This window comes from Pantoea phyllosphaerae (assembly GCF_051025595.1).
Taxonomy (GTDB): Bacteria; Pseudomonadota; Gammaproteobacteria; order Enterobacterales; family Enterobacteriaceae; genus Pantoea.
The window spans coordinates 1-56,720 of the sequence record NZ_JBPFDE010000003.1; the positions used below are offsets into that span (position 1 = coordinate 1).

Sequence of the window (56,720 nt, forward strand, 5' to 3'; positions counted from 1 at the left end):
GGGTCGTGCAGGATTCGAACCTGCGACCAATTGATTAAAAGTCAACTGCTCTACCAACTGAGCTAACGACCCATCTTTAGGTTGTGAAGCGATGCTGAAGTTTCGCAGCAACAGAGAAGAAAACCTGTTCGCTGAGAAGATGGTGGGTCGTGCAGGATTCGAACCTGCGACCAATTGATTAAAAGTCAACTGCTCTACCAACTGAGCTAACGACCCATCTTCAGGCTTGCCAGACACATTTGCAATCTGTCCCGGCAACGGCGGCATATATTACTGATTTACCGAGGTAGCGCAACCCTTATTTTCCGCCCTCGGCGTCAACTGCTTACCTTTCATGCTGCCAGACCAGAAATCAGGCAAAATCCGGTGCTGGCTGCACAAATTACAGCCCGTCGAGACGTTTTTGCGCCTGCTTCGCCGAATCGGTATTGGGGTAAAGTTTTATCACCTGCTGGAAAACGGCCTTGGCTTTCGCCGTATCCTTTTTCTCCTGCATGATAACGCCAACCTTTAGCAACGCTTCAGAAGCCTTTGGCGACTTCGGGTAATTTTTAACCACGGTGGCGTAGTAGTACGCCGCGTCATCTTTTTTACCCTTGTTGTAATTCAACTGCCCCAGCCAGTAATTGGCGTTTGGCTGGTAGGTTGAGTCAGGATAGCGCTTGACCCACGCCTGCAGCGCAGCGATCGCCTGGTCGTACTGTTTTTTTTCCAGAATCAGCGCCACCGCGGCGTTATAGTCGCTGTTGGCGTCGCCGCTCTGCACCGGCGCGCCTGATGAGGCTGCCGCCGCACCGTCTGCGCTGGCCGCTGCGCCCGTATCGGCGCTCGCCGCCGGCGCATCCGCGCCGCTTTGTGCCGTACTGTTCACGCCGCTGCTGCTCAGGCTGTCGATCTGCTGATAGAGCTGCTTCTGCCGCTCGATGACCTGATTAAGCTGGTAGCTGTTTTGCTGGATTTGCCCGCGCAGCGAATCGATATCGCTTTGGTTGTCGCTCATCTGCTGCTGCAGTTGCTGCAGAAGCTGAGCCTGGGCGTTAGAAATGCGTTCAAGAGTGGTGACGCGGTCTTCGACCGAGCCAGAGCCGACGTTACTGATTGATGCCTGGGCATTAGCGGCCCAGGGGGCCGCTACGCCAACCAGTAACGACAGACCCAACAGGTGAAGTCTGAAGTTACTAATCATGTGATTCTCTTAGTAGACCAGAACGGCACGACGGTTTTTGGAGTAGGCCGCTTCGTCATGACCCAGAACAGCCGGTTTCTCTTTACCGTAAGAGACGATAGACATCTGGTCAGCCGACACGCCTTTGCCCTGCAGATACATCTTCACGGCGTTAGCACGACGCTCGCCCAGTGCGATGTTGTATTCCGGCGTGCCGCGCTCATCCGCGTGACCTTCGATGGTCACTTTGTATGACGGGTTGCTGCGCAGGAAGGCTGCGTGCTGGTCCAGCATCTGAGCGTAGTCAGACTGCACGTCATATTTGTCCAGACCGAAGTAGACGATGTTGTTCTGCTGCAGCTGCTGCATCTGCAGACGCGCCTGCTCGTCAGAAGACATGTTGCCGCTGCCGTTCATGCCAGCACCGTTGCCGTAAGCGCCGTCAGCACCCATGCCAGTCTGGTCGTTGTTGTTGTTTTTGTGTGAGCTACAAGCGGCTACAGCCAGAACCGGCAGAGCCAGCATCAACCCTTTCAGCACTTTGTTCAGTTGCATTTTGTTATCCTGTTATATTGTTTATCATACATTTAACCCCCTGCTGCGCAGGGGACCGATGCATTACAGATACGGCGACCAGGCAGGTGACTTGACCTGTCCATCGGTTGCCGGAAGACGCGCTTTGAAACGCCCATCTGTTGATACCAACTGCAACACGGAACCCATCCCCTGAGTAGAGCTATAGATTACCATCGTGCCGTTTGGCGCCAGACTTGGCGATTCATCCAGGAACGTGCTCGTTAACGTTTGAACGGCTCCCGTTACCAGATCCTGTTTGGCGACGTGCTGAGCGCCACCGGCGCTGCTGATCATCACCATGGTTTTACCATCGGCAGAGACGTCCGCGTCCTGGTTTTGTGAACCTTCCCAGGTAATACGCTGAGGTGCACCGCCGTTGATACCAATTTTATAAATCTGCGGCGCGCCAGCCTGATCTGAGGTGTAAGCCAGCGTCTGGCTGTCCGGGAACCAGCTCGGTTCAGTGCTGTTGTAGCGACCGTCGGTGATTTGACGCGTCTGGCCGGAAGCCAGATCCATCACATAGAGGTTCAGGCTGCCCGTTTTCGACAGGGCGAAAGCGAGTTTCGTCCCGTCTGGCGAGAAGGCCGGCGCGCCATTGTGGCGCGGGAAAGAGGCAACCTGGCGAATCGCGCCGTTTGACAGCGTCTGTACCACCAGCGCTGATTTACCGCTTTCAAAGGTCACATAGGCCACTTTGCTGCCGTCTGGCGACCAGGCCGGAGACATCAGTGGCTGCGGCGAGCGATGGACCACAAACTGGTTAAAGCCGTCGTAGTCTGACACGCGCAGCTCATACGGGAACTGGCCGCCGTTGGTCTGCACCACGTAGGCAATACGGGTACGGAACGCGCCTTTAACGCCCGTCAGCTTCTCGAACACCTCGTCACTGGCGGTGTGCGCAGCATAGCGCAGCCACTGTTTAGTGACCTTGTATGAGTTCTGCGCCAGAACGGTGCCCGGTGCACCGCCGGTGTCCACCAACTGATAGGCAACCTGATAGCTGCCATCTGGATTAGAGGTGACCTGACCGACGACTACCGCATCGATACCCAGTGCGCTCCAGGCGGCAGGCTGTACTTCCTGCGCGCTGGTCGGCTGCTGCGGCAGACGTGAACGATCGATGGGATTGAATTTACCGCTGTTGCGTAAGTCAGCAGAGACGATGCCGCCGACATCTTCAGGCGCGGCGCCTGAGCCAGCCCATTTAAAGGGCACCACACCGATTGGACGCGCGGTGTTTACGCCCTGCGTAATTTCAATGCGTACTTCTGCGTGGAGCATTGCCGCCCACAGCAGAACAAAAAAACCTAAGGTTACACGAAGTGCCTGCTTCATCTTTTCTCCCTTACCTGAACCTGGGTTCACGATAATTCGCACAGTTCCTGAAAAACACGAGTATTCATCTAATACGGCAAGCTAACCTTAGTCCAACCTGCCGTGGGTTACTGCATTATTCCGGTTTGAAACGCATCGGCGCGTTTTTAAACACTTCATACACTGCTTGCGAGGGCGGCTTAGGAATATGAGCCTGCTTCGCGGCAGCGATCGCCGCCTGGCATAACGCCGGGTCGCCGCCTTCAGATTTGACGTCAATCAGCAAACCATCCGGCGCCAGCTTGATACGCAGGTTACACTCTTTCCCCTTATAAGTATCAGCATCGTAGAAGCGGCTCTGAATCGCGCCCACAACCTGCCCCAGATAAGAGTTGATCTCTGCGCCCGATGCGCCCGCTTTTTTCTGGTTGCCCTGCCCTGCCGCGCCGCCGCCGGCCGCGCCACTTTTCGGTGCATTCTTACCAGAGGTCAGGCCGCCAAGCAGATCGTCGACGTCGCTGCTGTTTTTCGCCGCTTCCGCCGCCGCTCTTTTCTTCGCGTCGGCAGCGGCCTTGGCTTTCGCCGCGGCGTCCGCTTTGGCTTTGGCGGCCGCATCGGCTTTCGCTTTCGCCTCGGCCGCCGCTTTCTCTTTCGCGGCTTCCGCTTTTTCTTTGGCTTCCTGAGCGGCTTTTTCTTTGGCCGCTTCGGCTTTCTCTTTCGCTTCCTGCGCCGCCTTCTCTTTAGCCGCTTCCGCTTTCTCTTTCGCTTCTTCGGCCGCTTTGGCTTTCGCCTCTGCTGCCGCTTTCGCCTTCGCATCGGCTGCCGCTTTCGCGTCGGCCACCGCTTTCTCTTTGGCGGCGGACGCGGCGGCGGCTTTCGCCTGCTCTTCCGCCTTTTTCTTCGCCTCGGCAGCGGCCTGTTTCGCCTGTTCTTCCGCCTTTTGCGCCGCCTCGGCAGCCGCTTTAGCCTGCGCCTGCGCCTGCGCTTTGGCATCGGCTTTCGCCTGAGCTGCGGCCGCTTCAGCCGCTTTCTGCTGCTCCTGCGCCGCTTTAGCCGCCGCTTCCGCCTGTTTCTGCTGTTCAGCCTGCGCTTTTGCCGCTTCCTGTGCCTGCAGGCGCTCTTTTTCGATCGCCTTCAGGCGCTGCTGCTCCGCGGCCTGCTTCTGCTGCAGCTCTTCAGCCTGCTGCTGCGCCTGCTTCTCACGCTGCTGCTCGGCGCGCTGGCTGTCGCTTTTCTGGTTCTGCTGACGGTTGTACTGTTCAACCACGGCGCCAGGATCGACCATCACCGCGTCGATATCGCTGCCGCCACCGCCGCCGCTCGCCTCAATATTCTCGTTGAAGGAGCTCCAGATCAGCAGAGCGATCAGCACCACGTGCAGAGCCACCGATATAATTATCGCGCGCTTTAACTTCTCGTTTTGCTCGGTTGCCTTCGACACACTCGGTTCCCAAAAAACGGTTCGACTTTAAATCGGCTGCGTCATCAAACCGACAGATTTAACGCCTGCCTGATGCAGCAGGTTGAGCGCTTTAATAATTTCGTCATAGGGCACATCCTTTGCGCCGCCGATTAAAAAGACGGTTTTCGGATTCGCCTCGATGCGACGCTGCGCCTCGTTCACCACCTGTTCCGGCGGCAACTGCTCCATACGATCGTGATCCACCACCAGGCTGTACTGACCGACGCCTGAAACCTCAACGATCACCGGCGGATTATCGTCGCTGGAGACCGTTTTCGAATCGGTGGCGTCCGGCAGGTCCACTTCTACGCTCTGGGTAATAATCGGCGCTGTCGCCATAAAGATCAGCAGCAGCACCAGCAGGACGTCGAGCAGCGGAACGATATTAATTTCCGATTTCAGGTCGCGGCGGCCGCGACCACGTACTCTGGCCATGGGTTACCTCCGCTTACTTCGCGCTGTCGCTGGAGAAGGCCTGACGGTGCAGGATGGCCGTGAACTCTTCCATAAAGTTGTCGTAGCCCTGCTCCAGCTTGTTGACGCGCTGGTTCAGTCGGTTATAGGCCATGACCGCCGGAATCGCGGCGAACAGGCCGATCGCGGTGGCGATCAGCGCTTCAGCGATACCCGGCGCCACCATCTGCAGCGTCGCCTGCTTGACCGCGCCCAGCGCGATAAAGGCGTGCATAATGCCCCATACGGTGCCGAACAGGCCGATGTAGGGGCTGATTGAGCCGACGGTGCCGAGGAAAGGAATGTGGTTTTCCAGCGTTTCCAGCTCGCGGTTCATCGAGATACGCATTGCGCGGCTGGCGCCTTCCACTACCGCTTCGGGCGCGTGACTGTTGGCACGGTGCAGACGGGCAAACTCTTTGAAGCCCGCGTAGAAGATCTGCTCTGAACCGCTCAGCTCTTCGCGGCGTCCCTGGCTCTCCTGATAGAGACGCGACAGCTCAATGCCGGACCAGAATTTATCTTCAAAGGCTTCCGCCTCGCGTCCCGCCGCGTTCAAAATTCGGGTGCGCTGAATAATGATGGCCCATGAGGCAATAGAAAAGCCGATCAAAATCAACATGATAAGTTTGACCAGAAGGCTCGCCTTCAGGAACAAATCAAGAACGTTCATGTCAGTCACTGCTTGAACTCCGCGACAATAGACTTGGGAAGCGCAATCGGCTTCATAAGATGTGGGTTAATGCAGGCAATCAGGACTTCTGCTTCATTCAGGACTCTGCCTTCTGCATTCACGATACGCTGGGAAAATGTCATGGTTGCGCGCGTCATGGCGGTGACTTCGCTCTGGATCTCCAGAAGGTCGTCAAGACGCGCCGCCGCAACATACTCCACCGTCATGCGCCGCACCACAAAAGAAACCTGCTGTTCCAGCAGCGTTTGCTGATTGAAATGGCGCTGACGCAGCATTTCGGTACGTGCTCGTTCATAAAAAGCGATATAGCTGGCATGGTAAACCACGCCACCAGCATCGGTGTCTTCGTAATAGACCCGAACCGGCCAGCGAAACAGCGTTGTACTCACTCTACATCCCGGTCTCGTTTTTAAACGTTGCTACTATACGCAAGAGATTTGGGGTTGGGAATGGGATGCCAGAGCCAGGAGAAAATAATTATCGGAAGGTAACAATCAGAAGGATTTTCAGTAGATTTCTTGACCTGCCGCTGACAATACCTCACCGCCAGCGGCGGACATTTCGCGTCAGCGCCAGAACCAGTAGAGTGCGAACAGCAGAACGATCAGGGCCAGCAGCGGCGAGAAGAGCGCCTGCCAGCGCGTCCGGCGTGGATGAAAGCCTACGCCATGGATAACGCCAGCGCAGACCGCCCAGATAACCAGAATCCCCTGCCAGACTGAGAGCGTGCTGGTGTGCGCGGCGTAGCGCGAAGGATCCCAGAATAAACAGCCCGCGACAACCAGCGCCAGGATGAGCGAAAGGGCCCGCAAAGGCCCTTTGTTCATCAGACGGTATGACGTCCGAATCAGTTTACGCATCAGGCGCGCTCGTCGTTTGCGGCGCTATCTTCAACGTGCTCAAGCGCCAGCGCGGTGATGATGCCAAAAGCGCAGGCCAGCAGGGTGCCGAGAATCCAGGCAAAATACCACATGCGTCGTCTCCTTAATCAGTAGAGAGAGTGCGTATTGCGCTCAATATGTTCTTTCGTAATCCGCCCAAACATCTTGTAGTAGCACCAGCTGGTGTAGGCCAGGATAATCGGGACGAAGATAAGGGCGGCGAAGGTCATCACCGTCAGCGTGCGCTGGCTCGAGGTGGCATCCCACATCGTCAGGCTCATGCCGGGTTCGATGCTTGACGGCATGATAAAGGGAAACAGGGCGATGCCGGCGGTCATAATGACGCACGCCAGCGTCAACGATGAGCTAAGAAACGCCCAGCCGCCCTTCTCGCAGCGCGAGAAAATGACCGTCAGCAGCGGCAGCACTACGCCGAGCAGCGGAAAGAGCCACAGCGCCGGCATCTGGTTAAAGTTCGCCAGCCAGGCACCCGCCTCGCGCACCACGGTTTTGCCCAGCGGGTTCGAGGCAGCATGGTGATCGATGGCGCTGGTAATCACGTAGCCGTCGATGCCATATTTCACCCAGACGCCCGCCAGCACGAAGCAGACCATCATTACCAGCGCCGTCACCTGCGCCACCGCGCGCGAACGCAGATGCAGCTCGCCTGCGGTGCGCATCTGCAAATAGGTCGCGCCCTGCGTCAGGATCATCGCAACGCTGATTACGCCCGCCAGCAGCCCGAACGGATTGAGCAGCTGGAAGAAGTTACCGGTGTAGACGAGGCGCAAAAATTCATCCGCGCGGAACGGCACCCCCTGCAGCAGATTACCGAACGCGACGCCAATCACCAGCGGCGGCACAAAGCTGCCGATAAAGACGCCCCAGTCCCACATGCCGCGCCAGCGCATATCTTCAATTTTAGAACGATAATCGAAACCCACCGGACGAAAAAAGAGCGACGCCAGCACCAGAATCATCGCCACATAGAAGCCGGAGAAGGCGGCGGCATACACCATCGGCCAGGCGGCGAACAGCGCCCCGCCCGCGGTGATCAGCCAGACCTGGTTGCCGTCCCAGTGCGGCGCGATGCTGTTTATCATAATGCGGCGTTCGGTGTCGTTGCGCCCCATCAGCCGCGTCAGCATGCCGACGCCCATATCAAAGCCGTCCGCGACGGCGAAGCCCACCAGCAGAATGCCGATCAGCAGCCACCAGACAAAGCGCAAAACTTCATAATCAAACATGGTTGCTCTCCTTAACCGCGTACCGGCTCGGCCGCCGCCGCGACCTGCTCATGGTGATAGCGTCCGGTTTTCAGGCTGCTCGGCCCGAGGCGCGCGAATTTAAACATCAGATACATCTCCGCCACGAGGAACAGCGTATAAAGACCGCAGATCAGCAGCATGGAGAAGAGCAGATCGCCCACGGTCAGCGACGAGTTGGCCACCGAGGTCGGCAGCACTTCGCCGATCGCCCACGGCTGACGGCCATATTCGGCGACGAACCAGCCCGCCTCGACCGCAATCCACGGCAGCGGGATGCCGTAGAGCGCCGCCTTCAGCAGCCAGCGATGCTTGCCGACGCGGTTGCGGATCACGCTCCAGAACGAGAAGGTGATAATGCCCAGCAGCAGCACGCCCGCCAGCACCATGATGCGAAAGGCGAAATAGAGCGGCGCCACGCGCGGAATAGAGTCTTTCACCGCCTGCCTGATTTGCGCCTCGGTGGCGTCCGCCACGTTCGGGGTATAGCGTTTCAGCAGCAGCCCGTAGCCCAGATCCTGTTTGCTCCGGTCGAAGGCTTCGCGCACCGCCGGATCTTCGCTACCGCTGCGCAGCTGATTCAGCAGCGCGTAGGCTTTCATACCGTTACGGATGCGCACCTCATGCTGTGTCATGAGATCTTTCAGGCCGGTAACCGGCTTATCGACAGAGCGCGTGGCGATCAGGCCAAGCAGGCCAGGGATCTGCACCGCCGCGGCGTTTTCCTGCTTCTCCTGATCCGGCAGGCCAAACAGCGTGAAGGCCGCTGGCGCGGGCTGGGTATCCCATTCGGCTTCAATCGCAGCGAGCTTGGTTTTCTGTACGTCGCCCATTTCATAGCCCGACTCGTCGCCCAGCACGATAACCGACAGCACCGCCGCCATGCCGAAGCTGGCGGCGATGGCGAACGAGCGTTTCGCAAAGGCGACGTCGCGTCCCTTAAGCAGATACCAGGCGCTGATGCCGAGAATAAACATGGCGCCGGTGGTATAGCCCGCTGCCACGGTATGCACGAACTTCACCTGTGCCACCGGATTGAGCACCAGCTCCGAAAAGCTCAGCATCTCCATGCGCATGGTTTCGTAGTTGAAGGCGGAGGCGATGGGATTCTGCATCCAGCCGTTCGCCACCAGGATCCAGAGCGCCGACAGGTTAGAACCCAGCGCCACCAGCCAGGTCACCGCCAGATGCTGCGTTTTGCTCAGGCGATCCCAGCCGAAGAAGAAGAGGCCAACGAAGGTGGATTCCAGGAAGAACGCCATCAGCCCTTCAATGGCGAGCGGCGCACCGAAGATGTCGCCGACGTAGTGAGAGTAGTAGGACCAGTTGGTGCCGAACTGAAACTCCATGGTCAGCCCGGTGGCCACGCCCAGCGCAAAGTTAATGCCGAATAACTTGCCCCAGAATTTGGTCATATCTTTATAGATCTGTTTACCGCTCAGGACATACACCGTTTCCATGATCGCCAGCAAAAACGCCATACCGAGCGTAAGCGGGACAAACAGGAAATGGTACATCGCCGTTAAGGCAAACTGTAAACGCGACAGCTCGACGATATCTAACATAATGACTCCTTGCTCCTCGCATGACCTTACTCTGCGAATAACAACGGCGAACAACGGGTATTAACGCAGAGAATAAGATTCAGGAACGACCGATTATTAATTCCAGCTTTTTGTTACCGACGGATCAGATGCCTCCGCGGCCCGACGTGAGCGAGTAACAGTGGTGAAACTTCCCCGAAAAGCACCATTCAGTTGAATTCAGGCAGGCGAGAGAGAAAAGCCGTCGGCGTTGATATAGCGCGGCCTGGCGCAATCTCCTGGATGTTATTGGAAACGACTGAATTGATGCAGCGCAATTAAAACCGGTTGGCTTACGCTTTGCCAGCGGTAAAGTTTGTTAAATATCGAGGATTATTGATCTGGATTAACGCTTTTAATTTCCAGATATGTAGCCTTGGGGAGATTGTTAATTAGTTGTCACTGAGAAATAGCGTAATTTAGAAAAGCATTACCTTTAATTTTAATTTTTAACTTTCCGCCGTAAAAAGCATCTACTGCTTCTCGCCCGTTACGCGTCTCGCTGCCGGTGCCTGATTTCGCCTTTTCAGCGCCCTGCTCTCTCCTACAGGCAAAAAAAAGCCACCCCGAAGGGTGGCCTGATAGCTGATGCGTGCGCGCTTAGTTAGCCGGCAGCACCGCTTTTACTGCGTCGCCGATGTCCGCAAGGCTGCGCACGGTTTTCACACCGGCCGCTTCCAGCGCCGCGAACTTCTCGTCCGCCGTGCCTTTGCCGCCAGCGATGATGGCGCCCGCATGGCCCATACGCTTGCCTTTCGGCGCGGTCACGCCCGCGATATAGCCAACAACCGGTTTGGTGACGTGCTCTTTAATGAACGCCGCCGCCTCTTCTTCCGCGCTGCCGCCGATCTCACCAATCATGACGATCGCTTCGGTCTGCGGGTCATCCTGGAACATTTTCAGGATGTCGATGAAGTTAGAGCCCGGGATCGGGTCGCCGCCGATGCCGACGCAGGTCGACTGACCGTAGCCGATGTCCGTGGTCTGCTTCACCGCTTCATAGGTCAGGGTACCAGAGCGCGATACGATGCCGACGCGGCCCGGCTGGTGAATGTGGCCCGGCATGATGCCGATTTTGCATTCGCCTGGGGTGATAACGCCCGGGCAGTTTGGCCCGATCATGCGCACGCCCGCTTCGTCCAGCTTCACCTTAATCGTCAGCATATCCAGCGTCGGGATGCCTTCGGTGATGGTGATGATCAGCTTGATGCCCGCTTCGATCGCTTCCAGGATACCGTCTTTACAGAACGGTGCCGGAACATAAATCACGGTCGCCGTCGCGCCGGTGGCTTCTACCGCTTCGCGCACGGTGTTGAACACCGGCAGACCGAGATGGGTGGTGCCGCCTTTGCCCGGCGTCACGCCGCCAACCAGCTGCGTGCCGTAAGCCAGCGCCTGCTCAGAGTGGAACGTACCCTGACCGCCAGTGAAACCCTGGCAAATCACTTTAGTGTTTTTGTCGATCAGAATAGACATTATTTCCCCTCCGCAGCCGCAACAACGCGCTGTGCCGCGTCTGTCAGGCTGGTTGCTGCAATGATATTCAGTCCGCTGTCCGCCAGTTTCTGTGCGCCCAGCTCAGCGTTGTTTCCTTCCAGACGCACCACAACCGGCACGTTGACGCCGACTTCCGCCACCGCGCCGATGATGCCGTCGGCAATCAGGTCGCAGCGCACGATGCCGCCGAAGATGTTAACGAATACCGCTTTGACCGCGTCGTCGGAAAGGATGATTTTAAAGGCTTCGGTCACGCGCTCTTTGGTCGCGCCGCCGCCCACGTCCAGGAAGTTAGCCGGCTGGCCGCCGTGGTGCTTAACGATGTCCATGGTGCCCATCGCCAGACCTGCGCCGTTGACCATACAGCCGATATTGCCTTCCAGCGCCACGTAGTTCAGTTCCCACTGCGTGGCGTGCGCTTCGCGCGGATCTTCCTGGCTCGGATCGCGCATTTCGCGCAGCTCCGGCTGGCGGAACAGCGCGTTGCCGTCCACGCCCAGCTTGCCGTCGAGGCAGACCAGATCGCCCTGCTTCGTGATCACCAGCGGGTTGATCTCAACCAGCGCCAGGTCGCGCTCGAGGAACAGCGTCGCCAGGCCCATAAAGATTTTCGTGAACTGGCTGACCTGCTTGCCGGTCAGGCCGAGTTTAAACGCCAGCTCGCGGCCCTGATAAGGCTGCGGACCCGTCAGCGGATCGAGCGCCATTTTGTGGATCAGGTGCGGGGTCTCTTCCGCGACTTTCTCAATCTCCACGCCGCCTTCGGTCGAGGCCATAAAGACCACGCGACGGGTCGCACGGTCAACCACCGCGCCCAGATAGAGCTCCTGATCGATATCGGTCGCCGCTTCAACCAGGATCTGGTTAACCGGCTGGCCGTCGGCGTCAGTTTGATAGGTCACCAGGCGTTTGCCCAGCCAGTGCTCAGCGAAAGCGCGAATCTCTTCTTTGCTGTTAACCACTTTCACGCCGCCCGCTTTACCGCGTCCGCCGGCATGAACCTGACATTTCACTACCCACGGGCCAGAACCAATTTTAGAGGCCGCTTCTTCCGCTTCGCGTGGCGTAGTGCAGGCGTAGCCGGTGGGTGCCGGCATACCATACCGTGCAAACAGCTGTTTCGCCTGGTATTCGTGTAAGTTCATGATGTTCTATCCATTCAGGTCTGAAAAGAGTAATAAGGTTGGGCGCGCGTTTGGTCGGCGCGCCCGGCAAAAATCAGACGTCCAGCAGCAGACGTGCCGGATCTTCCAGCAGCTCTTTTATCGCCACCAGATAGCTGACCGATTCACGGCCATCGATCAAGCGGTGATCGTAGGAGAGCGCCAGGTACATCATCGGCAGCACCACGACCTGACCATTGACCGCCATCGGACGATCTTTGATGGCGTGCATGCCCAGGATGGCACTCTGCGGCGGGTTGATGATCGGCGTCGACATCAGCGAGCCAAAAACGCCGCCGTTAGTGATGGTGAAGTTACCGCCGGTCAGCTCGTCGACCGTCAGCTTGCCGTCACGGCCTTTCACCGCCAGCTCTTTGATTTTCTTCTCAATGTCCGCCATGCTCAGCGCGTCGACATCTTTCAGCACCGGAGTCACCAGGCCGCGCGGCGTGGAGACGGCGATGCTGACGTCGAAGTAGTTGTGATACACCACATCTTCGCCGTCGATTGAGGCGTTCACTTCCGGGAAACGCTTCAGCGCTTCCACCACAGCCTTGAGGTAGAAGGACATAAAGCCCAGACGCACGCCGTGACGCTTCTCGAAGGCATCGCCGTACTGCTTACGCAGATCCATGATCGGCTTCATGTTCACTTCGTTGAAGGTGGTCAGCATGGCGGTGCTGTTCTTCGCCTCCAGCAGACGCTCGGCCACGCGCTTGCGCAGACGGGTCATCGGCACGCGTTTTTCGCTGCGGTTGGCGACGGCTGGCTGCGGCGCAGCTTCAGCGGCGGCTGGCGCAGCTTTCGCCGCGGCAGGTTTGTTCGCCAGATGCTTTTCCACATCTTCACGCGTAATACGACCGCCGACGCCGCTGCCTTTAATCTGCGTCGCGTCGAGATCGTGTTCGGCGATCAGGCGACGGATGGCCGGGCTCAGCGTATCGTTGCTCTCTTCTTCCAGCGACGCGGTCTGGCGCTGCGCTGGCGTGGACTCGTTGGCTTCGGCTTTGGCGCTGGTCTCTTTGCCAGCGCTGTTGCCCTCTTTCAGGCGACCCAGAATCTGACGCGACGTGACGGTCGCGCCCTCCTCTTCCAGCACGGCTTCCAGCACGCCGTCAGCCTGGGCCGGCACTTCCAGTACCACTTTGTCTGTTTCGATCTCTACCAGCACTTCGTCGCGGCTTACCGCATCGCCTGGTTTTTTGTGCCAGGTTGCCACGGTGGCATCGGCAACGGATTCAGGCAGGTCGGGAACGAGAATATCTACGCTACTCATTATCTTTCCTTTTAAATTAACCAAGGTTCAGCGCGTCATTAACCAGGTCTTGCTGCTGTTGTTGATGTACGGACATATAGCCCACGGCCGGCGAAGCGGAGGCCGGACGGCCCGCATAGCGCAGCGACGCGCCAAACGGAACCACTTCGCGGAAGTGATGCTGGCTACAATACCATGCGCCCTGATTCAGCGGCTCTTCCTGACACCAGACAAAATCCTGCACATGGGCATAATCTTTCAACGCTTCCTGCACCGCTTTATGCGGGAACGGATAGAGCTGCTCGATGCGCACGATGGCGACATCGGTCTGCTCGTTTTTGCGGCGCTGCTCAAGCAGATCGTAGTAGACCTTGCCGGAGCAGAGCACCACGCGTTTCACCTGCTGCGGATCGAGCGCGTCGATTTCACCGATAGCGGGCTGGAAGCTGCCGTTGGCCAGCTCGTCCAGCGACGAGATCGCCAGCGGATGACGCAGCAGCGACTTCGGCGACATAACCACCAGCGGACGGCGCATACCGCGCAGCGCCTGACGACGCAGCATGTGGTAAACCTGCGCCGGCGTGGAGGGCACGCACACCTGCATGTTCTGCTCAGCGCAGAGCTGCAGATAACGCTCCAGACGCGCGGAGGAGTGTTCCGGGCCCTGGCCTTCATAGCCGTGCGGCAGCAGCATCACCAGGCCGCACATGCGTCCCCACTTCTGCTCACCGGAGCTGATGAACTGGTCGATCACCACCTGTGCGCCGTTGGCGAAGTCGCCAAACTGCGCTTCCCAGATGGTCAGGGTACGCGGCTCTGCAGTGGCGTAGCCATATTCGAACGCCAGCACCGCCTCTTCCGACAGCACGGAGTCCCACACCTTAAACTGACCCTGTCCATTATGGATATGGTGCAGCGGCGTGTAGGTCGAGCCGTTAGCCTGGTTGTGGATCACCGCATGGCGGTGGAAGAAGGTGCCGCGGCCGGAGTCCTCGCCGGAGAGACGCACCGGAATGCCCTCATCCACCAGCGTGGCGTAGGCCAGATTCTCGGCCCCGCCCCAGTCGAAGGGCTTGTTGCCTTCGGCCATCTCTTTACGGTCGTTGTAGATTTTCGCCACGCGCGCCTGCACCTCAACGGCGTCAGGAATTTGGCTGATGCGGCGCGCCAGCTCCTGCAGGCGTTTCGGTTCGACGGTGGCCGGGTAGCTCTCATCCCACTCATGGTTGAGGTAAGGGGACCAGGTAAAGGAGTGCAGGCTCATCGGGCGCCATTCGGCGACCACGCACTCGCCCGCGTCCAGCGCGTCGCGATAGAGATTGACCATCTCGGTCGCATCTTCCGCGCTGGCAGAGCCTTCCGCCGCCAGGCGATCGGCATAAAGCTTACGCGGCGTCGGATGCTTTTTGATCTTTTGATACATCAGCGGCTGGGTCGCGCTCGGCTCGTCGGCTTCGTTATGGCCGTGACGACGGTAGCAAACCAGGTCGATAAAGACGTCGCGCTTGAAGGTGTTGCGATAGTCGAGCGCCAGACGCGTGACAAAGGCCACCGCTTCCGGGTCGTCCGCGTTGACGTGGAAGATTGGCGCCAGCACCATTTTACCGATATCGGTACAGTACGGCGTTGAACGGGCGTCGCGCGGGTTAGAGGTGGTAAAGCCTACCTGGTTGTTGATCACGATACGGACGGTGCCGCCGACTTCGTAGCCGCGCGCCTGAGACATGTTCAGGGTTTCCTGCACCACGCCCTGGCCAATCACCGCAGCGTCGCCGTGAATAGTGATCGGCAGCACCTGGTTGCTGCCCGGCGAATCGAGACGATCGAGACGCGCGCGCACCGAGCCCATGACGACCGGGCTGACGATTTCCAGATGGGACGGGTTGAACGCCAGCGCCAGGTGCACCAGGCCGCCTTCAGTCTCGATGTCAGACGAGAAGCCCATATGGTATTTCACGTCGCCCGTGCCGAGGTGATCTTTATGCTTGCCGGAGAATTCGTCGAAGAGATCCTGCGGCTTTTTGCCCAGCACGTTGATCAGCACGTTAAGGCGACCGCGGTGCGCCATACCCAGCACCACTTCGCGCGTGCCGCTCTTGCCCGCGTGACGGATCATTTCGCGCAGCATCGGGATCAGCGCGTCGCCGCCCTCCAGCGAGAAGCGTTTCGCGCCCGGGAATTTCGCGCCCAGGTATTTTTCCAGCCCTTCTGCCGCAGTCAGCTCTTTCAGGAAACCTTTTTTCTCTTCGCTGGTGAAGGCTGCACGACCCGCCGCCGATTCCAGACGCTGCTGGATCCAGCGCTTCTCTTCGGTGTTGTTGATGTGCATGTACTCTGCGCCGATAGAGCCGCAATAGGTCTGCTGCAGCGCATCGAAGAGGTCGGCCAGCTTCATGGTCTCTTTGCCGATGGCGAAAGAGCCGACGTTAAAGCTTTCCTGAAAATCGGCGTCGGTCAGATCGTGAAAGGCGGGATCGAGGTCCGCGACGCGATCCTGCTTCCACAGGCCAAGCGGGTCGAGATTTGCATGCTGATGGCCGCGAAAACGGAAGGCGTTAATCAGCTGCAGGACTTTAACCTGTTTTGAATTAGCGGCCGGGTCGGAGACGGTGGAGGTGTAACGAGATGCATCTTTCGCCAGGCGACGAAAGTATTCGCGCGTGGTGGAGTGAAACTGTTCAGGCTTCACGCCGGTGCCCGGCAGCTGTTGGAACATCGTGCGCCACACTGCATCGACAGAGTCCGGATCGGTCAGGAAATCCTCATAGAGTTGCTCTATGTAAGACTGGTTCGCGCCGGCCAGCCAGGAGGAGTCCAGCCAGGGTTTCATCGCGCTGTTCTGCATTGTGATCCCTTAAGCATTACTATGCTTTTTTGAGGTTTCATTTGTTGCCGCTTTCGCGGTTTGCCGTAGTGAGTTCAGCGATACGAGCCTGTGCGCTCACACGCGCCCTGCCCGTAAGGGAACCTTGCTAAGCGTGGCGTCGCCGCGCTTAGCAAGGCTTCCGTAAAACGCCGGGAACCTGAGGTTCCCGGACGGATACTGTTTTATGCGCCCCGCTGCAGCAGCATCGACTTGATATGGCCGATGGCGCGCGTCGGGTTCAGTCCTTTCGGACAGACGCTCACACAGTTCATGATGCTGTGACAGCGGAAAACGCTGAAAGCGTCGTTCAGATTGTCCAGACGCGCTTCCGTTTCGGTGTCGCGGCTGTCGATCAGGAAGCGATACGCGGCCAGCAGGCCCGCAGGACCGACAAATTTGTCGGGATTCCACCAGAACGACGGACAGGAGGTTGAGCAGCAGGCGCAGAGAATGCACTCATACAACCCATCCAGATGCTCACGCTCGGCAGGCGACTGCAGATGTTCACGTGCTGGCGGATTCTCCCCGTTATTCAACAGGTAAGGCTTAATCTTCTCATACTGCGCGTAGAATTGCCCCATATCCACGACCAGGTCGCGAACCACCGGCAGGCCCGGCAGCGGACGAATAACGATCTTCTTCGTGCCGTTGCCCAGCGCCGACACCGGCGTGATGCACGCCAGGCCGTTTTTGCCGTTCATATTGAGGCCGTCGGAGCCGCACACGCCTTCACGGCAGGAGCGACGAAACGCCAGCGTCGGATCTTTCTCTTTCAGCCGGATGAGCGCGTCCAGCAGCATCATGTCGCGGCCATCTTCCGATTCCAGCGTGTAATCCTGCATGCGCGGCGCGGCGTCGACTTCAGGATTGTAGCGATAAATTGAAAACTCAAGTTTCATGATCGTCTCCGCTATTAGTAGGTACGCACTTTCGGCGGGAAGGCCGCGCGCAGTTTCGGCTGCATGTTCACCTCGCGGCGCGTCATGCTCTCGGTTTCGGGGACGTAGAGACTGTGGCACAACCAGTTTTCATCATCGCGATCCGGGAAGTCGAATCGACTGTGCGCGCCGCGGCTTTCGGTGCGGAAGTTCGCCGCAACCGCCGTGGCGTAAGCCGTTTCCATCAGGTTATCCAGCTCCAGGCACTCAATACGCTGGGTATTGAAGTCCGGTGAACGGTCATCCAGACGGGCTGATTTCAGACGCTCGCGAATCTGCTTCAGCTCTTCCAGGCCCTGCTTCATCGCATCGCCTTCGCGGAATACTGAGAAGTTGTTCTGCATGCAGCGCTGCAGCGCTTTGCGGATTTCTACCGGATCTTCGCCGGTCGTGTTGTTTTCCCAGCGGTTGAAGCGCGCCATGGCGGCGTCGATTTCATCCAGCGTGGCGTCGCGCAGCGGGCCCTGCTGTTCGATGCACTCCATCAGATGCACGCCGGCCGCGCGGCCAAACACCACCAGGTCCAGCAGCGAGTTGCCGCCGAGACGGTTGGCGCCGTGCACCGAAACGCAGGCGATTTCGCCGACGGCGAACAGGCCGGGAATCACTTCATCTTCGCCCTGCGCGTTGACGCGCAGCGCCTGACCGGTCACTTTGGTCGGAATGCCGCCCATCATATAGTGGCAGGTCGGGATCACTGGGATAGGCTCTTTGATCGGATCGGCGTGCGCGAAGGTGCGCGACAGCTCGAGAATGCCCGGCAGACGCGACTCCAGCACCTCGGCGCCCAGGTGATCGAGCTTCAGCTTGATGTGCGGGCCCCACGGGCCGTCGCAGCCGCGGCCTTCGCGGATTTCGATCATCATGGAGCGCGCCACCACGTCGCGGCCCGCCAGATCTTTCGCGTTTGGCGCGTAGCGCTCCATGAAGCGCTCGCCGTGTTTGTTCAGCAGATAGCCGCCTTCACCGCGGCAGCCTTCGGTCACCAGCACGCCTGCGCCGGCAATGCCGGTTGGGTGGAACTGCCACATCTCCATATCCTGCACCGGCACGCCTGCGCGCAGCGCCATGCCGACGCCGTCGCCGGTATTGATGTGGGCGTTGGTGGTCGACTGATAGATACGGCCAGCACCGCCGGTCGCCAGAATGGTCGCTTTGGCCTTGAAGTAGACGGTTTCGCCGGTTTCGATGCAGATCGCCGTACAGCCGACGATGGCGCCGTCCTGATTTTTCACCAGGTCGAGCGCGTACCATTCGGAGAAGATGGTGGTTTTATTTTTCAGGTTCTGCTGATAGAGCGTATGCAGCAGCGCGTGACCGGTACGGTCCGCCGCCGCCGCGGTGCGTGCCGCCTGCTCGCCGCCGAAATTTTTCGACTGGCCGCCGAACGGACGCTGATATACGCGGCCATCCTCCAGACGGGAGAACGGCAGACCCATATGTTCCAGCTCCAGAATCGCTTCCGGGCCGGTTTTACACATATATTCGATCGCGTCCTGGTCGCCGATGTAGTCGGAACCTTTGACGGTGTCGTACATATGCCATTCCCAGTTATCTTCGTGGGTGTTGCCGAGCGCGACGGTAATGCCGCCCTGCGCAGACACAGTGTGGGAACGGGTCGGGAAGACTTTCGATAGCAGGGCGCAGCTCTGGCCCGACTGGGAGATTTGCAGTGCGGCGCGCATTCCTGCGCCGCCTGCGCCGATCACCACGGCATCAAATTCTCTAACTGGCAAATTCATTTACACACCCCACACCACAACAGTTCCATAAATTGCATACGACAACAGCGCGACCACAATCACCAGCTGCAGGATCAGACGAAGCGCCAGACCTTTTATGTAGTCGGTCAGCACCTGCCACATGCCAATCCAGCCGTGAATTAGAATGGAGAACAGCGTCAGCAGGGTGAACACTTTGGTGAACGACGAGGCGAAGAAGCCGCGCCAGACATCATAGGTCAGCGTGTCGGTCAGGGCGATAAAGCCCACGATGTAGAGGATATAGAGCGTAATGAGGATTGCCGAAGCGCGCAGCAGTAGCCAGTCCTGAATGCCGCTGCGGCCCAACGCGGATGCATTGTTTACCATACGAGAACTCCTGCCAGGATTGAAAGCACGACAGTAATGCCGAAGGTGACCCAGGCGGATTGGCGGCCGATAGCCAGCGTCTCAGCAAGGTAACCAAAGTCCATCAACATATGACGAATCCCGCCCACCGTGTGGAATGCCAGCGCGGTAAGGATGCCCCAGAGAATAAACTTCACAAAGAAGCTATCCATAATGGCGGCAGCGTGCTGGAAACCTTCCGGGGAAGAGAGAGAAGTGCCCAGCAACCAGAGCAGGATACCGAGAGCCACAAAGGTGATGACGCCGGAAACGCGGTGGAGAATGGACGATATTGCAGTAACGGGAAACCGGATCGTCGAGAGATCCAAGTTGACAGGTCTTTGTTTTTTCACGGTTTTGCCCACACAGCTCTTTTTTATTTTGCTTCCTCCGGTCCCTGAGGCGGAGTCGAATCACAGGTGTGTTCAGACTTTAACCGTCACCAAATCAGCAACATCCAGTGTTAATTGACGCGGTAGAAACGCTGGGTGGCTCCTGGTGTCAGGGGGTTTCCGGAGACCTGGCGGCAGTATAGGACGATCACATTCTTATTACAATTACCCTACAATCCCTTTGGGTACATTTGCGTGAAACAGTGATCCGACTCACGAATTTCACATTTAATACAAATTTAATTATCTGATTTGACAAAAGTTCAACAATTCAGTTACAAACTAGGGCATCAAACCCCAGTGATGCACAAAAGTTATGGGGATACACTTTCCCCTAAGCACAAGTTATGTAACATTCTGGTTATGAGCACCCTAAAACAACAGGTTGTTGATTACCAGAAAGTTATGTCCCGACCGGATCTTTAACAACCGCGATATGCAGAATTTCATGACTGCCACGTTCCCTGCCGGGAAACGCCTCTCACTCTGTACCCTGCACCCGCGTTGTTACCGCAGAGTGTTATTGTGAAGTTAATGGCGACCGCAACATGACCGCTTTTCAGGTGTCTAAGATCCATACTTACATAAGGCGCTATGGAGACGAAAATGACAGATAAAAAAGTGACGCTAACCCTACAAGATGACACGGCTCTTGAGCTGGACGTGCTGCAAGGCACACTTGGGCAGGATGTGGTTGATGTCCGCGCCCTGGGCTCCAGCGGCCTGTTCACCTTTGACCCGGGTTTCACCTCTACAGCGTCCTGCGAATCCAAAATCACCTTTATCGACGGCGATGAAGGCATTCTGCTGCATCGCGGCTTCCCTATCGATCAGTTAGCGACCCACTCTAACTATCTGGAAGTGTGCTATATCCTGCTGTACGGCGAAGCGCCCACGCAGAAGCAGTTTGAAGCGTTCCGCGAGACCGTGACCCGTCATACCATGATCCATGAGCAGATTACCCGTCTGTTCCACGGCTTCCGTCGCGACTCCCACCCCATGGCGGTAATGTGCGGCGTGACCGGCGCGCTGGCCGCTTTCTACCACGATTCGCTGGATGTGAATAACGAGCGTCACCGTGAAATCGCCGCGTTCCGTCTGCTGTCGAAGATGCCGACCATGGCGGCGATGTGTTACAAATATTCTATTGGTCAGCCTTTTGTTTATCCGCGCAACGACCTCTCCTACGCTGGCAACTTCCTGCACATGATGTTCGCCACCCCTTGCGAAGAGTACAAGGTGAACCCGGTGCTGGAACGCGCGATGGACCGTATTCTGATCCTGCACGCCGACCATGAGCAGAACGCCTCTACCTCTACCGTGCGCACCGCAGGCTCGTCCGGCGCTAACCCCTTCGCCTGTATCGCTGCGGGCATCGCCTCGCTGTGGGGACCGGCGCACGGTGGCGCAAACGAAGCCACCCTGCGTATGCTGGAAGAGATCAGCACCGTTGAGCATATTCCGGAATTTGTGCGCCGCGCGAAAGATAAAAACGACTCTTTCCGCCTGATGGGCTTTGGTCACCGCGTCTACAAAAACTACGACCCGCGCGCCACCGTGATGCGCGAGACCTGTCACGAGGTGCTGAACGAGCTGGGCATGAAGGATGACCTGCTGGAAGTGGCGATGGAGCTGGAGCATATCGCGCTGAACGACCCCTACTTTATCGAGCGCAAACTCTACCCGAACGTCGATTTCTACTCCGGCATTATTCTGAAAGCGATGGGTATTCCGTCTTCGATGTTTACCGTAATCTTCGCCATGGCGCGTACCGTCGGCTGGATCGCCCACTGGAAAGAGATGCATGACGAAGGCATGAAAATTGCGCGTCCGCGTCAGCTCTATACCGGCTATACCGAGCGTGAGTTTACCTCTGCGCTGAAGAAATAACCGCAGCGGCTTCTGTTCAGGCCGCACAGAAGCCTGAAGAGCGGGTAACATAGACCGAAGAGCAAAGCGTCCCACGCCAGGGATGGCGTGGGCCGAGCGTGCAGGGATGCGTAAAGCGACTTTGCGATCGGGCTATGTTACCCGCGTCGGCTCGATATATCAGACTATGAGCGGAGAGAAATCTCCGCTTTTTTTATGAATGCTGAAACCCATCGTCTGAAAGACAGATGCCGGTCGCGTGTAGCAATAGACCGTGCCCTTTTAGTGCTGGCAGCCCGGACACCAGTAAAACGGCCGCGACGACAGCGTCCCCTTCTGAATAATCTCGCCGCAGCGACGGCACTTCTTGCCCTGCCGATGAAACACCTCAAAGCGAAACGCCGCGCCGTGATGGTACTTCTTCATGGTGCCGCGCATCCGGTAGGAGTGACGCGGTATCGCCAGCAGCGCCTCGCTGAGCAGGTCAAGCTGCTCATCCGTTAAATCCTGCGCGCGATGCTGCGCCAGCAGGCCCGCCTGCCAGAGGATCTCCACGCGCAGATAGTTGCCCAGCCCCGCCAGAAACGCCTGATCGAGCAGCAGCCCGCTGAACTGACGGCGGCGAAAGCGCGGCGACAGCAGCCGCTCGCGCACCGTCGCCACGTCAAGCTGCGCGTCGAGCACGTCGGGACCCACGCGATTTAAAAACGGATGCGCCGCCAGCGAGTCGGCGTTCAGCAGTTCGATATCGGAGGCGCTGTAAAGCAAAATGGCGCGATCGGCGACCGCCAGCCGCACGCGCAGCTGACGTTTGGTTTCCGGCACCGTGCCGCTCTCCACGACGCGCCAGACGCCGTACAGCTGATTATGGCTGTAGAGCGTCAGGCCGTTGGAGAAGTGCGTCAGCAGCGCTTTGCCGCGCGTCTCGATGGCGTTGACCTGCTCGCCCAGCAGCGCGGGCTCGTAGGTTTTAAGCTCGGGAAAGGCAAACCAGACGTCCGTCAACGGCTTGCCGACTATCGCTTCTTCAAGCTGATCCGCCGCGCGGCGGATCTCCGGTCCTTCTGGCATAATCGTCCTCTTAGTGCGTGGCGCCGCCGCCGACTTTCAGGTCCGTTTCCGTCTCCAGCGAGACGCGAATGGCGATTTCCAGCGCCTGCATCACGTGATCGCGCGCCATGCTCGGCGCGCCAGGGTGCTGTGCCGCCTGCTCCGGCAGATAGGGAATATGCACAAAGCCGCCGCGCACGCGGTTGCCCTGGCTATGGAGCCGGTGCAGCAGACCGTACATCACGCGATTGCAGGTAAAGGTGCCAGCGGTTTGCGATACCGACGCGGGGATCCCGGCCGCGCGCACCGCGGCGACAATCGCCTTAATCGGCAGCGTGGAGAAATAGCCCGCCGGACCGTCCGCCACAATCGGCTCGTCCACTGGCTGCTGCCCCGCGTTATCGGCGATACGCGCGTCGTCGACGTTAATGCCGATGCGCTCAATGGTGATATCGCTGCGCCCGCCCGCCTGGCCGACCGAGAGAATCAAATCAGGCTCGACTTCATCCATGGCGGCATAGAGCACGCCAAGCACGTCGCTAAAGACCACCGGCAGCTGACGCGCCACGATGCGCGCGCCGCCGATTGTCTTGCCTTCGAGCGCGCGCACCGCTTCCCATGAGGGGTTGATCGTTTCACCGCCAAAAGGCTCGAACGCCGTCACTAATACCGTTTTCATACTGACCTCACCGGAACATCAGGAAATAGAGCAGAAACACGTTAACGATTAACAGTAGCACACCGGTCGGCACCTGAGCCTTGATCACCGCGTTGCGATCCGGCAGCTCCAGCAGCGCGGCGGGCACGATATTGAAGTTGGCCGCCATCGGCGTCATCAGCGTGCCGCAGTAGCCTGAGAACATGCCGATCGCCGCCATCACGGCGGGATCGCCATGATGCTGCAGCACCAGAATCGGAATGCCGACGCCAGCGGTAATAATCGGGAACGCGGCGAAGGCGTTGCCCATCACCATGGTCAGCAGCGCCATGCCGACGGCGTAGACCGTGACGGCGACAAAGCGGTTATCGACCGCCAGATAGTTCTCAGTGAGATGGGAAATGGCGCTGCCAACGCCGGCGCTGGTGAACAGCAGGCCCAGGGTAGCGAGAATTTGCGGCAGGATAAAGGCCCAGCCGATGGCATCCAGCAGTCGACGCGTCTCCTGCATCGACTGCACTGGCTTCTCGTGCGTCATTTTCAGCGCAATCAGCCAGCCAAGCAGACAGCCGATCATCATGGAGAAGAGCGTCACCAGCGTCGCGTGGTTGCCCGCGCCGAATACCGCTTCCTGCAGGCCGGGAATATGGTTAAAGGCGAGCACGCCAATGACCGTCACCACCGGAATCGCCAGCGCGGGCAGGAAAAGCCGGTTGCCGAGGCGGCGAGCGCTGACCTGCTTCTCCTCGTCGCTGCGCTGATGGTAGCGTCCGAGGCGCACGCCGCCACACCCGGCGATCAGCGCCATCGCCACCACCAGCACGCCGACGCCGATGTGCAGATAGCGTGTGCCCAGCTCCGTGGTGCCGAATAGCGCGCTCATCAGCTGCGTGGTCCAGTCGCCGACCAGAAAAATCAGGCCGTAGAGCGCCCAGAACAGGCCGGTGGTGAAGCGGCGCGGGTTATGGCTGTCGCGCCAGGAGAGCACGGCGACGACCAGCAGAATCAGGCCGGCCAGCCACATCAGATACTGTTGCTGAAACATTAGCGGCCTCCTTTCGCTTTCAACGCATCGCCGTTCAGCGCCTGCAGCTCGCGCGCCAGCCGACGATCGAGCCGCACCAGGCGCGCCGAGTGGATAAGAAAGGCCGCCACGGCGGTGGGGATGCCCCAGACGGCGATATGCAGCGGCTCGGTCTGAATATTGGCCGACTCCAGCATAAAGTTGTGCATAAAGATAATGGCGCCGAAGGCGACAAAAATATCTTCGCCGAAGAAGAGCCCGACGTTATCCGTCGCCGCCGACATGGCGCGCAGTCGATGCCGCACCTCCGGCGACATCTCGCCATAGCGGTTTTCGGTCGCCCCTTCCGCCATCGGGGCCAGCAGCGGACGCACCATCTGCGGATGACCGCCGAGGCTGGTCAGGCCGAGCGCCGCCGTCACCTCGCGCACGAAGAGATAGACGATCAGCAGGCGTCCGGCGGTGGCGGTTTTGATCTGCGCGATCCAGGCCTGCGCGCGCTCTTTCAGGCCGTGCCGCTCCAGCAGGCCGATAACTGCCAGCGGCAGCAGCAGGATCAGCGGCAGGTTGCGCGTATTGAGAAAGCCCGCGCCCAGTTTTTCCAGAATATCGCCCAGCGGCATCAGCGCGGCAAAGCCGGTGACGAAGCCGGCGACAATCACTACCAGCACCGGGTTGAAGCGCAGCAAAAAGCCGACGACGATTGCCGCAATGCCCAGAAGCGGCCAGAGGTTTATCACGTTATCCATGTTTACCCTTATGTTGAAAAAGCCCGGCTGCGAGGCCGGGCAAAAAAATGAAAATTCAGGCGCTGGTGACGGCGATCTGCTCGGCGGCGAAGAGATCGCGCAGGCGCTCTGCAAACAGCAACGCGTGCGCGCCGTCGCCGTGCAGGCAAACGGTCTGCGCGTTCACCGCGACCCATTCGCCGCTGACGCTCTCTACCCTTCCCTCTTTGACCATGGTCAGCGTCTGCTGGATAGCGCGCGCCTCTTCTTCAATCATCGCGCCCGGCTGACTGCGCGGCACCAGCGCGCCGCTGCTGAGATAGCCGCGATCGGCAAAGACCTCTTCGCGCGTGCGCAGCCCGTGGCGCGCGGCGGCGCGGATCGATTCACTGCCCGCCAGCCCGACCAGGATCAGATCCGCGTCGATCGCCTTGACCGCGCGCGCGATGGCGTCCGCCAGCGTCGCGTCGACGGCGGCCTGGTTATAGAGCATGCCGTGCGGCTTCACGTGCGCCAGCCGCTCGCCTTCGCTCTCCGCCAGGCTTTTCAGCGCGCCGATCTGATAGATCATCTGCGCGTAGACCGTTTCCGGCGGCAGCTGCATGGCGGTGCGGCCAAAGTTCTCGCGATCCGGGAAGCTGGGATGCGCGCCGATCGCCACGCCGAATGCTTTCGCCCAGCGCACCGACTGCAGCATGGTCTGCGCGTCGCCAGCGTGGAAGCCGCAGGCGATATTGGCCGAGCTCACCAGCTGCAGCAGCGCGCGATCGCTGTCGCCGCCTTCGCCGAGATCGGCGTTCAAATCAATTTTCATTAGCAAGCCCCCATGCCATATGCTCCAGCGCGCGCCGCTGATGCATGCGGGCCTGCATTGCGACCGGCAGCGAACACTGGAGAAAGTGAATCGGCTCGCCCAGACGGATCTGCGCCAGCTGATAGAGATCGGCGTCGATCACGCAGGCGATGCGCGGATAGCCGCCGGTGGTTTGCGCGTCAGCCATCAGCACGATCGGCTGCCCGTTCGGCGGCACCTGCACCACGCCAGGCACCAGCCCGTGCGACAGCAGCTCGCGCGCGGTTTCGCGCTCTAGCTCGGGTCCCTGCAAACGGTAGCCCATGCGGTTGCTCTGCGGACTCAGCATCCAGGGCGTGCGCCAGAAGGCCTGCTGCGCCTCGCGGCTGAACTCGTGATATTCCGGCCCCGGCAGCGCGCGGATGCGGTTGCCCCACAGCAGCTGGCGGACGCCCGCTTTGCGCGTAAAGTGCAGCGTCGGCCTGCCGAGCGGCAAACGGTCGCCATCTTCCAGCTTGCGTCCTTCCCAGCCGCCAAAGCCCGCTTTCAGATCGGTGCTGAGAGAGCCGAGTATCGGTTCGACCTCATAGCCGCCGTGAATTGCCAGATAGCTGCGCATGCCGTGCAGCGGCATAGAGAGCGTCAGCACCTGCCCTTTTTTCACCGGCAGCCGCCAGCCGGTCCAGACTGGTTTATCATCCAGCTCGGCATTGCAGGCGGCGCCGGTCAGGGCGAACCAGCCGTCGCGCATAAACTCAGCCTTGAACTGGCCCAGTACGATTTCCAGCACCGCGCTGTCTGGATCGTTGCCGACCAGTAAATTAGCGGTGCGCATGGCGGGCAGATCGAGCACCCCGCCGACGCTGATGCCGGACTGTCGCCAGCCGGTGCGGCCGCTGTCCTGAAGCGTGGTCGCCAGTCCGGCGCGCAGGATCCTCAACATATGCCCTCCTTTTGCGGCACAAAGCGCACGCTGTCGCCGGGACGCAGCAGCGTCGGCGGCTGCTGACGCGGATTAAACAGCGCGACGGGCGTCTGGCCGAGCAGCTGCCAGCCGCCAGGACTGGCAAGCGGATAGACGCCGGTCTGGCTACCACCGATGCCGACGGAGCCGGCAGGCACGCTGACGCGCGGCTCCGCGCGACGCGGCGTATGCAGTCGGCTGTCCAGGCCCCCGAGGTAGGGGAATCCCGGCTGGAAGCCGATAAAATAGACCATGTAATCAGTGCTGCTGTGCAGCTCGACCACCTGTTTCGGCGTCATTGCCGCGTGATCGGCCACCACCTGAAGATCCGGTCCGGCAGCCTTGCCGTAAACAACCGGGATCTCGACCAGACGGGACGAGATCTCCAGCTCCTCGCTCTCTTCCCACCAGCGCTGCAGATGTTCGATGGCATCCAGCGCGTTCTGCTGCGGGTCGCGCAGCAGCAGCGTGATATTGTTCATGCCGGGAATCACTTCCGCCACCTGCTCATACTGTTGCAGGCGCTGCGTTAATCCCCAAATGCGCTGCTGGCTTTGCAGCGATACCGGTGGTTCAAGCTCCAGCACCACCGCCTGTTCGCCAAGCAGATAACATCGCGCTCGTTGCAAATCCCACCTCCACTTTTCCGCCGCGCGACGCGCGTGGCGGCTGACCATTATCAGAAGAAAGCGAATAGTTATGCGAAAGTGTCAGAACGGTGTCAACAGATTTGCGCCCGAAAGCGGGCGCACGGGGGGAGAATAATCAGGCGGGATTAGGAATATCGATAAAGGTGACATCCAGACCATGCTCGCTGGCCAGCCACTCGCCCAGCGCTTTGATGCCGCCGCGTTCGGTAGCGTGATGGCCAGCGGCGAAGAAGTGAAGTCCCTGCTCGCGGGCGCTGTGAATCGTCTGCTCGGAGACTTCACCGGTGATATAGGCATCGACGCCGAAGGCGGCCGCGCTGTCGATAAACCCCTGGCCGCCGCCGCTGCACCAGGCAACGCGACGGATCTCTGCTGGCGCATTGTCGCCGCAGTGCAGCGGCGTGCGACCGAGTTTTTCTTCAATGCGCTGCGCCAGCGCCTCGCCGCTCAGCGGGGTAGCCAGCTCGCCCCAGAAGACCAGCGGCTGCACCTCGCCTTTCACGTTGATATCGAGCAGCTTCGCCAGCTGGGCGTTATTGCCCAGCGTCGCATGGGCGTCCAGCGGCAGATGCCAGCCGTAGAGATTAATATCATTCGCCAGCAGCGCACGCAGGCGGTTGCGCTTCATGCCTTTGATAACCGCCGGCTCGCTTTTCCAGAAATAGCCGTGATGCACCAGAATCGCATCGGCGTTGCGCGCCACGGCTTCATCCACCAGCGCCTGGCAGGCGGTCACGCCGGTGATCAGGGTTTTCACCTCAGGTCGTCCCTCAACCTGCAGGCCGTTCGGCGCGTAGTCGCTGAAGGCGCTGCTGTTGAGCTGCTGATTGACGATCTTTTCCAGTTCATAGTGATTCATAACGGCTCCATGCCGCCTCAGGCTGCGTTTTTCGCGCGCACAAAGGCGTCTAATGTCTTTTTACGGGCCTGCTTATGTTCCACGATTGGCGCCGGATAATCGAGTTTCTTGTGGTTTTTCTCCGCCCAGCGCTGGGGCTGATGGATATCGCTGTCCGGCACCTCTTTCAATTCTGGCAGCCATTGACGAATAAAGGCGCCGTCGCGGTCGAAGCGCTCACCCTGGGTGGTCGGGTTAAAGATGCGAAAGTACGGCACCGGATCGGTGCCGGTCGACGCCGCCCACTGCCAGCCACCGTTATTGGCCGCCAGATCGCCGTCGATCAGCTTTTGCATGAAGTAGCGCTCTCCTTCGTGCCAGTCAATCAGCAGATCCTTCACCAGAAAGCTGGCGCTGATCATGCGCAGGCGGTTATGCATCCAGCCCAGCGCGTTCATCTGTCGCATTGCTGCATCCACAATAGGATAGCCGGTTTTGCCCGCTTTCCACGCGGTGAAGTGGGCCTCGTTGCGCTGCCAGTCAACGTGGCGTGTCCATTCGACAAAAGGCTGATGACGGCAAAGGGCGGGAAAGGCCACCATCAGATGACGATAAAACTCGCGCCAGATTAGCTCGTTGACCCAGGTGAAGAGCTGACTCTCCTCCAGCGCGTGTGGATGTTCTTTCAGCACGCGGTGCAGGCACTGGCGTGGCGACAGTACGCCGGTGGTGAGATAGACCGAGAGCCGGCTGGTGCCGTCTACCGCGGGCGTATCGCGCGCCGTGCTGTAGTCAACAATCGGCTGGCTGGCGAAATGGCGCAGCCGCGCCAGCGCCGCGCGCTCGCCCGGCGGGAAGCGTTCGCGGTCGTACTCTTCCATGGGATAGTCGAAGCGCGCCGGCGCGGCCCCCGCCTTGATCGCACCGTTGCCGCGCGGTTTCGGCGCGGCGACGCACTCCGGCAGCGCCTGCTGCAGCCGCCGCACAAAGGCTTTGCTGAAGGGGGTATAGACTTTGTACATCTTGCCGTCGCCAGTCTGAACGCTGCCTGGCGGCAGCAGCAGGCTGTCGTCAAAGCCCTGGCAGACCACACCCGCTTTATCGAGGCGCTTTTCCGCCTCGGCGTCGCGCCTGCGCTCGTTGAGCTCATACTGGTAGTTGTAAAACAGCGCATCAACGTGATGCTTCTTGCAGAAAGTGCTCAGCAGATCCAGCGATGCGGCGAAGTCGTCGCACGCCTGCGTAAACAGCGCAATGCCGCGATCGGCCAGCGCCTGCTGCAGTTCGAGCAGGCTGTCATAGATAAAAGCCGCCTGTTTCGGCGCCATATCGTGCTGATGCCACTGCTGCGGGGTAGCAATAAACAGCGCGATCACCTTTGCGTCGCCATCGCGGCAGGCGGCGCTCAGCGCCAGATTGTCGTTCACGCGTAAGTCGTTACGCAGCCAGACTAAATGGGTGCGCATCTTACTGACCGTAGCGCAGTCGCAGCGCCTCCGGGTAAGGATCGAAGTAACGCTGTTGCGTCAGCCAGGGATGCGGATACTGCGACATATAGTGCTTAAGCATGGTGATCGGCGCCAGCAGCGGCTGCACGCCGCAGCGGTAGCGGTCGATCAGCTCCGCCAGCTCCTGACGCTGCGGGGAGCTTAGCTGACGGCGGAAATAGCCCTGCGCATGCATCAGCACGTTGGTGTGGTTGCGACGCGACGCGGGATGCGACAGCAGCTCCATCATGCGATTGCGGTATTCAAAGGCGAAAGCCTCCAGCGAATCCCACTGGCTCATCGAGGCGACAAACGGGCCGAGCTCGCGATACTTCTCCTGCGAATGCGCCAGCATCAGCAGCTTGTAGCGACTGTGAAAGGCAATAAGCTGCGCGCGCGTCAGCCCGCGCTGCCACATCTGGTTAAATTCGTGCAGCGCGCAGATGCGTCCAACGAAGTTTTCACGCAGCGCCGGATCGTGCAGCCGACCGTCCTCTTCGATTGGCAGCCAGGGCAGCTCCGCCTTAAGCTTTTCGGCGAACAGTCCCATGCCCGCTTTACGGTTGTTGTTGGTATCGGGTTCATAGACGCGCACGCGCTCCATACCGCAACTGGGCGATTTGGCGCACAGGATGTAGCCGCACAGGTGATGCAGTGACTTAACCCGTTGCGCTGACCAGTCGTTCATCTGCTGGGTCAACTCTTCACCACCCTCTTTGCTGAAGCAGAGATGGATCTCTTCATCGTCCTGCTTTACCAGCCGCAGCGCCGGACGCGGCGTCGGCAGGCCTATCGCCATTTCGGGGCAGATCGGTTCAAAGCGTACAAAGGGCGCAAGCTCGTTGACGGCAAATGCCAGACGTTTATGACCGCCGTCGAAGCGGACTTGCTCTCCCAGCAGGCAGGCACTGATACCCAGCGGAATTTTTACGCTCATAGTTGTACAACCTCCGAAATCTTGTAGAGGTTTAAGTGTAGCTGAAAATTGAGTGAATAACAGCTCAAGTCAGGGCTGGAGAGGCTTTACTCTGTGACGGGGATTCAGAAACAACAAAGCCCGATGGGGAAATCGGGCTTTGTTCTGTGATGCAGCAGGATTACCAGAAGACGCCGCCTGCGGCTTCGCTCTGCGCCAGCCAGACTGGCTTGGCGCTGGTTTTGCACCACATGCGATGGAGATAGCTGTAGAAACGCGCCCTGTCCCGGCGAAACAGCATCACCGGCAGCGCCACGACGCCAAGCAGGATAACCCACGCGCGGCGCAACAGGATTTTATACATGGGATAGGTTGGATACATCGCTGGCCTCCTTTAAAGCTGTGATTAAAATGTGATCTTGTTCAGATATTACGCTTCCCTGTGTAATTTTACTACTCATCCGACCACTATTTTTCTGCGTTTAAGACACCTCTTCAGATAATAGTGAAAGTAAGTTACATAATGGTTAAAGGCTTGATCGCCATGTGATCAATTCGCAGCCGGATGTTTTGCTGCTACAGTAGCGCCAGGTTTTCAGGCATGGAGCACCGCTGCGTGGCCACCGTATTAATCGTTGAAGATGAAAAAGAGATCCGGCGCTTTGTGCGCCTTGCGCTGGAAGGCGAGACGCTGAAGGTGTTCGATGCCGACACGCTACAGCGTGGGCTAATTGAGGCAGCGACGCGCAAGCCTGACCTGGTGATCCTCGATTTGGGCCTGCCGGACGGCGACGGACGCGACTTTATCCGCGAGCTGCGCCAGTGGAGCGCCGTGCCGGTGATTGTGTTGTCGGCGCGCGTAGATGAGCAGGATAAGATCGACGCGCTCGACGTCGGCGCAGACGACTATCTGACCAAGCCTTTCGGCATCGGCGAGCTGCTGGCGCGCGTGCGCGTGGCGCTGCGCCGTCATCCCGGCCAGCAGCCGGAGCCGGTAATCCGTTTCGCCGATGTTTGCGTCGATCTCGCCGCGCGCCGTGTGGTGCGCGCCGATAGCGAGGTGCATCTGACGCCGATTGAGTTCCGCCTGCTGGGCGTGCTGCTGAGCAATATCGGGAAGGTACTGACGCAGCGCCAGCTGTTGAGCCAGGTGTGGGGGCCGAACGCGGTGGAGCACAGCCACTATCTGCGCATCTATATGGCGCATTTGCGCCAGAAGCTGGAGGCGGATCCGGCGCAGCCGAAACATCTGCTGACCGAAACCGGCATCGGCTACCGCTTTATGCCATAAAAAAAGCGCCCGGAGGGCGCTTGATGCTTGTGTCACTGTGCAGACGCGGATGGCGTGGACCGCTCGCAAAGTCCATGGCATCCATGCTCGTTCGGCCCGCGTGATTACGCACCTCATCCCTGAGGTGCGCCCGTAAACGGGCTAACGCGCAGCGTTGTTCAAAAACGCTCCCGGCGTTTTTGTCCCTGTAGTGGGACGCTTTGCTCTTCGGTCCATACCATCCGCGTTTTGACTATTGAGCCGCCTGAAAAACCCTCTGGTTTACCAGCCAGCTCAATATCATCAGGCGTTTTTCAGCACTTCGCTGACGATCTCTACCGCTTCTTTCTCGATCTGCGCGCGATGCTCCGCGCCGAGGAAGCTTTCGCAGTAGATCTTGTAGGCGTCTTCGGTGCCTGACGGACGCGCAGCGAACCAGCCGTTTTCCGTCATCACTTTCAGACCGCCGATAGAGGCGCCGTTGCCCGGCGCCGCCGTCAGGCGCGCAGTGATGGGATCGCCCGCCAGGGTGTCGGCGCTGACCATCTCCGGCGACAGCTTCGACAGCGCCGCTTTCTGTGCAGAGGTCGCAGGCGCCTGCAGACGGTTGTAGCTCGGCGCGCCGAAGCGTGCAGCCAGCTCGTCATAGTGCTGCTGCGGGTTCTTGCCGGTGACTGCGGTGATTTCCGCCGCCAGCAGGCAGAGAATAATGCCGTCTTTGTCGGTCGACCAGGCGGAGCCGTCGAAACGCAGGAAAGAGGCGCCCGCGCTCTCTTCGCCGCCGAAGCCGAAGCTGCCGTCAAACAGGCCGTCAACAAACCACTTAAAGCCCACCGGCACTTCCACCAGCTTGCGGCCGATATCGTTAACCACGCGGTCGATCATCGCGCTGGAAACCAGCGTTTTGCCGACGGCGACCTCTTTGCCCCACTGCGGACGATGCTGGAACAGGTAGTTGATTGCCACAGCCAGGTAGTGGTTCGGATTCATCAGGCCCGCTGGCGTAACGATGCCGTGACGGTCATAGTCCGGGTCATTGCCGAACGCCAGATCGAACTTGTCTTTATAGGCCAGCAGGCCCGCCATGGCGCATTCGGAGGAGCAGTCCATGCGCACCACACCGTCTTTATCCAGATGCATAAAGCGGAAAGTCTGGTCGATGGCGTCGTTGACGATGGTCAGATCGAGCTGATAGTGCTCGGCGATGCGCTTCCAGTATTCCATACCAGAGCCGCCTAGCGGATCGACGCCCAGCTTCAGGCCCGCTTTCTGGATAGCGGCAAAGTCGATCACCTGCGCCAGCCCTTCTACGTAAGGCTGGATCAGATCTTTTTCGACGATGCGACCGCTGGCCCATGCCTGATCCAGCGGCAGACGTTTGACCTCTTGCAGGCCCGCTTTGATCAGCTGGTTGGCGCGGTCTTCGACCACTTTGGTGACGTTGGTGTCGGCCGGGCCGCCGTTCGGCGGGTTGTACTTGATGCCGCCATCTTCCGGCGGGTTGTGCGACGGTGTAATCACGATACCGTCCGCCTGCGCGCCGCCCTGCTTGTTATGCTCAAGGATAGCGTTGGAGATAGCCGGCGTCGGCGTGTAGCCGTTGTCCTGCTGCACGATGACGTCTACGCCGTTGGCGGCCAGCACTTCCAGCACCGACAAAATCGCTGGCTCAGAGAGCGCATGCGTATCTTTACCGACATAGCAGGGTCCGGTAATGCCGTTTTTCTTGCGCTCTTCCGCGATAGCCTGTGCGATCGCCAGGATATGCTGCTCGTTAAAGCTCTGGCGTCCTGCGCTGCCGCGATGCCCGGAGGTGCCGAATTTCACCGCATGGTCCGGATTCGCCACGTCGGGCTGCAGGACATAATACTGTGATGTTAACTGTGCAACGTTAATCAAATCGCTCTGCTGGGCGGGTTGCCCGGCACGGGGGTGACTGGCCATTGGCGCTTCTCCCTGACGCTTCAGTTTAAATGGTGCCGCAAACTTTCTCTGCCAGCTCCTGCGGGAACTGCATTGAGACCATGATGTGTTCCACCATGCTGCATTTACGGCCGGTATTGGTATTGGTGATCACCCAGTACGGCGTGCCGGGGACATGCTTCGGCTTAGTATGGGTGCCATTTTGCAACAGCGTTTGCTCGTCGCCCGCAAAATAGACGCGAGTACGGCCCTGCAGCGATGCAGTGGCTTCAGCAAACGCTGAAGGATCAAGACGATAGAGCGTTGAGAGAACCATCATAAAGCGATTGACCGCTTTCTTCTGTTCGGCATATTCGTCGGACAGCAGCAGCTCACGCACAGCGCGCACGCGATCCTGCGGGCGGTTTTCCGCGCGCACAGGCTGGATCGTTTTCTGCGCCGCATCGCCAGCGGCTAACGGCGCCGCTGCCGCAGGCGCACTTTGACCGGCATTAAATTTTAGCATCCGCCGTAAAATGTCAGAGGCGCTTTCGCCGATATGTTGCGTGTGGCTGGCGATATAGCGGTAGAGGTCTTCGTCAACTTCGATCGTTTTCATCTTTTTCCGTACGGTTTCGACTCGTGACAGAACCACGCCAGCCTGAAAAACGCCGTTGCAACACTCGGTTGTTCGCGGAGCGGGCGGGTTCTAACATAAGGATTATAAAGTTAAATCCAGGCGGGCTGATAGCCTTCGCACGCGCATACGGCAAAAGTCGGAATATGCCCTAAAGCCTGCCGCATCCTCGCGCCTGGAAAGGTGAAAGCATGATAACCTAACCCAAGGTCCCCATCTTAAGAACTTTGCCATGATTTTAAATGCTCGTCTGCAAACTGACCAATCAATCGCTGATTCCTTACCCATCCTGTTAATTCACGGCTTGTTCGGCAGTCTGGATAACCTCGGCGTGCTGGCGCGCGGCCTGAAAGACGCAGGCCCGCTGCTACAGGTGGACGTGCGCAACCACGGCCTGTCGCCGCGTGCCGACGAGATGAGCTATCGCGCCATGGCGCAGGATATGCTCGACACCCTGGATGCGCATCAGATCGATCGTGCCGCCGTTATTGGCCACTCAATGGGCGGAAAAATCGCCATGGCGATGAGCGCGCTGGCGCCGCAGCGCCTGGAGAGGCTGGTGATGATCGACATCGCGCCGGTGGATTATCAGACGCGACGCCACGACGAGATTTTCGCCGCCATCCGCGCCGTTAGCGCCGCAGGTGTGCGCCAGCGCAGCGAGGCCGCGCAGGTGATGCGCGCCCATATAAAAGAAGAAGGCGTCATCCAGTTTATTCTCAAATCGTTTCAGGATGGCGAGTGGCGCTTCAACGTTCCGGCGCTATGGGAAAATTACGCTACAATATCTGGCTGGGAAGCGGTGCCGCCCTGGCCGCATCCCGCGCTCTTTATACGCGGCGGCGACTCGCCCTATCTCGACAACCAGCATCGCGATGCGCTGCTGCGTCAGTTTCCTGCGGCACATGCGCACGTCATCAGCGGCGCCGGCCACTGGGTGCACGCCGAGAAACCTGATGCCGTATTGCGCAGCGTCCGCCGCTTTTTTGCGCTTTAAAAGCAAAAGCTTGCCGTTCGCGGTTTACCATTGGCGTCATCACTTCGGCTGGAGTATGATGGCGCGCTAAATTTTGCCGCTGCCTATTTTTTTGCCGCGGTAATGGCCCATTTCGTTATAAACGCGCCTGCTCGCGCCGCTAGTTTTACTAACCCATGGCAAAAGAACACACTGACCGCACTACGCTGGATCTGTTTGCAAACGAGCGTCGGCCCGGTCGACCGAAAACCAGTCCGCTCTCGCGTGATGAACAGCTGCGCATCAATAAGCGCAATCAACTGAAACGTGACAAGGTGCGCGGGCTGCGTCGTGTCGAACTCAAAATGACCAGCGAAGCCGTGGATGCGTTAAACACCCTGGCTGAGCAGCGCAACATCAGCCGCAGCGAACTGATTGAACAAATGCTGCTGGCGCAACTCAAACTGGGCTGAATAGCGTAAAGCGCACGCAGAAGCAAATGGAGCGGCTTTTCGAGTTCCGCCCTTTTGCCCGCTCTGCTATCATTCGCTTAATTGTGCGCTCTGCGCATGCACTCATCATCAGGATTTAAGAGGTTATTTACTCCATGGCAATCGTAGGCATCTTCTTTGGCAGCGATACCGGCAACACCGAAAACATTGCAAAAATGATCCAGAAACAGCTGGGCAAAGAGGTTGCGGAAGTGCATGACATTGCCAAGAGCACGAAAGAAGATCTCGAGGCGTTCGATATCCTGCTGTTGGGCATTCCAACCTGGTACTACGGCGAAGCGCAGTGCGACTGGGACGACTTCTTCCCGACGCTGGAGGAGATCGATTTCAACGGCAAGCTGGTCGCACTGTTCGGCTGTGGCGATCAGGAAGACTATGCAGAGTATTTCTGCGACGCGATGGGCACGATTCGCGACATCATCGAGCCGAACGGCGCGGTGATCGTCGGCCACTGGCCGACCGAAGGCTACCACTTCGAAGCCTCTAAAGGTCTGGCGGATGACAAACACTTCCTTGGCCTGGCGATTGACGAAGATCGTCAGCCGGAACTAACCAACCAGCGCGTCGAAGCCTGGGTTAAGCAGATTCACGATGAGCTGCAGCTGCAGGCCATCATCGACGCCTGATTAGCCACATACTCAATGTGGGCGCTGGCTCACATTGAGTTAATGGTTTTTCCTATAGAAATAATAGCTACAGATTTTTAACTTTTATCTCTGATTCTGTACAATACCCACATCGGTTATCTGCTTATTTCTTCCGCGAGGTCAGGAAGTTAGCGAGATGATAACGAACCTCCTGCATTTCTCCGCCCGGCGCCGTTACGCTTCTTCTTACAGCCCGTGTTGATTTCAGGCGTTTCCCTCGGTTTTCATTTCAAAACTTCGCCTCTATAATGAGACGCAAATGAGAATAGACACCGAACGACATTCAAGGCAAGGCGCCTCAAGTAACCAGCAAAGTAACAGGACAATATCCGCATGACTGACAACAATACCGCATTAAAGAAGGCTGGCCTGAAAGTCACGCTGCCCAGACTGAAAATTCTGGAAGTGCTTCAGGAACCTCAGTGCCATCACGTCAGCGCGGAAGATCTGTATAAACGCCTGATTGATATGGGCGAAGAGATTGGTCTGGCTACCGTTTATCGCGTACTGAATCAGTTTGACGATGCGGGCATCGTTACGCGTCATAACTTCGAAGGTGGAAAATCGGTTTTCGAACTGACCCAGCAGCATCATCACGATCACCTGATCTGCCTCGACTGCGGCAAAGTCATCGAATTCAGCGATGAATCAATCGAATCACGCCAGCGAGATATTGCTACCCGTCACGGCATCAAGCTGACGAACCATAGCCTTTATCTCTATGGACACTGCTCGCTGGGCGATTGCCGCGAAGACGAAACGCTCCACGATCAGTAAAAATGTGTGCTATGCAGTAATGCTATAAGCCGGTCTATGTACCGGCTTTTTTTATGGCCGTCAGGCGACCAGCGTTTCGTGCAGGTAGCGCCAGCGGGGGATTGAGGTAGTGCAGTCGAGGATCGCCAGCGAAATGCGCGCCTGATCGCTGCCGTTCATCATCTGCAGCTCGCGATACTGAATAGTGATCTCATCTTTGCTCTGAGAGATCACCGCGTGTTCGCTGGTGGCGATGCGCATGCCTTCGCGACGCCCCTGCAGCTGCCGAAACAACGCTTCAGTTTGATTCAAATCGAGCAGTCGCCCCTGGGGTGTGACCATGCGGAAATCGGGATGGAAGTGCGAGAGCAGCAGATCGAAGGTATCGTCTTCGCCTGAAGGCTGATTGAATATACGTTCGATTAACTGATGTAAAACTACCACGCTGTGTTTTGCTTCCTGACCAAGAGCTGTCATCATTTTTCCTTTTTATGCCCGCATAGCCTCTTCAAAGAGCGAATAGCCTACCTGAAAAAATGAAATTCACATCTGGAAATTGATTAATTTTCGTTAACTCAGACAACTCCCAGTCTGGTCTGACAAGAGATAATGGATTGTTACATAACAAAAAATGGTCTTGCCGCTAATTGCAGATATAAAAAAGGGCGATTGCTCGCCCTGTCGTAAATGCATATCAAGCCGAATGCGAAAAAATTACTCGCCGATTTTCGCCCAAGTGTCGCGCAGGCCCACGGTGCGGTTAAACACCAGCTGGTTCGGACGCGAATATCGGCTGTCGGCACAGAAGTAGCCTTCACGCTCAAACTGATAAGGCGCTTCCGGGCTGGCGTTCTGTAAGCCTGGCTCGACAAACCCCTGACGAATCTCCAGCGAGTTCGGATTGATGGTGGTCAGGAAATCCTCTTCCGCACCAGGGTTCGGCACGCTGAACAGGCGATCGTAAAGGCGGAATTCCGCCGGCAGCGCATGGTCGGCGGAGACCCAGTGGATCACGCCTTTTACCTTGCGGCCGTCAGCCGGATCTTTGCTCAGGGTATCGACGTCGCAAGTGCAGTAGATGCAGGTGATATTCCCCTCTTCATCTTTTGCCACGCGCTCGGCACGGATCACGTAGGCGTTGCGCAGACGCACCTCTTTGCCCAGCACCAGACGTTTGTACTGCTTATTGGCTTCTTCGCGGAAGTCAGCGCGATCGATCCAGACCTCACGGCCAAACGGCACGTCGCGCGTGCCCATCTCCGGCCTGTTCGGATGATTCGGCATGGTGATGATTTCGTTATGGCCAGCCGGCAGGTTCTCAATCACCACTTTCAGCGGATCGAGCACCGCCATGGCGCGCGGCGCGTTTTCGTTCAGATCGTCGCGAATGCAGGATTCCAGCGACGCCATCTCAACCACGTTATCCTGTTTGGTGACGCCAATACGGCGGCAGAACTCGCGGATCGAGGCGGCGGTATAGCCGCGACGGCGCAGGCCCGAAACGGTCAGCATGCGCGGATCGTCCCAGCCTTCCACCACGTTTTCGTTGACCAGCTGTGTCAGCTTGCGCTTCGACATCACCGCATATTCGAGGTTGAGACGCGAGAACTCATACTGGCGCGGATGCACCGGTATCGAGATATTATCCAGCACCCAGTCATAGAGGCGACGGTTATCCTGGAACTCCAGCGTACAGAGCGAATGGGTGATATTTTCCAGCGCATCGGAGATGCAGTGGGTAAAGTCGTACATCGGATAGATGCACCACTTTTTGCCGGTCTGGTGATGCTCGGCAAACTTAATGCGGTAGAGCACCGGATCGCGCATCACGATAAAGCTGGACGCCATGTCGATTTTGGCGCGCAGGCAGGCCTTACCCTCGGCAAATTCGCCGTTGCGCATTTTTTCGAACAGCGCCAGGTTCTCTTCGACGCTGCGATCGCGCCAGGGGCTGTTTTTGCCCGGCGCGGTCAGGGTGCCGCGATATTCGCGGATCTCTTCCGGCGTCAGCTCATCGACATAGGCCAGACCTTTGGTGATCAGTTCAACCGCGTAGTGATAAAGCTGATCGAAGTAATCTGAGGAATAACGAACGTCACCACTCCACTCAAAGCCCAGCCACTGCACGTCGCGCTTGATGGACTCGACGAACTCCATATCCTCTTTAACCGGGTTGGTATCGTCGAAACGCAGGTTGCACTGACCCTGATAGTCCTGAGCAATGCCGAAGTTCAGGCAGATCGATTTAGCATGGCCAATATGCAGGTAGCCATTGGGCTCAGGCGGAAAACGGGTATGCACGCTACTGTGCTTGCCGCTCGCCAAATCTTCGTCGATGATCTGACGAATAAAGTTAGTTGGGCGGGCTTCAGCCTCACTCATCTCTCAATCCTCAATACGTATAGCGGGTGGTTTGTACCACGAAGTAACGGAGTATGATCCACAAAGCGCCGAAGGGAAACAACCGGTTTGTTAAGGCGATAAAACGAAAACAGGCAGGAATCGCTTCCTACCTGTTTTTTTTTACGGCAATGCGATTAGAGGCTTAGCCTTTTACCTCGTAAAGCGGGGTTTCGCCAGCCACCACTTTCCCGGTCGCCAGCAGCGTCAGCCCGGCGAAATCTTCGCTGTTGCTGATCACAACCGGACTGATCATCGAACGCGCGTTGGCGTTGAGGAAGTCGAGATCCATCTCCAGCACCGGCTGACCCGCCGCGACCGTCGCGCCCTCTTCTACCAGCCGGGTAAAGCCTTTGCCGCCCAGCGCCACGGTGTCGAGGCCCATATGCACCACAATTTCGACGCCGCTGCCGGTTTCCAGGCAGAAAGCATGGTTGGTATCGAAAATTTTCACCACGGTACCGGCAACCGGCGCCACTACGGTTTTACCGGTCGGCTTGATCGCCAGCCCTTCGCCGACCGCCTTGCTGGCGAAGGCTTCATCAGGCACTGCGTCCAGGGCGACCACTTCGCCGCTCACCGGTGCCATCAGCGTCACAATGGCTTTGGTTTCGCGGTTCATCACTGCCTGAGGCTTTACCGCTGGCGCGGCGGGGGCTGCTGACGCGCCGCCCGCCGAGGCGACCGGCCCTTTCGTCAGCACTTTTTTCATTGCGGTGGCGATGCTTTCTGCCTGGGTGCCGACAATCACCTGCACGCTCTGTTTATTCAGGCGGATAACCCCGGACGCGCCCAGATGTTTGGCGACGGACTCATTGACCTGCGCCGAGTCTTTTACGTTGAGACGCAGACGCGTGATACAGGCGTCGATACCGGTCAGGTTGTCGGAGCCGCCGATGGCGCCGATATAGCGACGCGCCAGCGATTCGGTCGCGCTCTCGCCGTTGTCGGTTATGTCGACGTTAACGTCGTAGCCGTCTGTTTCATCACCCGCCACCGCCAGCTCGCGGCCCGGCGTCATCAGATTGAATTTCGTGATGGTGAAGCGAAATACCACATAGTAGAGCGCAAAGAAGACGATGCCCTGCGGGATCAGCATCCACCAGTGTGTCGCCAGTGGATTACGGCTCGACAGCACCATATCCACCAGACCGGCGCTAAAGCCGAAGCCGGCGATCCAGTGCATGCTGGCGGCGATAAATACCGAAATGCCGGTCAGCACCGCGTGGATAACGTAGAGTACCGGCGCGACAAACATAAAGGAGAACTCCAGCGGCTCGGTAATGCCGGTGAAGAAGGCCGCAAAGGCTGCGGCCAGCATAATACTGCCGACTTTAACGCGGTTTTCCGGACGCGCGCAGTGATAGATCGCCAGCGCTGCGCCAGGCAGGCCGAACATCATGATTGGGAAGAAGCCCGCCTGATAGCGTCCCGTGATGCCGACAATGCCGGTGCCGTTAGCGATTGACTGCGCGCCGCCAAGGAATTTAGGAATATCGTTGATGCCCGCCACGTCGAACCAGAATACCGAGTTAAGCGCGTGATGCAGGCCAACCGGGATCAGCAAGCGGTTAAAGAAGGCGTAGACGCCTGCACCGACCGATCCCAGCTTCTGGATATGTTCGCCAAAGCTTACCAGTCCGTTAAAGATCAGCGGCCAGATATACATCAGAATGAACGCCACTGCGATCATCAGGAAGGAGACGAGAATAGGCACCAGGCGTCGTCCGCTGAAGAAAGCGAGCGCCTTCGGCAGCTCGACATGGCTAAAGCGGTTATAGACCTCCGCGGAGATAATGCCCACCATAATGCCGACAAACTGGTTTTCAATTTTGCCAAAGGCGGCGGGCACCTGATCAAGGGGTATTTTCTGGATCATCGATACGGCAGCTGGCGAGCAGAGCGTCGTCACCACCAGAAAACCGACAAAGCCGGTCAGCGCCGCTGCGCCATCCTTATCTTTTGACAGCCCATAAGCCACGCCGATAGCAAACAAGACGGACATATGCTCAATAATCGCCGCGCCCGATTTTATCAGCAGCGCAGCAAAGGCGTTGCCTGCGCCCCAGGCGTCCGGATCGAGCCAGTAGCCGACCCCCATTAATATCGCCGCTGCCGGCAGGGTTGCTACCGGCACCATCAGCGCGCGGCCAACCTTCTGTAAGTAACCTAACATTTGTCCTTTCCCCCTATGAGACTGGCTTGTCGCCCTGCGCCGCTTGTTTTTTATTGTCAGCCGCAGGGGTTGATTGACACTACACTTCACGTTGCGCAGTGTAATGACAAATTAATTCGCCTCGCAAATTATACGCGTCTCTTCTGTGATAATTATCACCAAAAAGCACCATTAACTGCCGAGGCATCTGGCGAACAACCCTAACTTATTTTATGATAAAAAATATTAAGACGCAGCGATCGCAGGCTGAAATCGTTTCACGGCGTTAACGTGATAATGACCGCTACGATGAATGCGTCACCCCCCTTTTCTTTTCTCAGAATGAGGTGAAACATGCGACTGATTCCTTTGGCTACCCCTACGCAGGTCGGTAAATGGGCAGCCCGTCATATCGTCAACCGCATCAATGCTTTTAACCCTACCGCGGATCGCCCCTTCGTGCTGGGCCTGCCGACAGGCGGCACGCCGCTGGAAGCGTACAAGCATCTTATCGAGATGCACAAAGCGGGCCAGGTCAGCTTTAAGCATGTGGTGACGTTCAATATGGACGAATATGTCGGCCTGCCGAAAGAGCACCCGGAAAGCTATCACAGCTTCATGTACCGCAACTTTTTCGATCACGTTGATATTCAACCAGAAAACATCAATCTTCTGAATGGCAATGCGTCAGATATTGACGCAGAATGTCGCCAGTATGAAGAGAAGATTCGCGCCCTGGGCAAAATCCATCTGTTTATGGGCGGCGTCGGCAACGATGGCCACATCGCCTTTAACGAACCGGCCTCTTCCCTTGCCTCGCGCACCCGCATCAAAACGCTGACGCACGATACCCGCGTGGCGAATTCACGCTTCTTCAACGGCGATGTGGATCAGGTGCCGAAATATGCGCTGACGGTCGGCGTCGGCACGCTGCTGGATGCGGAAGAGGTGATGATTCTGGTGACAGGCCATGTCAAAGCGCAGGCGCTGCAGGCCGCCGTAGAAGGCAACGTCAACCATATGTGGACCATCAGCTGCCTGCAGCTGCATGCGAAATCAGTGGTGGTATGCGACGAACCCGCCACCATGGAACTGAAAGTGAAAACCGTAAAATATTTCCGCGAAATGGAAGCGGAAAATATGAAAGGCGTGTAGGAAAATGTTGTAAATGCCCGCCGCGAGGCTCTGGCGGGCTCAGCCGGGAGAACCACGATGTACGCATTAGTTAACGGCCGGATTTATACCGGCCATGAAATTCTGGATAATCACGCGGTGGTTATCACCGATGGGCTGATCGAACGCGTCTGTCCGCGCGACGCGCTACCCGCCGATATCGCGCTGCGCGACGTTTCCGGCGCGCTGATCGCTCCCGGCTTTATCGATTTACAGCTGAACGGCTGCGGCGGCGTGCAGTTTAACGACGACATCGACGCCCTGAGCGTCGAGACGCTGGAAATCATGCAGCGCGCCAATGAGAAGTCAGGCTGCACCAGCTTTCTGCCCACGCTGATCACCAGCAGCGACGCACTGATGAAGCGCGCCATCGACACCATGCGCGCCTATAAAAGCAAGCATCAACACCAGGCGCTCGGCCTGCATCTGGAAGGCCCCTGGCTGAATAAAGCCAAAAAAGGGACCCATAATCCTGACCTCATCCGCCTGCCCGATCCGGCGCTGGTGCGCTATCTGTGCGATAACGCCGACGTCATCACCAAGGTGACGCTGGCACCGGAAAACGCTGGCGACGCGGTGATCCGCCAGTTGACGCAGGTGGGCATCATCGTCTCTGCCGGCCACTCCAACGCCACCTATGACGAAGCCAAAGCGGGTTTCCGCGCGGGCGTGACCTTCGCCACTCATCTCTATAACGCCATGCCCGCTTTCGCCGGACGCGAGCCGGGCCTGATTGGCGCGCTGTTTGATGCGCCGGATGTTTATTGCGGCATTATTGCAGATGGGTTGCACGTCCATTACGCTAACGTACGCAACGCGAAACGCATCAAAGGCAATAAGCTGGTGCTGGTCACCGACGCTACCGCCCCTGCAGGCGCTGAAATTGATAAATTCATTTTCGCTGGCAAAACAATATACTATCGCGATGGCCTATGCGTGGACGAGAACGGCACGCTGAGCGGCTCTGCGATTACCATGATTGAATCGGTGCGCAACGCCGTCGAACAGGTCGGCATCGCGCTGGATGAAGCGCTGCGTATGGCAACGCTCTACCCCGCGCAGGCAATGGGCGTGGACAAACAGCTGGGCACGGTCGAAGCGGGAAAAGTCGCCAACCTCACTGTTTTTACGCGTGATTTCAAAATCATTAAGACGTTTGTCAATGGAGACGACGTCCTGAGCGAGTAAGCACTGAATGACCACTGGCGGCCAGGCACAAATAGGAAATGTCGATCTTGTTAAGCAACTCAATAGCGCGGCCGTTTACCGGCTAATCGATCAGCAGGGCCCTATTTCGCGCATCCAGATTGCCGAACTGAGCCAGCTTGCGCCCGCCAGCGTCACCAAAATTACCCGTCAGCTCATTGAACGCGGGCTGATTAAAGAGGTGGATCAACAGGCCTCCACCGGCGGTCGCCGCGCCATCTCTATCGTCACCGAAACGCGCCAGTTCCACGCTATCGGCGTGCGGCTCGGCCGCTATGACGCCACCCTGACGCTGTTCGATCTCAGCGGCAAATCGCTGGCGCAGGAGGATTATGCCCTGCCGGAGCGCACGCAGGAGACGCTGGAGCATGCGCTGTTCGCCGCTATCGACAGCTTTATCGCGACCCACCAGCGTAAAATTCGCGAGCTCATCGCCATCTCAGTGATCCTGCCCGGCCTGGTCGATCCGATAAATGGCGTCATCCGCTACATGCCCCATATCGCCGTCAGCCACTGGCCGCTGGTGGCCGGACTGCAAAATCGTTTTAACGTTACCAGCTTCGTCGGCCATGATATCCGCAGCCTGGCGCTGGCAGAGCACTACTTTGGTGCAAGCCGCGACTGCGCCGACTCGATTCTGGTGCGGCTCCATCGCGGCACCGGCGCCGGCATCATCGCCAACGGCCATATTTTCCTCGGCAGCAACGGCAACGTAGGCGAAATCGGCCATATCCAGGTCGATCCGCTCGGCGAACGCTGCCACTGCGGCAATTTCGGCTGTCTGGAAACCATTGCCGCCAACGGCGCGATTGAAAACCGCGTGCGCCATCTGCTCAGCCAGGGCTACCCCAGCGTGCTAACGCAGGACGCCTGCCAGATGGCGCAGATTTGCAAAGCCGCCAACCAGGGCGACGCGCTGGCCTGTGAAGTCATTGAATATGTCGGACGCTACCTGGGCAAAGCGATCGCCATTGCGATTAACCTGTTCAACCCGCAGAAAGTGGTGCTGGCGGGCGAAATCACCGACGCCGAGAAAGTGCTGCTGCCGGCCATTGAAGGCTGTATCAACACGCAAGCGCTCAACGCCTTCCGCAAAAATCTGCCAGTCGTGCGTTCCGAGCTCGATCATCGATCGGCGATAGGCGCCTTTGCGCTGGCAAAACGCGCTATGCTCAACGGCATTCTGCTACAACATTTACTGGAAGAGTAAACGCGACCCGGACTGAACCTATGACGATAAAAAGCGTAATTTGCGATATTGACGGCGTGTTGATGCACGACAACACCGCCGTGCCAGGCGCGCAGGAGTTTCTGCAGCGCATCCTGCAAAAAGAGATGCCGCTGGTGGTGCTGACCAACTATCCTTCACAGACTGCGCAGGATCTGGCAAACCGCTTCGCCAACGCTGGCGTCGAGGTGCCCGACTCGGTGTTTTACACCTCTGCGATGGCGACCGCCGATTTTCTGCGTCGCCAGGAAGGGAAGAAAGCCTACGTAATTGGCGAAGGTGCGCTGATCCATGAACTCTATAAAGCGGGCTTTACCATTACCGACGTCAATCCCGATTTCGTCATCGTCGGTGAGACGCGCTCCTTCAACTGGGAGATGATGCATAAGGCTGCCTTTTTCGTCGCCAGCGGCGCGCGCTTTATTGCCACCAACCCCGATACCCACGCGCGCGGCTTTGTGCCCGCCTGCGGCGCCCTCTGCGCCGGCATTGAAAAGATCTCCGGCCGGCGCCCGTTTTACGTCGGCAAACCGAGCCCTTACATCATGCGCGCCGCGCTGAATAAAATGCAGGCTCACTCTGAAGAGACGGTGATCGTCGGCGACAACCTGCGCACCGACATTCTGGCCGGCTTTCAGGCGGGACTGGAAACTATTCTGGTGCTCTCTGGCGTTTCGACGCTGAGTGATATCGACGCCATGCCTTTCCGTCCCGACTGGATCTACCCTTCTGTCGCGGATATCGATCTCTTTTAATTCTACCTGCCGCGCCGCCTGACGCCAGGCGGCCGCTTCTCTCTGAAACCGTCTCTGACCTGTCTCTTTTTTAGCCAAGCCTGGCCATTCATTGCCGATCCGTTAATGAAATGCGCATTAAATTGAATAATATTCAAATAAAAAGCCCAGCAAACAATCTTTTTATCAGTAAAAGGCAAATATGCTTGCATTGACTGCATGAAATAGCGCATTTTCTTATACATCACGCAGCCGCTGGCTGCCGGACAAGGCAACGATAACATCGCCGACAGGCGAGCTCAGGAGTCAGAATATGTGTTCTATTTTTGGTGTGCTGGATCTGAAAAGCGATCCGATTGATCTGCGTAAAAAAGCGCTGGAGAGTTCTCGCCTGATGCGTCACCGCGGACCGGACTGGTCTGGCGTGTATGCCGACGATAAAGCGATTCTCGCGCATGAACGCCTCTCTATTGTCGACGTCAACAACGGCGCTCAGCCACTCTATAACGCCGATCACACCCATGTTCTGGCAGTCAACGGCGAGATTTACAACCATCAGGCGCTGCGCGCCGAGCTGAGCGATCGCTACCAGTTCCAGACCGGCTCCGACTGCGAAGTTATTCTGGCGCTCTATCAGGAAAAAGGCGTCGACTTCCTCGACGAGCTGGAAGGCATGTTCGCCTTTATTCTGTGGGACAGCGAAAAGCAGCAGTACCTGATCGGCCGTGACCATATCGGCATCATCCCGCTCTATATGGGCAACGACGAACACGGCAACCTGTTTGTCGCGTCAGAAATGAAAGCGCTGGTGCCGGTGTGCCGCTCAATTAAAGAGTTCCCGCCGGGAAGCTACCTCTCCAGCACCGACGGCGAAATTCGTCGCTACTGGCAGCGCGACTGGATGGAGTACGCCGCGGTAGAACATAACGTTACCGATGCGGCGGACCTCAAGCATGCGTTGGAAGAGTCGGTGAAAAGCCACCTGATGTCGGACGTGCCGTATGGCGTGCTGCTCTCCGGCGGTCTGGACTCCTCTATCATCTCGGCGGTAACCAAACGCTTCGCCGCGAAACGCGTCGAAGATCAGGACAAGAGCGACGCCTGGTGGCCGCAGCTGCACTCTTTCGCGGTCGGCCTGGAGGGCTCGCCGGATCTGAAAGCGGCGAAAGCGGTGGCTGAACATCTGGGCACGGTGCATCACGAGATTCACTTTACCGTGCAGGAAGGGCTGGACGCGATTCGCGATGTGATTTACCACATTGAAACCTATGACGTCACCACCATTCGCGCCTCGACGCCAATGTACCTGATGTCGCGTAAAATTAAGGCGATGGGCATCAAGATGGTGCTCTCCGGCGAGGGTGCGGACGAAGTGTTTGGCGGCTATCTTTACTTCCATAAAGCGCCGAACGCCAAAGAGTTTCATGAAGAGAACGTGCGCAAGCTGATGGCGCTGCATATGTACGACTGCGCCCGCGCCAACAAAGCGATGTCCGCCTGGGGCGTGGAAGCGCGCGTGCCTTTCCTCGACAAGAAATTCCTCGACGTGGCGATGCGTATTAACCCGCAGGATAAAATGTGCGGCAGCAACGGCAAGATGGAAAAACACATCCTGCGCGAATGTTTCTCCTCCTATCTGCCGGAAAGCGTCGCCTGGCGTCAGAAAGAGCAGTTCTCTGACGGCGTCGGCTACAGCTGGATCGATACCCTGAAAGAGGTTGCGGCGCAGCAGGTCAGCGATCAGCAGCTGGCAACCGCGCACTTCCGCTTCCCTTACAACACGCCGGCGTCGAAAGAGGGCTACCTCTATCGCGAAATTTTTGAAGAGCTGTTCCCGCTGCCGAGCGCGGCTGAATGCGTGCCGGGCGGCCCGTCGGTGGCCTGCTCCTCCGCCAAAGCGATTGAGTGGGACGAAGCGTTCAAGTCGATGGACGATCCTTCAGGTCGCGCGGTGGGCGTGCATCAGTCTGCTTATAAATAAGTAAACTAAGCCATAGCAAAATGGGCCTTGCGGGGCCCCTTTTTTTTAGCTTTGATGTGGTTACGATCAAAACTTGCCGAATAATTCGCCACCCTGGTTACAAGCCAGACAAACAGGCGTGCGAAGGCGAAAATCGGCAAAAAATGTGTTGACGCTCCAGAGCTCAATACGCATAATGCGCCCCGCAACGCCGATGAAGGTAACGCGAAAAAAAGATGGCTACGTAGCTCAGCTGGTTAGAGCACATCACTCATAATGATGGGGTCACAGGTTCAAATCCCGTCGTAGCCACCATCTTTTTTGCGGGAGTGGCGAAATTGGTAGACGCACCAGATTTAGGTTCTGGCGCCGCAAGGTGTGCGAGTTCAAGTCTCGCCTCCCGCACCATTTCAGTCTTCGGCAGCCGGATGGGGTATCGCCAAGCGGTAAGGCACCGGTTTTTGATACCGGCATTCCCTGGTTCGAATCCAGGTACCCCAGCCAATCCGATACGCTCTCGTGGATACGAGTCGACGAATGGGATATCGCCAAGCGGTAAGGCACCGGTTTTTGATACCGGCATTCCCTGGTTCGAATCCAGGTATCCCAGCCACATCGGGTGCAGTAAGCAGTACATTTGGCTACGTAGCTCAGCTGGTTAGAGCACATCACTCATAATGATGGGGTCACAGGTTCAAATCCCGTCGTAGCCACCAAACTATTGGGGTATCGCCAAGCGGTAAGGCACCGGATTCTGATTCCGGCATTCCGAGGTTCGAATCCTCGTACCCCAGCCATACAAGACAATTTGAAAAGACACTATTGGGGTGTCGCCAAGCGGTAAGGCACCGGATTCTGATTCCGGCATTCCGGGGTTCGAATCCCTGCACCCCAGCCAAATTGACAACAGGCCCGCTTTTGCGGGCTTTGTTGTTTTTGTCGTCTGGTCACTTTTGCTTTAAAACAGCAACACTGCTGTTAAGTCCGGTCACAGAGGCGCTTCCCGAAGAGCAAAGCGTCCCGCGCAAGGGACTGCGCGGGCCGAGCGGTCATGGATGACGAACAGCGACTTTGCGATCGGGAAGCCCCCTCTGTGGCCGCGCACGGATACCGCAGCCACACCTGTTCTCAGGCCCCCATATTATAGCCACGCCCGCTCTTCGGCCCGAAAGACGCAGCCGCGTCTACAAACCCAGCGCGTAGCGCAACACCTTACGCTTCAGCGCGCCCGAACGCTCAGCGGCCATCAGCCCCAGGTTACGGGCAAACTTCAGCGGCGGCAGCCGATTGCTGAAGGCAAAATAGAACAGATCCATCCCGCCCTGCATCAGCAGATTATCGCGACGTCGCTGCGACTGATAACGACGCAGCACATTCTCAGACGCCCACTCCTGCGCGTTGGCGCGCGCCTCCACCAGCACCTCAACCAGCGCGTCGACGTCGCGATAGCCCAGATTAACGCCCTGCCCCGCCAGCGGATTAATGGTATGCGCCGCATCGCCGATCAACGCCAGGCCCGGCAGCACATAGCGCTGCGCATGACGGCGCACCAGCGGAAAACCGCCCGCCGCATGCGTTTTAAAACGCCCCAGCCGCGCAGGAAAGGTCGCGGCGATCTCTTTTTCCAGCTGCGGCAGCGGCATCGCCTGCAGCTGGCGAATGCGCGCTGGCGCGTCATACCACACCAGCGAAGCGCGATTATCATACAGCGGCAAAAAAGCGCGCGGCCCCTGCGGCGTAAACTGCTGCCAGGTCGCGTCGCCCGCCGGGTGCTCGCAGGTCACGCTAATCAGCAAACAGGATTGCGCATAGCTCCAGCCGTCGATGCCGATGCCCGCCATCTGCCGTACCTGTGAGTTGGCGCCGTCGGCGCCGACCACCAGCCGGGCATGCAGTGCTTCGCCATCGCTGAGATCGAGCCGCCAGCCGCCGTTCTCCTGCTGTAAACCTGCGAGCGTCGCGGGACACCGCAGCGTAATACCGAGCTGCGCCATCCTTTCCCACAGCGCGCGCTGCAGCACGCTATTCTCGACCATAAACCCCAGCTCCGGCAGGCCGAGCGACGCAGCGTCGAAACTCACGTGCGCCGTCTGCCACTCCCAGGTCTCCAGCTTGCGATAGGGCGCGCAGCGCATCGCCTGCACGCGTGGCCAGACATCGATCTGCTTCAGCAGACCCACCGAGGCGCTGCCGATGGCGGAGATACGCACGTCGGGATCGCTGTCGGCCTCAAAAGGCGCAGGCTCGGCGCGCTCCACCACCGCGACGCGAAACTGCTGAAGCGCCAGACCGCACGCCAGCGCGGCGCCGACCATGCCGCCGCCCACCACCACCACATCAAAGCGGTTATCCTGCATTGCTCATCTCCTTCTGAATCTTTACCCGCGGCAAAAAGCGGGATAACTGGCGCAAAGTGTACCGGAAAAACGCCCGGGCGGCAGAAATCGCCTGCCTGGCAAGAGAGGGATCGCCGCTTGTGCCGCAGATATGCGAAGTATGGCGGCTCTGCGCTGGTCACAACAGCGTCAAAGCATTACAATACGCGCCCTGCACCTCACTGCACTGAATCAATGGCTAGTTCGACAATGAAAAAACTGCATATCAAAACCTGGGGCTGTCAGATGAATGAGTATGATTCATCCAAGATGGCTGACCTGCTAAACAGCACCCACGGCTACACGCTGACCGAGGAAGCTGAAGAGGCGGACATTCTGCTGCTCAACACCTGCTCAATTCGCGAAAAGGCGCAGGAAAAAGTTTTCCACCAGCTGGGACGCTGGAAAAGCTTAAAAGAGCGCAACCCTGATTTGATTATCGGTGTCGGCGGCTGCGTGGCGTCGCAGGAAGGGGATCATATTCGCCAGCGCGCCAGCTATGTGGATATCGTATTCGGCCCGCAAACCCTGCATCGCCTGCCGGAAATGATCAACAGCGTGCGCGGCAGCAAAAGCCCGGTCGTGGATATCAGCTTCCCGGAAATCGAAAAATTCGACCGCCTGCCGGAACCGCGCGCGGAAGGCCCCACCGCCTTTGTCTCCATCATGGAAGGCTGTAACAAATACTGCACCTTCTGCGTTGTGCCCTATACGCGCGGCGAAGAGGTCAGCCGTCCCTGCGACGATATCCTGCTGGAGATCGCGCAGCTGGCAGCGCAGGGCGTGCGAGAAGTCAACCTGCTCGGCCAGAACGTCAACGCCTATCGCGGCGCGACTTTCGACGGCGAAATCTGCACCTTTGCCGAACTGCTGCGCCTGGTGGCCGCCATTGACGGCATCGACCGCATCCGTTTCACCACCAGCCACCCGATCGAATTCACCGACGACATTATCGAGGTCTACCGCGACACGCCTGAGCTGGTGAGCTTCCTGCACCTGCCGGTGCAGAGCGGCGCGGACCGCATTCTGACGCTGATGAAGCGCGCCCATACCGCGCTGGAGTACAAAGCGATTATCCGCAAGCTGCGCGCCGCGCGCCCGGATATCCAGATCAGCTCTGACTTTATCATTGGCTTCCCTGGGGAGACCCAGCAGGACTTCGAACAGACCATGAAGCTGATCGCCGACGTCAACTTCGACATGAGCTTCAGCTTCATCTACTCCGCGCGTCCCGGTACGCCGGCGGCGGATCTGCCGGACGACGTCACGGAAGAGGAGAAAAAGCAGCGCCTCTATATCCTGCAGGATCGCATCAACCAGCAGGCGATGGCCTGGAGCCGCCGTATGCTCGGCACGGTGCAGCGCATTCTGGTGGAAGGCACCTCGCGTAAAAACGTCATGGAGCTGTCTGGCCGTACCGAAACTAACCGCGTAGTGAACTTCGAAGGTTCACCGGCGATGATTGGCAAATTCGTCGATGTGGAGATCGTCGATGTCTACACCAACTCACTGCGCGGCAAAGTGGTTCGCACCGAAGATGAGATGGGCCTGCGCATCGTCGAAAGCCCGGCATCGGTTATCGCGCGCACGCGCAAAGAGAACGAGATCGGCGTCGGTACCTTCCAGCCTTGATACGCGCTTCACTCCGCGGCGGCGCCTGCTGCGTCGCCGCTCTTTTCTTCTGCTCGCCCTTGGTTTCTGGACGCGCTGCCCAAATATCATTAGCGATGCTTGCGCCCCGGCGACATGCCATAAATAATTTCTCAAAATGCCGTCGTTAATTAACCCGGCATCAGCACACATTCTAACTGGCCCTGAGTGACCCAAAGGATTCGTTTGAATATCGAAACTCGTGAAATCGCCCTTGAACCGGCAGATAACCGCCGACTGATGAGCCTGTGCGGTCCGTTCGACGACAACGTCAAACAGCTTGAGCGTCGTCTGGGCATTGAAATCAACCGTCGCGACAACAGCTTTAAGCTGGTTGGGCGCGCGCTCTGCGTCAACGCCGCTGAAGATATTCTGCGTACCCTTTACGTCGATACCGCGCCGGTGCGCGGCGTTATCCCGGATATCGATCCAGAGCAGATCCATCTGGCGATTAAAGAGAGCCGCGTGCTGGAGCAGACCGCCGACAGCGTGCCAGACTTCGGCAAAGCGGTGCATATCCAGACCAAACGCGGCGTCATTAAGCCGCGCACGCCGAATCAGGCGCAGTACATCGCCAATATTCTCGACCACGACATTACCTTTGGCGTCGGCCCGGCCGGTACGGGTAAAACCTACCTTGCGGTTGCGGCGGCGGTGGATGCGCTGGAGCGCCAGGAGATTCGCCGTATTCTGCTGACGCGTCCGGCGGTGGAAGCGGGCGAAAAGCTCGGCTTCCTGCCTGGCGACCTGAGCCAGAAGGTCGATCCCTACCTGCGTCCGCTCTATGACGCCCTGTTCGAAATGCTCGGCTTCGAGCGCGTCGAAAAGCTTATGGAGCGCAACGTAATTGAGGTCGCGCCGCTGGCCTATATGCGCGGCCGCACGCTGAACGACGCCTTTATCATTCTTGATGAGAGCCAGAACACCACCATCGAACAGATGAAGATGTTCCTGACGCGCATCGGCTTCAACTCCAAAGCGGTGATCACCGGCGACGTCACGCAGATCGACCTGCCGCGCAGCACCAAGTCGGGACTGCGTCACGCCATTGAAGTGCTCTCCGACGTCGAAGAGTTGAGCTTTAACTTCTTCCACAGCGAAGACGTGGTGCGTCACCCGGTTGTCGCGCGAATCGTCACCGCCTATGAAGCCTGGGAAGAAGCGGACCAGAAACGGCGCGACAAGCTGGCGGAAGAGCGCAAACGCGACGCGCTGGCGGCGCAGATCGAAGCACAGGAGAGTAAATGAGCCAGGTGATTCTTGATCTGCAGCTGGCCTGCGAACAGACTGGCGGCCTGCCTGACGAGGCCGCTTTCCAGCGCTGGCTGGAGGCGGCGGTTACCCCTTTTCAGCCGGAAAGCGAAGTCACCATTCGCCTGGTGGACGAGGCGGAGAGCCATGAGCTTAATCTGACTTATCGCGGCAAAGATAAGCCGACCAATGTCCTCTCTTTTCCCTTCGAGGCGCCGCCGGGCATTGAGCTGCCGCTGCTGGGCGACCTGATTATTTGTCGTCAGGTAGTGGAGCAAGAGGCGGAAGAGCAAGGTAAAAGCGTTGAAGCGCACTGGGCCCATATGGTGGTGCACGGCACGCTGCATCTGCTCGGCTATGACCATATCGAAGATAGCGAAGCGGAAGAGATGGAAGGGATTGAGACGGAGATAATGCTTGCTCTTGGTTATCCCGATCCGTACATTTCGGAAAAAGAAGACGCCTGAGCCGCTGGCTCAGTTTATCCCGCTGTCGGCGAGGACGCCGACAGCAACCACCCTCACCAGAGAGATCTCTAAAAAAACGCCATGAGCGACGACCATTCTCAAAACAGCGACGCACCCAGTAGTAAAAAGGGATTTTTTTCCCTGCTTATCAACCAACTGTTTCACGGCGAACCGCAAAACCGTGATGAACTACTGGAGCTGATCCGCGACTCCGAGCAAAAAGAGCTGATTGACGAAGATACCCGCGACATGCTCGAAGGGGTGCTGGATATTGCAGAGCAGCGCGTGCGCGACATCATGATCCCGCGTTCGCAAATGATTACCCTGAAGCGCAACCAGACGCTGGACGAGTGCCTGGATGTGATTATCGAATCTGCGCATTCACGTTTCCCGGTAATCAGCGAAGACAAAGACCATGTCGAAGGCATTTTGATGGCGAAAGATCTGCTGCCGTTTATGAGCAGCGAATCAGAGCCGTTCAGCATGGAAAAAGTGCTGCGCCCGGCGGTTGTGGTGCCGGAAAGCAAGCGCGTCGACCGCATGCTGAAAGAGTTTCGTTCTCAGCGCTATCATATGGCGATCGTTATTGATGAATTCGGCGGCGTCTCCGGCCTGGTCACCATCGAGGATATCCTTGAGCTGATCGTCGGTGAAATCGAAGATGAGTATGATGACGAGGAAGATCGCGATATCCGTCAGCTGAACCGTCAGACCTATACGGTGCGCGCCCTGACCCCGATTGAAGATTTCAACGAGGTGTTCGGCACGCAGTTCAGCGACGAAGAAGTGGACACCATTGGCGGACTGGTCATGCAGGGATTCGGCCATCTTCCCGGACGGGGAGAGAGCATTGACATCGACGGTTACTATTTCAAAGTCGCGATGTCCGACAGCCGTCGCATCATCCAGGTGCACGTCAAGATTCCGGAAAACGCGCCGTTACCCCAACTGGATGACGAATAACCCTATGTCATTGGCCTTACTTTACCCGCGCCAGCGGGTACGTTTGTTGCTGGCGGTAGTAACGGGTGCCCTCGGCACCCTTGCCTTCTCACCCTATGATTTCTGGCCCGCCGCGCTGCTGTCGCTGGGCGGCCTGCAGCTGCTGACGCTGGATCGGCGCAGCGGCCAGGCCACCGCTATCGGTTTCGCCTGGGGATTTGGCCTGTTCGGCAGCGGCATTAACTGGGTCTACGTCAGTATCGCCACCTTTGGCGGCATGCCCGGCCCGGTCAACGTCTTCCTGGTGGTTTTGCTGGCCGCCTGGCTGTCGCTCTATCCTGCGCTCTTTGCCGGCGTGCTTAACCGCCTCTGGCCGCGTGCGACGCTGTGGCGCCTGGCGCTGGCCGCGCCGGCGCTGTGGCAGCTTAGCGAATTTCTGCGCGGCTGGGTGCTGACCGGCTTTCCCTGGCTGCAGTTCGGCTATAGCCAGATCGACGGCCCGCTAAAAGGGCTGGCCCCGCTGGCGGGCGTGGAAACCCTGACCTTTATTCTGATGATGGTCGCAGGCCTGCTGGCTTACGCCCTTCACCAGCGCAGCGTGAAAAGCGCGGTCGCCGCGCTGCTGCTGCTGGCGCTGCCGTGGCCGCTGCGTTATATCCACTGGACCCAGCCGCAGCCGGCGCGCAGCGTCGAGGTGGCGCTGGTTCAGGGCAATATTCCGCAGTCGATGAAGTGGGATCCGCAGCAGCTGCTCAACACGCTGCGCGCCTACAACGGCCTGAGTCAGCCGCTAATGGGCAAGGCCCCGCTGATTATCTGGCCGGAGTCAGCGATTACCGATCTGGAAAGCAATCAGCAGCCCTTTTTGCACGCGCTGGACGGCGAACTGCGCCAGCGCGGCAGCGCGCTGATTACCGGCATCGTCGATTCCCGCCTGGAGCAGAACCGCTATCACGACTACAACTCGGTGATCGTGCTGGGCGGCGAGAAGCCCTACAGCTATCAGAGCATGAACCGCTACCAGAAAAACCATCTGGTGCCGTTCGGCGAGTTCGTGCCGCTGGAGAACCTGCTGCGCCCGCTGGCGCCCTTCTTCGATCTGCCGATGTCCTCTTTTAGCCGCGGCGACTATCTGCAGCCGCAGCTGCTGGCGGCGGGCTACCACCTTACCAGCGCCATCTGCTATGAGATCGTGCTGGGCGAGCAGGTGCGCGCCAATTTCCATCCCGACACCGATTTTCTGCTTACCGTCTCTAACGACGCCTGGTTCGGCCACTCTATCGGCCCCTGGCAGCACTTCCAGATGGCGCGCATGCGCGCACTGGAGCTGGGGCGTCCGCTGCTGCGCGGCACCAATAACGGCGTGACCGCTGTGGTGAATGCGCAGGGCGACGTCGAGAAGATCCTGCCGCAGTTCACCCGCGGCGTGCTGCTGGATAAGGTGACGCCGACCACCGGCGAAACGCCTTACGCCCATGCCGGCCTGTGGCCAGTCTGGCTGCTGACGCTGGGTGCCGCGCTGCTGGCGCTGTGGCGCCGCAAAGCCTGACCTGCCGTACACGGCGGTGAGCACCCTGCTCGCCGCTTCTCCCCATATTCCACTCGCTTTCTCGCTCTCTGCCCCGATTTTCTGCTGCGCCGTTGACCTGGCACGATGCTTGCTACCAGTAACCCTGTTTCCTGTAAACCTGGCGGACTAACGCGTTAACGCGAGCTGCGCTGCACCGTTTAAAGGCAGAGCGACGCACCCTGAGCGCGCAACCTGAAAAATACGCCTCAATTTGGTGCGGAACACTTCGCAAAATAAGAAACTTTTTCGTTTCATAACGTTAACAATCCGCTATGTTAGTGAATATTCTTAGCGCGCCGACGCGATGAGATAACAAAAAAAGCAGCAGGAAATACACA

At 58.3% G+C, this 56,720-nt stretch carries 52 protein-coding genes and 9 tRNA genes; 23 read left to right on the forward strand and 38 right to left on the reverse strand.

Going from position 1 to position 56,720, the window contains the following annotated elements:
- The 21 genes from ACR6A7_RS05350 to sdhC all read right to left on the reverse strand — a co-directional run bounded on the left by ACR6A7_RS05350 (position 1) and on the right by sdhC (position 19,588).
- Positions 1 to 72 (reverse strand) — tRNA-Lys (locus ACR6A7_RS05350).
- A gap of 68 nt (positions 73 to 140) precedes the next feature.
- Positions 141 to 216 (reverse strand) — tRNA-Lys (locus ACR6A7_RS05355).
- A gap of 166 nt (positions 217 to 382) precedes the next feature.
- Positions 383 to 1,186: a cell division protein CpoB gene (cpoB, locus tag ACR6A7_RS05360; RefSeq protein ID WP_434123820.1), complete on the reverse strand. Its 804-nt coding sequence runs from the start codon at positions 1,184 to 1,186 to the stop codon at positions 383 to 385.
- Positions 1,187 to 1,195: 9 nt separating this feature from the next.
- The gene (gene pal, locus ACR6A7_RS05365) at positions 1,196 to 1,720 is read right to left on the reverse strand and encodes a peptidoglycan-associated lipoprotein Pal (RefSeq protein ID WP_312111482.1); all 525 of its coding nucleotides are present in this window, start codon (positions 1,718 to 1,720) and stop codon (positions 1,196 to 1,198) included.
- Positions 1,721 to 1,783: 63 nt separating this feature from the next.
- Positions 1,784 to 3,079 carry a Tol-Pal system beta propeller repeat protein TolB gene (tolB, locus tag ACR6A7_RS05370; protein WP_033751678.1) on the reverse strand — a complete coding sequence of 432 codons (1,296 nt, stop codon included), beginning with the start codon at positions 3,077 to 3,079 and terminating at the stop codon, positions 1,784 to 1,786.
- 115 nt (positions 3,080 to 3,194) lie between these two features.
- Positions 3,195 to 4,499, reverse strand: a complete 1,305-nt coding sequence (gene tolA / locus ACR6A7_RS05375) for a cell envelope integrity protein TolA (protein WP_434123822.1) — start codon at positions 4,497 to 4,499, stop codon at positions 3,195 to 3,197.
- A 27-nt stretch (positions 4,500 to 4,526) separates the two neighbouring features.
- Positions 4,527 to 4,955 carry a colicin uptake protein TolR gene (tolR, locus tag ACR6A7_RS05380; protein WP_434123823.1) on the reverse strand — a complete coding sequence of 143 codons (429 nt, stop codon included), beginning with the start codon at positions 4,953 to 4,955 and terminating at the stop codon, positions 4,527 to 4,529.
- 13 nt (positions 4,956 to 4,968) lie between these two features.
- Positions 4,969 to 5,655, reverse strand: coding sequence for a Tol-Pal system protein TolQ (gene tolQ / locus ACR6A7_RS05385; protein ID WP_033751685.1), 687 nt, complete (start codon positions 5,653 to 5,655; stop codon positions 4,969 to 4,971).
- Positions 5,652 to 6,056, reverse strand: coding sequence for a tol-pal system-associated acyl-CoA thioesterase (ybgC, locus tag ACR6A7_RS05390; protein ID WP_434123824.1), 405 nt, complete (start codon positions 6,054 to 6,056; stop codon positions 5,652 to 5,654). Before ybgC ends, tolQ begins: the two co-directional genes overlap by 4 nt.
- Before the next feature lie 177 nt (positions 6,057 to 6,233).
- Positions 6,234 to 6,527 (reverse strand): cyd operon protein YbgE, encoded by a 294-nt coding sequence (gene ybgE / locus ACR6A7_RS05395; protein ID WP_434123825.1) that lies wholly within the window; start codon positions 6,525 to 6,527, stop codon positions 6,234 to 6,236.
- Positions 6,527 to 6,640, reverse strand: coding sequence for a cytochrome bd-I oxidase subunit CydX (gene cydX / locus ACR6A7_RS05400; protein WP_434123826.1), 114 nt, complete (start codon positions 6,638 to 6,640; stop codon positions 6,527 to 6,529). The genes ybgE and cydX overlap by 1 nt, the downstream gene beginning before the upstream one ends.
- A 15-nt stretch (positions 6,641 to 6,655) precedes the next feature.
- Positions 6,656 to 7,795, reverse strand: coding sequence for a cytochrome d ubiquinol oxidase subunit II (gene cydB, locus ACR6A7_RS05405; protein WP_434123827.1), 1,140 nt, complete (start codon positions 7,793 to 7,795; stop codon positions 6,656 to 6,658).
- An 11-nt stretch (positions 7,796 to 7,806) separates the two neighbouring features.
- Positions 7,807 to 9,378 (reverse strand): cytochrome ubiquinol oxidase subunit I, encoded by a 1,572-nt coding sequence (cydA, locus tag ACR6A7_RS05410; RefSeq protein ID WP_434123828.1) that lies wholly within the window; start codon positions 9,376 to 9,378, stop codon positions 7,807 to 7,809.
- Between the two features lie 618 nt (positions 9,379 to 9,996).
- On the reverse strand, positions 9,997 to 10,872 hold the full coding sequence (sucD, locus tag ACR6A7_RS05415) for a succinate--CoA ligase subunit alpha (protein ID WP_434123829.1): 876 nt from the start codon (positions 10,870 to 10,872) through the stop codon (positions 9,997 to 9,999).
- A complete protein-coding gene (gene sucC, locus ACR6A7_RS05420) occupies positions 10,872 to 12,038 on the reverse strand; it encodes an ADP-forming succinate--CoA ligase subunit beta (protein WP_033788974.1) in 1,167 nt (388 codons plus the stop codon). The genes sucD and sucC overlap by 1 nt, the downstream gene beginning before the upstream one ends.
- A 73-nt stretch (positions 12,039 to 12,111) precedes the next feature.
- Complete coding sequence (gene odhB, locus ACR6A7_RS05425) at positions 12,112 to 13,332, reverse strand: 2-oxoglutarate dehydrogenase complex dihydrolipoyllysine-residue succinyltransferase (protein ID WP_434123830.1); 1,221 nt, start codon at positions 13,330 to 13,332, stop codon at positions 12,112 to 12,114.
- A 16-nt stretch (positions 13,333 to 13,348) separates the two neighbouring features.
- Positions 13,349 to 16,156 (reverse strand): 2-oxoglutarate dehydrogenase E1 component, encoded by a 2,808-nt coding sequence (sucA, locus tag ACR6A7_RS05430; RefSeq protein WP_434123831.1) that lies wholly within the window; start codon positions 16,154 to 16,156, stop codon positions 13,349 to 13,351.
- Between the two features lie 203 nt (positions 16,157 to 16,359).
- On the reverse strand, positions 16,360 to 17,076 hold the full coding sequence (locus ACR6A7_RS05435) for a succinate dehydrogenase iron-sulfur subunit (protein WP_033788969.1): 717 nt from the start codon (positions 17,074 to 17,076) through the stop codon (positions 16,360 to 16,362).
- Between the two features lie 14 nt (positions 17,077 to 17,090).
- A complete protein-coding gene (gene sdhA / locus ACR6A7_RS05440) occupies positions 17,091 to 18,857 on the reverse strand; it encodes a succinate dehydrogenase flavoprotein subunit (RefSeq protein WP_434123832.1) in 1,767 nt (588 codons plus the stop codon).
- Complete coding sequence (gene sdhD, locus ACR6A7_RS05445) at positions 18,858 to 19,205, reverse strand: succinate dehydrogenase membrane anchor subunit (protein WP_434123833.1); 348 nt, start codon at positions 19,203 to 19,205, stop codon at positions 18,858 to 18,860.
- Positions 19,199 to 19,588 (reverse strand): succinate dehydrogenase cytochrome b556 subunit, encoded by a 390-nt coding sequence (gene sdhC / locus ACR6A7_RS05450; RefSeq protein WP_033751718.1) that lies wholly within the window; start codon positions 19,586 to 19,588, stop codon positions 19,199 to 19,201. Before sdhC ends, sdhD begins: the two co-directional genes overlap by 7 nt.
- A gap of 633 nt (positions 19,589 to 20,221) precedes the next feature.
- On the opposite strand from sdhC, the gene ACR6A7_RS05455 reads away from it, so the two are divergent.
- On the forward strand, positions 20,222 to 21,505 hold the full coding sequence (locus ACR6A7_RS05455; RefSeq protein WP_434123834.1) for a citrate synthase: 1,284 nt from the start codon (positions 20,222 to 20,224) through the stop codon (positions 21,503 to 21,505).
- A 261-nt stretch (positions 21,506 to 21,766) separates the two neighbouring features.
- Here ACR6A7_RS05455 and nei read toward each other — a convergent pair whose 3' ends face one another.
- From nei to ACR6A7_RS05510, 11 genes are all read right to left on the reverse strand, one after another.
- On the reverse strand, positions 21,767 to 22,555 hold the full coding sequence (gene nei / locus ACR6A7_RS05460; protein ID WP_434123835.1) for an endonuclease VIII: 789 nt from the start codon (positions 22,553 to 22,555) through the stop codon (positions 21,767 to 21,769).
- Positions 22,556 to 22,565: 10 nt separating this feature from the next.
- Positions 22,566 to 23,213, reverse strand: a complete 648-nt coding sequence (pcp, locus tag ACR6A7_RS05465; protein WP_434123836.1) for a pyroglutamyl-peptidase I — start codon at positions 23,211 to 23,213, stop codon at positions 22,566 to 22,568.
- Positions 23,214 to 23,220: 7 nt separating this feature from the next.
- Positions 23,221 to 24,237: a DUF979 domain-containing protein gene (locus tag ACR6A7_RS05470; RefSeq protein ID WP_434123837.1), complete on the reverse strand. Its 1,017-nt coding sequence runs from the start codon at positions 24,235 to 24,237 to the stop codon at positions 23,221 to 23,223.
- On the reverse strand, positions 24,237 to 24,965 hold the full coding sequence (locus tag ACR6A7_RS05475) for a DUF969 domain-containing protein (RefSeq protein WP_434123838.1): 729 nt from the start codon (positions 24,963 to 24,965) through the stop codon (positions 24,237 to 24,239). The genes ACR6A7_RS05470 and ACR6A7_RS05475 overlap by 1 nt, the downstream gene beginning before the upstream one ends.
- A 55-nt stretch (positions 24,966 to 25,020) precedes the next feature.
- Positions 25,021 to 25,758 (reverse strand): 5-oxoprolinase subunit PxpA, encoded by a 738-nt coding sequence (gene pxpA, locus ACR6A7_RS05480; RefSeq protein ID WP_434123840.1) that lies wholly within the window; start codon positions 25,756 to 25,758, stop codon positions 25,021 to 25,023.
- Positions 25,748 to 26,680 carry a 5-oxoprolinase subunit PxpC gene (gene pxpC, locus ACR6A7_RS05485; RefSeq protein ID WP_434123841.1) on the reverse strand — a complete coding sequence of 311 codons (933 nt, stop codon included), beginning with the start codon at positions 26,678 to 26,680 and terminating at the stop codon, positions 25,748 to 25,750. The genes pxpA and pxpC overlap by 11 nt, the downstream gene beginning before the upstream one ends.
- On the reverse strand, positions 26,674 to 27,330 hold the full coding sequence (gene pxpB / locus ACR6A7_RS05490; RefSeq protein WP_434123842.1) for a 5-oxoprolinase subunit PxpB: 657 nt from the start codon (positions 27,328 to 27,330) through the stop codon (positions 26,674 to 26,676). Before pxpB ends, pxpC begins: the two co-directional genes overlap by 7 nt.
- A gap of 136 nt (positions 27,331 to 27,466) precedes the next feature.
- Positions 27,467 to 28,210 (reverse strand): type 2 GTP cyclohydrolase I, encoded by a 744-nt coding sequence (locus tag ACR6A7_RS05495; protein ID WP_434123843.1) that lies wholly within the window; start codon positions 28,208 to 28,210, stop codon positions 27,467 to 27,469.
- A 17-nt stretch (positions 28,211 to 28,227) separates the two neighbouring features.
- Entirely contained in the window at positions 28,228 to 29,655 is a 1,428-nt protein-coding gene (gene phrB, locus ACR6A7_RS05500) for a deoxyribodipyrimidine photo-lyase (RefSeq protein WP_434123845.1), read from the reverse strand.
- A 1-nt stretch (position 29,656) separates the two neighbouring features.
- Positions 29,657 to 30,613, reverse strand: coding sequence for a YbgA family protein (locus ACR6A7_RS05505; protein WP_434123846.1), 957 nt, complete (start codon positions 30,611 to 30,613; stop codon positions 29,657 to 29,659).
- Positions 30,614 to 30,773: 160 nt separating this feature from the next.
- Positions 30,774 to 30,974, reverse strand: coding sequence for a YbfA family protein (locus ACR6A7_RS05510; RefSeq protein ID WP_434123847.1), 201 nt, complete (start codon positions 30,972 to 30,974; stop codon positions 30,774 to 30,776).
- Between the two features lie 234 nt (positions 30,975 to 31,208).
- Here ACR6A7_RS05510 and kdpE point away from each other — a divergent pair, with 234 nt between their 5' ends.
- Positions 31,209 to 31,883, forward strand: coding sequence for a two-component system response regulator KdpE (kdpE, locus tag ACR6A7_RS05515; RefSeq protein ID WP_434123848.1), 675 nt, complete (start codon positions 31,209 to 31,211; stop codon positions 31,881 to 31,883).
- Between the two features lie 282 nt (positions 31,884 to 32,165).
- Here kdpE and pgm read toward each other — a convergent pair whose 3' ends face one another.
- Together pgm and seqA are read right to left on the reverse strand one after the other, a co-directional pair.
- Positions 32,166 to 33,806, reverse strand: a complete 1,641-nt coding sequence (gene pgm / locus ACR6A7_RS05520) for a phosphoglucomutase (alpha-D-glucose-1,6-bisphosphate-dependent) (RefSeq protein WP_434123849.1) — start codon at positions 33,804 to 33,806, stop codon at positions 32,166 to 32,168.
- Positions 33,807 to 33,831: 25 nt separating this feature from the next.
- Positions 33,832 to 34,383 carry a replication initiation negative regulator SeqA gene (seqA, locus tag ACR6A7_RS05525; RefSeq protein WP_033751754.1) on the reverse strand — a complete coding sequence of 184 codons (552 nt, stop codon included), beginning with the start codon at positions 34,381 to 34,383 and terminating at the stop codon, positions 33,832 to 33,834.
- A gap of 250 nt (positions 34,384 to 34,633) precedes the next feature.
- Between seqA and ybfF the strand changes: the two genes are divergently transcribed.
- The 4 genes from ybfF to fur all read left to right on the forward strand — a co-directional run bounded on the left by ybfF (position 34,634) and on the right by fur (position 37,292).
- A complete protein-coding gene (gene ybfF, locus ACR6A7_RS05530) occupies positions 34,634 to 35,398 on the forward strand; it encodes an esterase (protein ID WP_434123850.1) in 765 nt (254 codons plus the stop codon).
- Positions 35,399 to 35,553: 155 nt separating this feature from the next.
- Entirely contained in the window at positions 35,554 to 35,829 is a 276-nt protein-coding gene (gene ybfE, locus ACR6A7_RS05535; protein WP_033751760.1) for a LexA regulated protein, read from the forward strand.
- Positions 35,830 to 35,963: 134 nt separating this feature from the next.
- Positions 35,964 to 36,494, forward strand: a complete 531-nt coding sequence (fldA, locus tag ACR6A7_RS05540) for a flavodoxin FldA (RefSeq protein WP_434123851.1) — start codon at positions 35,964 to 35,966, stop codon at positions 36,492 to 36,494.
- A 354-nt stretch (positions 36,495 to 36,848) separates the two neighbouring features.
- Positions 36,849 to 37,292, forward strand: a complete 444-nt coding sequence (gene fur / locus ACR6A7_RS05545) for a ferric iron uptake transcriptional regulator (protein ID WP_033751764.1) — start codon at positions 36,849 to 36,851, stop codon at positions 37,290 to 37,292.
- A 60-nt stretch (positions 37,293 to 37,352) separates the two neighbouring features.
- Here the strand turns inward: fur and ACR6A7_RS05550 are convergent, their stop codons facing one another.
- The 3 genes from ACR6A7_RS05550 to nagE all read right to left on the reverse strand — a co-directional run bounded on the left by ACR6A7_RS05550 (position 37,353) and on the right by nagE (position 41,847).
- Positions 37,353 to 37,748, reverse strand: a complete 396-nt coding sequence (locus tag ACR6A7_RS05550; protein WP_434123852.1) for a hypothetical protein — start codon at positions 37,746 to 37,748, stop codon at positions 37,353 to 37,355.
- Between the two features lie 237 nt (positions 37,749 to 37,985).
- Positions 37,986 to 39,653 carry a glutamine--tRNA ligase gene (gene glnS / locus ACR6A7_RS05555; RefSeq protein ID WP_434123853.1) on the reverse strand — a complete coding sequence of 556 codons (1,668 nt, stop codon included), beginning with the start codon at positions 39,651 to 39,653 and terminating at the stop codon, positions 37,986 to 37,988.
- A gap of 163 nt (positions 39,654 to 39,816) precedes the next feature.
- The gene (nagE, locus tag ACR6A7_RS05560; RefSeq protein ID WP_434123855.1) at positions 39,817 to 41,847 is read right to left on the reverse strand and encodes an N-acetylglucosamine-specific PTS transporter subunit IIBC; all 2,031 of its coding nucleotides are present in this window, start codon (positions 41,845 to 41,847) and stop codon (positions 39,817 to 39,819) included.
- A 333-nt stretch (positions 41,848 to 42,180) separates the two neighbouring features.
- On the opposite strand from nagE, the gene nagB reads away from it, so the two are divergent.
- From nagB to ACR6A7_RS05620, 12 genes are all read left to right on the forward strand, one after another.
- Entirely contained in the window at positions 42,181 to 42,981 is an 801-nt protein-coding gene (gene nagB / locus ACR6A7_RS05565) for a glucosamine-6-phosphate deaminase (protein WP_434123856.1), read from the forward strand.
- A 57-nt stretch (positions 42,982 to 43,038) separates the two neighbouring features.
- Complete coding sequence (gene nagA, locus ACR6A7_RS05570) at positions 43,039 to 44,187, forward strand: N-acetylglucosamine-6-phosphate deacetylase (RefSeq protein WP_434123857.1); 1,149 nt, start codon at positions 43,039 to 43,041, stop codon at positions 44,185 to 44,187.
- Positions 44,188 to 44,194: 7 nt separating this feature from the next.
- On the forward strand, positions 44,195 to 45,415 hold the full coding sequence (nagC, locus tag ACR6A7_RS05575) for a DNA-binding transcriptional regulator NagC (RefSeq protein ID WP_434123858.1): 1,221 nt from the start codon (positions 44,195 to 44,197) through the stop codon (positions 45,413 to 45,415).
- Between the two features lie 20 nt (positions 45,416 to 45,435).
- Positions 45,436 to 46,188, forward strand: coding sequence for an HAD-IIA family hydrolase (locus ACR6A7_RS05580; protein ID WP_033751787.1), 753 nt, complete (start codon positions 45,436 to 45,438; stop codon positions 46,186 to 46,188).
- A gap of 292 nt (positions 46,189 to 46,480) precedes the next feature.
- A complete protein-coding gene (gene asnB / locus ACR6A7_RS05585) occupies positions 46,481 to 48,148 on the forward strand; it encodes an asparagine synthase B (protein WP_434123859.1) in 1,668 nt (555 codons plus the stop codon).
- Between the two features lie 217 nt (positions 48,149 to 48,365).
- A tRNA-Met gene (locus ACR6A7_RS05590) sits at positions 48,366 to 48,442 on the forward strand.
- Positions 48,443 to 48,450: 8 nt separating this feature from the next.
- A tRNA-Leu gene (locus ACR6A7_RS05595) sits at positions 48,451 to 48,535 on the forward strand.
- Between the two features lie 21 nt (positions 48,536 to 48,556).
- Positions 48,557 to 48,631: transfer RNA gene (locus ACR6A7_RS05600), tRNA-Gln, on the forward strand.
- Positions 48,632 to 48,665: 34 nt separating this feature from the next.
- Positions 48,666 to 48,740 (forward strand) — tRNA-Gln (locus ACR6A7_RS05605).
- 26 nt (positions 48,741 to 48,766) lie between these two features.
- Positions 48,767 to 48,843, forward strand: a tRNA-Met gene (locus ACR6A7_RS05610).
- Positions 48,844 to 48,849: 6 nt separating this feature from the next.
- Positions 48,850 to 48,924 (forward strand) — tRNA-Gln (locus ACR6A7_RS05615).
- Positions 48,925 to 48,950: 26 nt separating this feature from the next.
- Positions 48,951 to 49,025: transfer RNA gene (locus ACR6A7_RS05620), tRNA-Gln, on the forward strand.
- Positions 49,026 to 49,311: 286 nt separating this feature from the next.
- On the opposite strand, the gene ubiF is transcribed toward ACR6A7_RS05620, so the two are convergent.
- A complete protein-coding gene (gene ubiF / locus ACR6A7_RS05625; protein ID WP_434123860.1) occupies positions 49,312 to 50,484 on the reverse strand; it encodes a 3-demethoxyubiquinol 3-hydroxylase in 1,173 nt (390 codons plus the stop codon).
- A 213-nt stretch (positions 50,485 to 50,697) separates the two neighbouring features.
- On the opposite strand from ubiF, the gene miaB reads away from it, so the two are divergent.
- The 5 genes from miaB (at position 50,698) to lnt (ending at position 56,361) form a co-directional block, all read left to right on the forward strand.
- Entirely contained in the window at positions 50,698 to 52,134 is a 1,437-nt protein-coding gene (gene miaB / locus ACR6A7_RS05630) for a tRNA (N6-isopentenyl adenosine(37)-C2)-methylthiotransferase MiaB (protein WP_434123861.1), read from the forward strand.
- Positions 52,135 to 52,338: 204 nt separating this feature from the next.
- Entirely contained in the window at positions 52,339 to 53,400 is a 1,062-nt protein-coding gene (locus ACR6A7_RS05635) for a PhoH family protein (protein WP_434123862.1), read from the forward strand.
- A complete protein-coding gene (ybeY, locus tag ACR6A7_RS05640; protein WP_434123863.1) occupies positions 53,397 to 53,870 on the forward strand; it encodes an rRNA maturation RNase YbeY in 474 nt (157 codons plus the stop codon). The genes ACR6A7_RS05635 and ybeY overlap by 4 nt, the downstream gene beginning before the upstream one ends.
- Before the next feature lie 81 nt (positions 53,871 to 53,951).
- The gene (corC, locus tag ACR6A7_RS05645) at positions 53,952 to 54,833 is read left to right on the forward strand and encodes a CNNM family magnesium/cobalt transport protein CorC (RefSeq protein WP_434123865.1); all 882 of its coding nucleotides are present in this window, start codon (positions 53,952 to 53,954) and stop codon (positions 54,831 to 54,833) included.
- 4 nt (positions 54,834 to 54,837) lie between these two features.
- Complete coding sequence (lnt, locus tag ACR6A7_RS05650) at positions 54,838 to 56,361, forward strand: apolipoprotein N-acyltransferase (RefSeq protein WP_434123866.1); 1,524 nt, start codon at positions 54,838 to 54,840, stop codon at positions 56,359 to 56,361.
- The last annotated feature ends 359 nt before the right edge of the window (positions 56,362 to 56,720 follow it).

What these genes read in the sequence shown, in the direction of transcription:
- sucD (WP_434123829.1), bottom strand. Translation starts at nt 10,872, where the DNA reads ATGTCTATTCTGATCGACAAAAACACTAAAGTGATTTGCCAGGGTTTC.
- sucA (WP_434123831.1), bottom strand. Translation starts at nt 16,156, where the DNA reads ATGCAGAACAGCGCGATGAAACCCTGGCTGGACTCCTCCTGGCTGGCC.
- cydA (WP_434123828.1), bottom strand. Translation starts at nt 9,378, where the DNA reads ATGTTAGATATCGTCGAGCTGTCGCGTTTACAGTTTGCCTTAACGGCG.
- ubiF (WP_434123860.1), bottom strand. Translation starts at nt 50,484, where the DNA reads ATGCAGGATAACCGCTTTGATGTGGTGGTGGTGGGCGGCGGCATGGTC.
- seqA (WP_033751754.1), bottom strand. Translation starts at nt 34,383, where the DNA reads ATGAAAACGATCGAAGTTGACGAAGACCTCTACCGCTATATCGCCAGC.
- ybfE (WP_033751760.1), top strand. Translation starts at nt 35,554, where the DNA reads ATGGCAAAAGAACACACTGACCGCACTACGCTGGATCTGTTTGCAAAC.
- tolB (WP_033751678.1), bottom strand. Translation starts at nt 3,079, where the DNA reads ATGAAGCAGGCACTTCGTGTAACCTTAGGTTTTTTTGTTCTGCTGTGG.
- nagB (WP_434123856.1), top strand. Translation starts at nt 42,181, where the DNA reads ATGCGACTGATTCCTTTGGCTACCCCTACGCAGGTCGGTAAATGGGCA.
- sdhD (WP_434123833.1), bottom strand. Translation starts at nt 19,205, where the DNA reads ATGGTAAACAATGCATCCGCGTTGGGCCGCAGCGGCATTCAGGACTGG.
- pxpC (WP_434123841.1), bottom strand. Translation starts at nt 26,680, where the DNA reads ATGTTGAGGATCCTGCGCGCCGGACTGGCGACCACGCTTCAGGACAGC.
- tolR (WP_434123823.1), bottom strand. Translation starts at nt 4,955, where the DNA reads ATGGCCAGAGTACGTGGTCGCGGCCGCCGCGACCTGAAATCGGAAATT.
- lnt (WP_434123866.1), top strand. Translation starts at nt 54,838, where the DNA reads ATGTCATTGGCCTTACTTTACCCGCGCCAGCGGGTACGTTTGTTGCTG.
- ACR6A7_RS05470 (WP_434123837.1), bottom strand. Translation starts at nt 24,237, where the DNA reads ATGTTTCAGCAACAGTATCTGATGTGGCTGGCCGGCCTGATTCTGCTG.
- ACR6A7_RS05435 (WP_033788969.1), bottom strand. Translation starts at nt 17,076, where the DNA reads ATGAAACTTGAGTTTTCAATTTATCGCTACAATCCTGAAGTCGACGCC.
- pgm (WP_434123849.1), bottom strand. Translation starts at nt 33,806, where the DNA reads ATGGCCAGTCACCCCCGTGCCGGGCAACCCGCCCAGCAGAGCGATTTG.
- nei (WP_434123835.1), bottom strand. Translation starts at nt 22,555, where the DNA reads ATGCCAGAAGGACCGGAGATCCGCCGCGCGGCGGATCAGCTTGAAGAA.
- odhB (WP_434123830.1), bottom strand. Translation starts at nt 13,332, where the DNA reads ATGAGTAGCGTAGATATTCTCGTTCCCGACCTGCCTGAATCCGTTGCC.
- glnS (WP_434123853.1), bottom strand. Translation starts at nt 39,653, where the DNA reads ATGAGTGAGGCTGAAGCCCGCCCAACTAACTTTATTCGTCAGATCATC.
- pxpA (WP_434123840.1), bottom strand. Translation starts at nt 25,758, where the DNA reads ATGAAAATTGATTTGAACGCCGATCTCGGCGAAGGCGGCGACAGCGAT.
- ACR6A7_RS05550 (WP_434123852.1), bottom strand. Translation starts at nt 37,748, where the DNA reads ATGACAGCTCTTGGTCAGGAAGCAAAACACAGCGTGGTAGTTTTACAT.
- ybeY (WP_434123863.1), top strand. Translation starts at nt 53,397, where the DNA reads ATGAGCCAGGTGATTCTTGATCTGCAGCTGGCCTGCGAACAGACTGGC.
- phrB (WP_434123845.1), bottom strand. Translation starts at nt 29,655, where the DNA reads ATGCGCACCCATTTAGTCTGGCTGCGTAACGACTTACGCGTGAACGAC.
- pcp (WP_434123836.1), bottom strand. Translation starts at nt 23,213, where the DNA reads ATGAAAACGGTATTAGTGACGGCGTTCGAGCCTTTTGGCGGTGAAACG.
- ACR6A7_RS05505 (WP_434123846.1), bottom strand. Translation starts at nt 30,613, where the DNA reads ATGAGCGTAAAAATTCCGCTGGGTATCAGTGCCTGCCTGCTGGGAGAG.
- cydB (WP_434123827.1), bottom strand. Translation starts at nt 7,795, where the DNA reads ATGTTTGATTATGAAGTTTTGCGCTTTGTCTGGTGGCTGCTGATCGGC.
- cydX (WP_434123826.1), bottom strand. Translation starts at nt 6,640, where the DNA reads ATGTGGTATTTTGCCTGGATTCTCGGCACCCTGCTGGCCTGCGCTTTT.
- sucC (WP_033788974.1), bottom strand. Translation starts at nt 12,038, where the DNA reads ATGAACTTACACGAATACCAGGCGAAACAGCTGTTTGCACGGTATGGT.
- nagA (WP_434123857.1), top strand. Translation starts at nt 43,039, where the DNA reads ATGTACGCATTAGTTAACGGCCGGATTTATACCGGCCATGAAATTCTG.
- ACR6A7_RS05475 (WP_434123838.1), bottom strand. Translation starts at nt 24,965, where the DNA reads ATGGATAACGTGATAAACCTCTGGCCGCTTCTGGGCATTGCGGCAATC.
- fldA (WP_434123851.1), top strand. Translation starts at nt 35,964, where the DNA reads ATGGCAATCGTAGGCATCTTCTTTGGCAGCGATACCGGCAACACCGAA.
- ACR6A7_RS05495 (WP_434123843.1), bottom strand. Translation starts at nt 28,210, where the DNA reads ATGAATCACTATGAACTGGAAAAGATCGTCAATCAGCAGCTCAACAGC.
- ACR6A7_RS05510 (WP_434123847.1), bottom strand. Translation starts at nt 30,974, where the DNA reads ATGTATCCAACCTATCCCATGTATAAAATCCTGTTGCGCCGCGCGTGG.
- ACR6A7_RS05580 (WP_033751787.1), top strand. Translation starts at nt 45,436, where the DNA reads ATGACGATAAAAAGCGTAATTTGCGATATTGACGGCGTGTTGATGCAC.
- ACR6A7_RS05455 (WP_434123834.1), top strand. Translation starts at nt 20,222, where the DNA reads ATGACAGATAAAAAAGTGACGCTAACCCTACAAGATGACACGGCTCTT.
- ybfF (WP_434123850.1), top strand. Translation starts at nt 34,634, where the DNA reads ATGATTTTAAATGCTCGTCTGCAAACTGACCAATCAATCGCTGATTCC.
- pal (WP_312111482.1), bottom strand. Translation starts at nt 1,720, where the DNA reads ATGCAACTGAACAAAGTGCTGAAAGGGTTGATGCTGGCTCTGCCGGTT.
- miaB (WP_434123861.1), top strand. Translation starts at nt 50,698, where the DNA reads ATGGCTAGTTCGACAATGAAAAAACTGCATATCAAAACCTGGGGCTGT.
- asnB (WP_434123859.1), top strand. Translation starts at nt 46,481, where the DNA reads ATGTGTTCTATTTTTGGTGTGCTGGATCTGAAAAGCGATCCGATTGAT.
- ybgE (WP_434123825.1), bottom strand. Translation starts at nt 6,527, where the DNA reads ATGCGTAAACTGATTCGGACGTCATACCGTCTGATGAACAAAGGGCCT.
- nagC (WP_434123858.1), top strand. Translation starts at nt 44,195, where the DNA reads ATGACCACTGGCGGCCAGGCACAAATAGGAAATGTCGATCTTGTTAAG.
- cpoB (WP_434123820.1), bottom strand. Translation starts at nt 1,186, where the DNA reads ATGATTAGTAACTTCAGACTTCACCTGTTGGGTCTGTCGTTACTGGTT.
- nagE (WP_434123855.1), bottom strand. Translation starts at nt 41,847, where the DNA reads ATGTTAGGTTACTTACAGAAGGTTGGCCGCGCGCTGATGGTGCCGGTA.
- corC (WP_434123865.1), top strand. Translation starts at nt 53,952, where the DNA reads ATGAGCGACGACCATTCTCAAAACAGCGACGCACCCAGTAGTAAAAAG.
- fur (WP_033751764.1), top strand. Translation starts at nt 36,849, where the DNA reads ATGACTGACAACAATACCGCATTAAAGAAGGCTGGCCTGAAAGTCACG.
- sdhA (WP_434123832.1), bottom strand. Translation starts at nt 18,857, where the DNA reads ATGAATTTGCCAGTTAGAGAATTTGATGCCGTGGTGATCGGCGCAGGC.